The organism is Citrobacter sp. Cpo061 (assembly GCF_030332845.1).
GTDB lineage: Bacteria > Pseudomonadota > Gammaproteobacteria > Enterobacterales > Enterobacteriaceae > Citrobacter > Citrobacter portucalensis.
In genome coordinates this window covers 461,372-519,042 of the sequence record NZ_JAOWHB010000050.1, presented here as the reverse complement: position 1 = coordinate 519,042, position 57,671 = coordinate 461,372, and the positions used below count along the sequence as shown (strand labels likewise).

Annotated in this window: 50 protein-coding genes, 7 tRNA genes and 1 pseudogene (2 of these 58 running past the window's edge); 42 read left to right on the top strand and 16 right to left on the bottom strand. The window is 52.9% G+C overall.

Going from position 1 to position 57,671, the window contains the following annotated elements; all coding sequences use genetic code 11:
• The 3 genes in view from pxpC to ybgI are tightly spaced (at most 15 nt apart) and all read right to left on the bottom strand, a layout consistent with a single transcriptional unit that may run on beyond the window.
• Window positions 1–854: the 5' portion of a 5-oxoprolinase subunit PxpC gene (gene pxpC, locus OGX97_RS17325; protein WP_048214672.1), read on the bottom strand. It extends 79 nt beyond the left edge of the window; the window shows 854 of its 933 coding nt (coding positions 1–854); it begins with the start codon at window positions 852–854; the stop codon falls past the left edge of the window.
• Window positions 848–1,504: a 5-oxoprolinase subunit PxpB gene (gene pxpB, locus OGX97_RS17320; protein WP_003831391.1), complete on the bottom strand. Its 657-nt coding sequence runs from the start codon at window positions 1,502–1,504 to the stop codon at window positions 848–850. The genes pxpC and pxpB overlap by 7 nt, the downstream gene beginning before the upstream one ends.
• Window positions 1,505–1,519: 15 nt before the next feature.
• A complete protein-coding gene (gene ybgI / locus OGX97_RS17315) occupies window positions 1,520–2,263 on the bottom strand; it encodes a radiation resistance protein YbgI (protein ID WP_003831390.1) in 744 nt (247 codons plus the stop codon).
• 289 nt (window positions 2,264–2,552) lie between these two features.
• Here ybgI and dtpD point away from each other — a divergent pair, with 289 nt between their 5' ends.
• Window positions 2,553–4,034, top strand: coding sequence for a dipeptide permease DtpD (gene dtpD, locus OGX97_RS17310; RefSeq protein ID WP_008784127.1), 1,482 nt, complete (start codon window positions 2,553–2,555; stop codon window positions 4,032–4,034).
• 47 nt (window positions 4,035–4,081) lie between these two features.
• Here the strand turns inward: dtpD and OGX97_RS17305 are convergent, their stop codons facing one another.
• The 4 genes from OGX97_RS17305 to OGX97_RS17290 form a co-directional block, all read right to left on the bottom strand.
• Window positions 4,082–4,996, bottom strand: a complete 915-nt coding sequence (locus tag OGX97_RS17305) for an Rpn family recombination-promoting nuclease/putative transposase (protein ID WP_167819705.1) — start codon at window positions 4,994–4,996, stop codon at window positions 4,082–4,084.
• A 161-nt stretch (window positions 4,997–5,157) separates the two neighbouring features.
• The gene (phrB, locus tag OGX97_RS17300; RefSeq protein WP_279850448.1) at window positions 5,158–6,576 is read right to left on the bottom strand and encodes a deoxyribodipyrimidine photo-lyase; all 1,419 of its coding nucleotides are present in this window, start codon (window positions 6,574–6,576) and stop codon (window positions 5,158–5,160) included.
• A gap of 18 nt (window positions 6,577–6,594) precedes the next feature.
• Window positions 6,595–7,149, bottom strand: coding sequence for a DUF1722 domain-containing protein (locus OGX97_RS17295; protein ID WP_003831377.1), 555 nt, complete (start codon window positions 7,147–7,149; stop codon window positions 6,595–6,597).
• 97 nt (window positions 7,150–7,246) lie between these two features.
• Window positions 7,247–7,453: a YbfA family protein gene (locus OGX97_RS17290; RefSeq protein ID WP_003022870.1), complete on the bottom strand. Its 207-nt coding sequence runs from the start codon at window positions 7,451–7,453 to the stop codon at window positions 7,247–7,249.
• 308 nt (window positions 7,454–7,761) lie between these two features.
• Between OGX97_RS17290 and kdpF the strand changes: the two genes are divergently transcribed.
• Genes kdpF through kdpE form a run of 6 tightly spaced genes read left to right on the top strand, consistent with a single transcriptional unit; the run spans window position 7,762 to window position 15,543 of the window.
• Window positions 7,762–7,851, top strand: a complete 90-nt coding sequence (gene kdpF / locus OGX97_RS17285) for a K(+)-transporting ATPase subunit F (protein WP_001670793.1) — start codon at window positions 7,762–7,764, stop codon at window positions 7,849–7,851.
• On the top strand, window positions 7,851–9,530 hold the full coding sequence (gene kdpA / locus OGX97_RS17280) for a potassium-transporting ATPase subunit KdpA (protein ID WP_279850447.1): 1,680 nt from the start codon (window positions 7,851–7,853) through the stop codon (window positions 9,528–9,530). Before kdpF ends, kdpA begins: the two co-directional genes overlap by 1 nt.
• A gap of 20 nt (window positions 9,531–9,550) precedes the next feature.
• The gene (gene kdpB, locus OGX97_RS17275) at window positions 9,551–11,599 is read left to right on the top strand and encodes a potassium-transporting ATPase subunit KdpB (RefSeq protein ID WP_279850446.1); all 2,049 of its coding nucleotides are present in this window, start codon (window positions 9,551–9,553) and stop codon (window positions 11,597–11,599) included.
• 8 nt (window positions 11,600–11,607) lie between these two features.
• The gene (kdpC, locus tag OGX97_RS17270) at window positions 11,608–12,174 is read left to right on the top strand and encodes a potassium-transporting ATPase subunit KdpC (protein ID WP_279850445.1); all 567 of its coding nucleotides are present in this window, start codon (window positions 11,608–11,610) and stop codon (window positions 12,172–12,174) included.
• A 10-nt stretch (window positions 12,175–12,184) separates the two neighbouring features.
• Window positions 12,185–14,869, top strand: coding sequence for a two-component system sensor histidine kinase KdpD (kdpD, locus tag OGX97_RS17265; protein ID WP_008784119.1), 2,685 nt, complete (start codon window positions 12,185–12,187; stop codon window positions 14,867–14,869).
• Window positions 14,866–15,543 (top strand): two-component system response regulator KdpE, encoded by a 678-nt coding sequence (gene kdpE, locus OGX97_RS17260; protein ID WP_048226088.1) that lies wholly within the window; start codon window positions 14,866–14,868, stop codon window positions 15,541–15,543. The genes kdpD and kdpE overlap by 4 nt, the downstream gene beginning before the upstream one ends.
• Before the next feature lie 96 nt (window positions 15,544–15,639).
• On the opposite strand, the gene pgm is transcribed toward kdpE, so the two are convergent.
• Window positions 15,640–17,280 (bottom strand): phosphoglucomutase (alpha-D-glucose-1,6-bisphosphate-dependent), encoded by a 1,641-nt coding sequence (gene pgm / locus OGX97_RS17255; protein WP_008784117.1) that lies wholly within the window; start codon window positions 17,278–17,280, stop codon window positions 15,640–15,642.
• A 24-nt stretch (window positions 17,281–17,304) separates the two neighbouring features.
• Window positions 17,305–17,847, bottom strand: a complete 543-nt coding sequence (gene seqA, locus OGX97_RS17250) for a replication initiation negative regulator SeqA (RefSeq protein ID WP_048214679.1) — start codon at window positions 17,845–17,847, stop codon at window positions 17,305–17,307.
• Window positions 17,848–18,041: 194 nt separating this feature from the next.
• On the opposite strand from seqA, the gene ybfF reads away from it, so the two are divergent.
• The 9 genes and pseudogenes from ybfF (at window position 18,042) to OGX97_RS17205 (ending at window position 25,684) form a co-directional block, all read left to right on the top strand.
• The gene (gene ybfF / locus OGX97_RS17245) at window positions 18,042–18,815 is read left to right on the top strand and encodes an esterase (protein ID WP_048236466.1); all 774 of its coding nucleotides are present in this window, start codon (window positions 18,042–18,044) and stop codon (window positions 18,813–18,815) included.
• Window positions 18,816–18,943: 128 nt separating this feature from the next.
• The gene (ybfE, locus tag OGX97_RS17240) at window positions 18,944–19,231 is read left to right on the top strand and encodes a LexA regulated protein (protein ID WP_003831362.1); all 288 of its coding nucleotides are present in this window, start codon (window positions 18,944–18,946) and stop codon (window positions 19,229–19,231) included.
• Window positions 19,232–19,386: 155 nt separating this feature from the next.
• Window positions 19,387–19,917 (top strand): flavodoxin FldA, encoded by a 531-nt coding sequence (gene fldA / locus OGX97_RS17235; protein ID WP_003022839.1) that lies wholly within the window; start codon window positions 19,387–19,389, stop codon window positions 19,915–19,917.
• A 210-nt stretch (window positions 19,918–20,127) separates the two neighbouring features.
• Window positions 20,128–20,214, top strand: a complete 87-nt coding sequence (locus OGX97_RS17230; protein WP_100247215.1) for a ryhB-regulated fur leader peptide — start codon at window positions 20,128–20,130, stop codon at window positions 20,212–20,214.
• Entirely contained in the window at window positions 20,207–20,653 is a 447-nt protein-coding gene (fur, locus tag OGX97_RS17225) for a ferric iron uptake transcriptional regulator (RefSeq protein ID WP_003022836.1), read from the top strand. The genes OGX97_RS17230 and fur overlap by 8 nt, the downstream gene beginning before the upstream one ends.
• A 128-nt stretch (window positions 20,654–20,781) precedes the next feature.
• The gene (gene tcuR, locus OGX97_RS17220) at window positions 20,782–21,708 is read left to right on the top strand and encodes a tricarballylate utilization LysR family transcriptional regulator TcuR (protein WP_267445091.1); all 927 of its coding nucleotides are present in this window, start codon (window positions 20,782–20,784) and stop codon (window positions 21,706–21,708) included.
• A gap of 97 nt (window positions 21,709–21,805) precedes the next feature.
• Window positions 21,806–23,209, top strand: a pseudogene (gene tcuA, locus OGX97_RS17215) (FAD-dependent tricarballylate dehydrogenase TcuA).
• Entirely contained in the window at window positions 23,196–24,335 is a 1,140-nt protein-coding gene (gene tcuB, locus OGX97_RS17210; RefSeq protein WP_279850443.1) for a tricarballylate utilization 4Fe-4S protein TcuB, read from the top strand. Before tcuA ends, tcuB begins: the two are co-directional and overlap by 14 nt.
• A 53-nt stretch (window positions 24,336–24,388) precedes the next feature.
• Complete coding sequence (locus OGX97_RS17205; RefSeq protein ID WP_234102622.1) at window positions 24,389–25,684, top strand: MFS transporter; 1,296 nt, start codon at window positions 24,389–24,391, stop codon at window positions 25,682–25,684.
• Window positions 25,685–25,734: 50 nt separating this feature from the next.
• On the opposite strand, the gene chiQ is transcribed toward OGX97_RS17205, so the two are convergent.
• The 4 genes from chiQ to nagE all read right to left on the bottom strand — a co-directional run bounded on the left by chiQ (window position 25,735) and on the right by nagE (window position 31,764).
• The gene (gene chiQ / locus OGX97_RS17200) at window positions 25,735–26,067 is read right to left on the bottom strand and encodes a ChiQ/YbfN family lipoprotein (RefSeq protein ID WP_008784106.1); all 333 of its coding nucleotides are present in this window, start codon (window positions 26,065–26,067) and stop codon (window positions 25,735–25,737) included.
• Window positions 26,068–26,116: 49 nt separating this feature from the next.
• The gene (chiP, locus tag OGX97_RS17195) at window positions 26,117–27,523 is read right to left on the bottom strand and encodes a chitoporin ChiP (RefSeq protein WP_008784105.1); all 1,407 of its coding nucleotides are present in this window, start codon (window positions 27,521–27,523) and stop codon (window positions 26,117–26,119) included.
• A gap of 436 nt (window positions 27,524–27,959) precedes the next feature.
• Entirely contained in the window at window positions 27,960–29,627 is a 1,668-nt protein-coding gene (glnS, locus tag OGX97_RS17190; RefSeq protein WP_048226099.1) for a glutamine--tRNA ligase, read from the bottom strand.
• 187 nt (window positions 29,628–29,814) lie between these two features.
• Entirely contained in the window at window positions 29,815–31,764 is a 1,950-nt protein-coding gene (gene nagE / locus OGX97_RS17185) for a PTS N-acetyl glucosamine transporter subunit IIABC (RefSeq protein WP_003831342.1), read from the bottom strand.
• Window positions 31,765–32,106: 342 nt separating this feature from the next.
• Here nagE and nagB point away from each other — a divergent pair, with 342 nt between their 5' ends.
• The 12 genes from nagB to OGX97_RS17125 all read left to right on the top strand — a co-directional run bounded on the left by nagB (window position 32,107) and on the right by OGX97_RS17125 (window position 39,111).
• A complete protein-coding gene (gene nagB / locus OGX97_RS17180; protein ID WP_003022803.1) occupies window positions 32,107–32,907 on the top strand; it encodes a glucosamine-6-phosphate deaminase in 801 nt (266 codons plus the stop codon).
• Between the two features lie 61 nt (window positions 32,908–32,968).
• Entirely contained in the window at window positions 32,969–34,117 is a 1,149-nt protein-coding gene (gene nagA, locus OGX97_RS17175; RefSeq protein ID WP_003831339.1) for an N-acetylglucosamine-6-phosphate deacetylase, read from the top strand.
• Between the two features lie 8 nt (window positions 34,118–34,125).
• Window positions 34,126–35,346, top strand: coding sequence for a DNA-binding transcriptional regulator NagC (nagC, locus tag OGX97_RS17170; RefSeq protein WP_057067711.1), 1,221 nt, complete (start codon window positions 34,126–34,128; stop codon window positions 35,344–35,346).
• Window positions 35,347–35,512: 166 nt separating this feature from the next.
• A complete protein-coding gene (gene nagD / locus OGX97_RS17165; RefSeq protein ID WP_003022792.1) occupies window positions 35,513–36,265 on the top strand; it encodes a ribonucleotide monophosphatase NagD in 753 nt (250 codons plus the stop codon).
• Between the two features lie 251 nt (window positions 36,266–36,516).
• On the top strand, window positions 36,517–38,181 hold the full coding sequence (asnB, locus tag OGX97_RS17160; protein ID WP_008784099.1) for an asparagine synthase B: 1,665 nt from the start codon (window positions 36,517–36,519) through the stop codon (window positions 38,179–38,181).
• A 223-nt stretch (window positions 38,182–38,404) separates the two neighbouring features.
• A tRNA-Met gene (locus OGX97_RS17155) sits at window positions 38,405–38,481 on the top strand.
• A gap of 8 nt (window positions 38,482–38,489) precedes the next feature.
• A tRNA-Leu gene (locus OGX97_RS17150) sits at window positions 38,490–38,574 on the top strand.
• 23 nt (window positions 38,575–38,597) lie between these two features.
• Window positions 38,598–38,672: transfer RNA gene (locus OGX97_RS17145), tRNA-Gln, on the top strand.
• A 37-nt stretch (window positions 38,673–38,709) separates the two neighbouring features.
• Window positions 38,710–38,784: transfer RNA gene (locus OGX97_RS17140), tRNA-Gln, on the top strand.
• Between the two features lie 21 nt (window positions 38,785–38,805).
• A tRNA-Met gene (locus OGX97_RS17135) sits at window positions 38,806–38,882 on the top strand.
• Between the two features lie 43 nt (window positions 38,883–38,925).
• Window positions 38,926–39,000, top strand: a tRNA-Gln gene (locus OGX97_RS17130).
• Window positions 39,001–39,036: 36 nt separating this feature from the next.
• A tRNA-Gln gene (locus OGX97_RS17125) sits at window positions 39,037–39,111 on the top strand.
• A 104-nt stretch (window positions 39,112–39,215) separates the two neighbouring features.
• Here OGX97_RS17125 and ubiF read toward each other — a convergent pair.
• Window positions 39,216–40,391, bottom strand: coding sequence for a 3-demethoxyubiquinol 3-hydroxylase (gene ubiF / locus OGX97_RS17120; protein WP_279850441.1), 1,176 nt, complete (start codon window positions 40,389–40,391; stop codon window positions 39,216–39,218).
• 145 nt (window positions 40,392–40,536) lie between these two features.
• On the opposite strand from ubiF, the gene miaB reads away from it, so the two are divergent.
• From miaB to rihA, 10 genes are all read left to right on the top strand, one after another.
• Entirely contained in the window at window positions 40,537–41,967 is a 1,431-nt protein-coding gene (miaB, locus tag OGX97_RS17115) for a tRNA (N6-isopentenyl adenosine(37)-C2)-methylthiotransferase MiaB (protein ID WP_003831327.1), read from the top strand.
• 206 nt (window positions 41,968–42,173) lie between these two features.
• Window positions 42,174–43,220 (top strand): PhoH family protein, encoded by a 1,047-nt coding sequence (locus tag OGX97_RS17110; RefSeq protein ID WP_003022776.1) that lies wholly within the window; start codon window positions 42,174–42,176, stop codon window positions 43,218–43,220.
• Window positions 43,217–43,684, top strand: a complete 468-nt coding sequence (ybeY, locus tag OGX97_RS17105; protein WP_003831323.1) for an rRNA maturation RNase YbeY — start codon at window positions 43,217–43,219, stop codon at window positions 43,682–43,684. Before OGX97_RS17110 ends, ybeY begins: the two co-directional genes overlap by 4 nt.
• Before the next feature lie 129 nt (window positions 43,685–43,813).
• Window positions 43,814–44,692, top strand: coding sequence for a CNNM family magnesium/cobalt transport protein CorC (corC, locus tag OGX97_RS17100; protein WP_003022770.1), 879 nt, complete (start codon window positions 43,814–43,816; stop codon window positions 44,690–44,692).
• A gap of 24 nt (window positions 44,693–44,716) precedes the next feature.
• The gene (lnt, locus tag OGX97_RS17095) at window positions 44,717–46,255 is read left to right on the top strand and encodes an apolipoprotein N-acyltransferase (RefSeq protein WP_071445754.1); all 1,539 of its coding nucleotides are present in this window, start codon (window positions 44,717–44,719) and stop codon (window positions 46,253–46,255) included.
• A 412-nt stretch (window positions 46,256–46,667) separates the two neighbouring features.
• The gene (gltI, locus tag OGX97_RS17090; RefSeq protein ID WP_003831318.1) at window positions 46,668–47,576 is read left to right on the top strand and encodes a glutamate/aspartate ABC transporter substrate-binding protein GltI; all 909 of its coding nucleotides are present in this window, start codon (window positions 46,668–46,670) and stop codon (window positions 47,574–47,576) included.
• 159 nt (window positions 47,577–47,735) lie between these two features.
• Window positions 47,736–48,476: a glutamate/aspartate ABC transporter permease GltJ gene (gene gltJ / locus OGX97_RS17085; protein ID WP_279850440.1), complete on the top strand. Its 741-nt coding sequence runs from the start codon at window positions 47,736–47,738 to the stop codon at window positions 48,474–48,476.
• A complete protein-coding gene (gltK, locus tag OGX97_RS17080) occupies window positions 48,476–49,150 on the top strand; it encodes a glutamate/aspartate ABC transporter permease GltK (protein WP_038638772.1) in 675 nt (224 codons plus the stop codon). Before gltJ ends, gltK begins: the two co-directional genes overlap by 1 nt.
• Window positions 49,150–49,875: a glutamate/aspartate ABC transporter ATP-binding protein GltL gene (gltL, locus tag OGX97_RS17075; RefSeq protein ID WP_003022754.1), complete on the top strand. Its 726-nt coding sequence runs from the start codon at window positions 49,150–49,152 to the stop codon at window positions 49,873–49,875. Before gltK ends, gltL begins: the two co-directional genes overlap by 1 nt.
• Window positions 49,876–49,991: 116 nt before the next feature.
• Window positions 49,992–50,927, top strand: a complete 936-nt coding sequence (gene rihA, locus OGX97_RS17070; protein WP_048214692.1) for a pyrimidine-specific ribonucleoside hydrolase RihA — start codon at window positions 49,992–49,994, stop codon at window positions 50,925–50,927.
• 106 nt (window positions 50,928–51,033) lie between these two features.
• On the opposite strand, the gene OGX97_RS17065 is transcribed toward rihA, so the two are convergent.
• The gene (locus tag OGX97_RS17065; protein WP_006685521.1) at window positions 51,034–51,516 is read right to left on the bottom strand and encodes a zinc ribbon-containing protein; all 483 of its coding nucleotides are present in this window, start codon (window positions 51,514–51,516) and stop codon (window positions 51,034–51,036) included.
• 235 nt (window positions 51,517–51,751) lie between these two features.
• On the opposite strand from OGX97_RS17065, the gene leuS reads away from it, so the two are divergent.
• The 4 genes from leuS to nadD are packed head-to-tail and all read left to right on the top strand — an operon-like array spanning window position 51,752 to window position 56,622.
• Entirely contained in the window at window positions 51,752–54,334 is a 2,583-nt protein-coding gene (gene leuS / locus OGX97_RS17060; RefSeq protein ID WP_125362501.1) for a leucine--tRNA ligase, read from the top strand.
• Between the two features lie 14 nt (window positions 54,335–54,348).
• A complete protein-coding gene (gene lptE / locus OGX97_RS17055) occupies window positions 54,349–54,948 on the top strand; it encodes an LPS assembly lipoprotein LptE (RefSeq protein ID WP_057067706.1) in 600 nt (199 codons plus the stop codon).
• Window positions 54,948–55,979 (top strand): DNA polymerase III subunit delta, encoded by a 1,032-nt coding sequence (holA, locus tag OGX97_RS17050; protein WP_032942687.1) that lies wholly within the window; start codon window positions 54,948–54,950, stop codon window positions 55,977–55,979. Before lptE ends, holA begins: the two co-directional genes overlap by 1 nt.
• A gap of 1 nt (window position 55,980) precedes the next feature.
• Window positions 55,981–56,622 carry a nicotinate-nucleotide adenylyltransferase gene (gene nadD, locus OGX97_RS17045; RefSeq protein WP_100247219.1) on the top strand — a complete coding sequence of 214 codons (642 nt, stop codon included), beginning with the start codon at window positions 55,981–55,983 and terminating at the stop codon, window positions 56,620–56,622.
• Here nadD and cobD read toward each other — a convergent pair.
• Window positions 56,597–57,671, bottom strand: the 3' portion of a protein-coding gene (gene cobD, locus OGX97_RS17040; RefSeq protein WP_008784087.1) for a threonine-phosphate decarboxylase CobD. It continues 20 nt past the right edge of the window; 1,075 of the gene's 1,095 nt are visible here — the last part of the coding sequence; its start codon lies off the right edge, out of view; the stop codon is at window positions 56,597–56,599. The two genes, nadD and cobD, sit on opposite strands and share 26 nt — an antisense overlap.

The window sequence follows — 57,671 nt, the reverse complement described above, 5'->3', positions numbered from 1 at the left end:
AGCGAACACTGCACAAAATGAATCGGCTGACCGAGCGGGATCTGCGCCAGATGATACATATCTGCCTCGATAATACAGGCGATGCGCGGATAGCCACCCGTCGTCTGAGCATCGTTCATCAGCACGATTGGCTGACCATTATGCGGAACCTGCACCACGCCGGGGAGCAAACCATGCGACAGCAGCTCGCGATCGGTCGTGCGCGTCAGCGGCTGCCCCTGAAGACGATACCCCATACGGTTACTTTGTGGGCTAAGCTGCCACGGCGAGCGCCAGAAAGAGGCCTGAGATACCTCATCAAACTCCTGATATTCAGGGCCGGGCAGTGCACGAATGAGATTACCCCACATCAGTTGTTTTACACCTTGTGGCCCGCTGAATTGCCGGGTCGATACGCCAATCGCCAGTCGATCGCCATCACGCAGCAGACGCCCTTCAAACCCACCAATGCCCACTTTCAGATCGGTACTACGCGAACCCATCACTTCGGGAACATCAATACCGCCCGCTACAGCCAGATAACTGCGCATACCATGAAGAGGTCGTTTTAGCGTCAGGCGCTGCCCGGCTTTTACTGGTAACCGCCATCCGCTCCATACGGGAGTTCGATCCAGATGCGCTTCGCATCCGGCACCGGTCAGGGCAAACCAGCCATCGGCTTCAAACTCCACCACCAGTTGCCCCAGCGTGATTTCCAGCGCTGCGGCATTCGCATCATTACCCACCAGCAGGTTAGCCACGTTCAGCGCCGGTTTATCCAGCGCGCCACAGTGACTAATTCCGGATTGACGAAAACTATGGCGTCCCCCGTCCTGTACTGAGGTGTACATGCCAGCGCGGATGATGTTTAACATATCCCCTCCTTCTGCGGGACAAAACGCACGGTATCGCCAGCCCGTAACAGAATCGGCTCCTCCCGTTTTGGATCAAATAACGAAACGGAGGTACGCCCAATCAATTGCCATCCACCGGGTGTGGCAAGCGGGTAGATCCCCGTTTGAGATCCACCGATACCGACAGAACCTGCCGGAACAAGCAAACGCGGTTCCGCACGTCTGGGGGTATGCAGCTGTTCAGGTAAGCTCCCGAGATAGGGAAATCCCGGCTGAAAACCGATAAACCACACCACATAGTCAACTGACGCATGAAGTTCGACGACCTGCTTGTCGCTTAATCCACTGTGTCGGGCGACCTCTGCCAGATCAGGGCCAAACTCACCACCATAGGTCACAGGTATTTCAATAAAACGTGAATCCGGCTCCAGTGCTTCGCTCTCTTCCCACCAGCGCTGCAGGCGTTCAATCGCATCCAGCGCCAGCGTTTGCGGGTCGCGTAGAGTAACCGTGATATTGTTCATTCCCGGAATAGCTTCAAGCACATTCGGGGCGTCAACTAAACGCTGAGCCAGACGCCAGATGCGTTTCTGAGTCGCCAGCGTGATGGGGGGCTCCAGTTCAAGAACCACCGCCGTTTCACCTAACAGATAACAACGCGCTCGCTGCACTTTCATCCCTCTTTATTACGCTGGATTAGGTATATCGATAAAGGTTACGTCCAGATCGGTATTTTCATTCAGCCATTCGCTTAATGCGCGAATGCCGCCGCGTTCGGTCGCATGGTGACCGGCAGCATAAAAATGCAGCCCCTGCTCGCGGGCTGAGTGAATGGTTTGCTCAGAGACTTCACCGGTAATAAAGGCGTCGACACCAAATCGGGCTGCGCTATCAATAAAACTTTGACCGCCACCGGTACACCAGGCAACGCGCTGAACTTTCTCCGGCCCGGTATCACCGCACCATAACGGTTTACGGCCTAAACGCGCTTCAATCCACGATGCCAGCTCCAGCCCCGGAACCGGCATGGAGAGTTCTCCCCATGGCACCAGCGGTTCAATTTCCCCCATCACGGTGATTCCCAACAGCGCGGCCAACTGCGCGTTATTCCCCAATTCCGGGTGTGCATCCAGCGGCAAGTGCCAGCCATACAGGTTGATATCATTTTCTAACAGCGTTTTCAGACGATTGCGCTTCATGCCGCGAATAACCGGAGATTCGCCTTTCCAGAAATAGCCGTGGTGAACAATAACCGCATCCGCTTGCTGGCGTACCGCCTCGTCCAGCAATGCCTGGCTTGCAGTCACACCGGTCACGATTTTATGCACCGTCTCTTTGCCCTCAACCTGCAAACCATTCGGCGCATAATCGCTAATGGCGGCGCTGTTTAGTTTGTCGTTGATCAGTTGTTCCAGTTCGGTGTTTTTCATCATCGTCCTCGTAGTCATCATTTCTGCCTGCTCAATCAGCAACACAGCTTAGGTTAAAATAGCGTCCCCGCCTGCGTTCGTCGATAGCCATTTCACTGACACATAAAGAAACAATCACACCCGCTTTGAACGTGATTTGCTTACCACTACGCGATCTAATTCATGTATATTTATGCAATCAGACAGCATATTGCAAAAATAATCAGATCTGTATCAAAGTTACAACTTTAAGGAAACACACTCGCGCAGCACGTTCAGCCAGTCGCGAGGCATTTACTTCGAGAAAATAATGAATAAACAAGCATCTCAACCACGGGCGATATACTACGTTGTCGCGCTACAAATCTGGGAATACTTCAGTTTTTACGGTATGCGTGCGCTGCTGATCCTGTATCTCACTAACCAGCTTAAGTACGACGATAATCACGCATATGAACTGTTCAGCGCCTACTGCTCGCTGGTCTATGTCACCCCTATTCTCGGGGGATACCTGGCCGATAAAGTGCTCGGCAATCGAATGGCGGTGATGATCGGCGCATTTTTAATGGCGGTGGGACATCTGGTATTAGGTGCCAGTGAAATGGCTCCGGCGTTCCTCTATTTGTCGCTGGCGATAATTGTCTGCGGTTACGGTCTGTTTAAATCAAATATCAGTTGCCTGCTGGGCGAGTTATATCAACCTGAAGACCCGCGTCGCGACGGTGGATTCTCTCTGCTCTACGCCGCCGGTAACATCGGTTCGATCATCGCACCAATTGCCTGCGGATACGTGCAGGAAGAGTACAGTTGGGCGATGGGCTTTGCGCTGGCTGCCATCGGCATGCTGGCAGGGCTGGTGATTTTCTTATGTGGTAATCGCCATTTCGCCCACACCACCGGCGTCAACAAGGCCGTTCTATGTGCTAAAACCTTTATTCTGCCAAACTGGGCCTGGCTGTTAGTTCTGCTAGTTACCACACCGCTGCTGATTACCGTGCTGTTCTGGAAAGAGTGGTCCGTTTATGCACTGATTGTTGCCACTGTTATTGGTCTGGCAGTTCTGGCGAAGATTTATCGCCAGGCACAGACGCAGAAACAACGCAAAGAGCTGGGGCTTATCGTCACGCTGACCTTCTTCAGCCTGTTGTTTTGGGCCTTTGCTCAACAGGGCGGCAGTTCGATCAGCCTGTATATCGACCGCTTCGTTAACCGCGATATTCTGGGGTATTCCGTCCCTACCGCGATGTTCCAGTCGGTTAACGCTTTTGCCGTTATGCTGTGCGGTATCGTACTGGCGTGGGTAGTCAAAGAAAGCGTGAGTGGCAATCGTACCGTACGTATCTGGGGTAAATTTGCCCTTGGCCTCGGCTTAATGAGCGCTGGGTTCTGTATTCTAACCTTGAGCGCTCGCTGGTCCGCTGCTTACGGCCACTCTTCCATGCCGCTGATGGTACTTGGGTTGGCGGTCATGGGCTTTGCCGAACTGTTTATCGATCCGGTGGCAATGTCACAAATTACGCGTATTGAGATCCCTGGTGTTACCGGCGTATTAACCGGCATTTATATGCTGCTTTCCGGTGCCATCGCCAATTACCTGGCAGGTGTTATCGCCGATCAGACCTCACAAGGCTCGTTTGATGCTGCGGGCGCTATCAACTACTCCATCAATGCCTATATTGATGTCTTTAGTGAAATTACCTGGGGCGCGCTGGCCTGTGTGGTGCTGGTGCTGCTGATTTGGCTGTACCAGTCACTTAAGTTCAGAAACCGTTCACTGGCGGTAGAATCCTGAGTGTAGGGGCCCGATGATGTAATCTGATTCGGGCTTTTTTTCAGGAATTACGCATAGCTGGCAGTCAACTCCTCTTCAGAAAGACCTGTAACCAGAAGCACCATATTGCGATCTATTCCCTGCTCCAACATAGTTTGCGCTATACGTAATGCGGCTTCTCGTTTGCCTTGCTGCAACCCTCGCTGCAACCCTTCCTGTAATCCATCTAAGCGTAACCGCTCGGCAATCGTCATCAGCTTCTCCTTATGTTGGGGGATCCGTTGCGCCATCTCTTGTATAAATTCATTAAAGCGAGATTCATCGCCGGATTGCAGGATGTAATTAAACATCGCCTGTAGTTGCGTGTCATTAGCGCACCCTGTAAGTAACAGCGTGGCCAGTTGATCTACCAGCCCCATCAAATCCCGCTGACGGATATGTTTTTGCATTAGTTCCAGCAGTGCCATTCGCCTGTGAGCCATGATTTCGTCATCGGGCACCACTGTGATATCCACCAATGGAAATGCGCTGGCATAAAGTTGCCGTGCCGTTACAGGATCGGTAAACGCATCAAGCCAGCACAGTGAGTACGGATACGGACTTCGACAGCCATGATAAAACAGCATGGGTATCACAATCGGCAGTTCTTTGTGCCCGGCATCCAAATGACGCTGCATCGCCGCTATTGCGTAACGCAGCAGACGAAAAGCCATATGCGGATCGGCTGAACTCTGGTGTTCTATAACCACGTATACATAACCTTCACCATCGCGCGTATGCACAGACCAGAGCACGTCGGAGTAGCGGGTACGTAAATCCGCTTCAATAAAGCTTTCTGACTCCAGCTTCAGCGTATTTAAATCGCAAAGCGTTTGCAGATCTGCGGGTAGATGAATTTCGAGGAAGTCCCGAGCTGTTTCTGGATGATGTAAAAACGTTTTAAATACCGCATCGTGCGGTGTAGATGTCGTTGGTGTTGTCATCAAATTCCGTCACCTGAATGAAGATGACGGCACTTTACTGCTGGCGGAAAACATCTTCATCAAGGCATTAGCAGCCTTGCGTACACGCTTCAGCGCTAAATGCCCCCCACTGCAACATATTCATTCTGCTGGAAGGTATTACGCAGAAATCCGCTGCGCGCTTATCCCTTACGCGCCGCCTCATATGCCGCCAGCGTCGCCAGCCTCGCCTGTTTATGATCCACAATCGGGCGAGGATAACTCAGTGTTACCTGCGCTTTTTCAGCCCACGACCACGGTTCATGAATGGCTTTACCCGGCACGTCGCGCAGTTCCGGCACCCACTGGCGGATAAACTCACCGTCACGGTCGAATTTTTCGCCCTGCGTCGTGGGGTTAAAGATACGGAAATACGGTGCGGCGTCGGTTCCGGTTGAGGCTGCCCACTGCCAGCCGCCGTTATTGGCCGCCAGGTCGCCATCGATCAGTTGCGACATGAAATATTGTTCGCCTTTACGCCAGTCGATCAGCAGGTCTTTCACTAAAAAACTGGCGGTAATCATTCGTAAACGATTATGCATCCAGCCCGTGGCGTTGAGCTGACGCATGGCCGCATCCACAATGGGGTAGCCCGTATTCCCTGTTTTCCAGGCCTGCAAATGCGTCGGATTATTCTGCCATTGCACGCGATCGGTCCAGCGAATAAAAGGTTGATACCGACACAGCGCCGGATGGTAAGTCATCAGATGACGATAAAATTCGCGCCAGATAAGCTCATTCAACCAAACGCTGCCTGCCCCATCCTCAAGCGCCTGCGGCTGCTCCACGAGCAGTCGATTCAGGCACTGGCGCGGCGATAGCCCTCCTGTCGCCAGGCTCGCGGATAATCGACTGGTTCCATCAATCGCCGGAAAGTCACGCAGTTGTTCATATTCTCCGGCGGCCTGCTGGCAAAAATGGCGTAACTGCGCGATGGCCAATTTTTCTTCTGCCGGAAATTGCTGCGAATCAAAATCCTGCTGCGGGTAGATCAGCGTGATGGATGTTAATGGAGAGTCAAGAGCACCGCTTTCTCTTACCTTCGGCGCACTGACACATTCTGGGATCCCGTCTTTTATCCGCTTCAGCCAGGCATTTTTAAACGGCGTAAAGACTTTATACATCTCGTGATTACCGGTCATGACCGCCCCCGGAGGCAGGATCACGCTGTCGTCAAACCCTTCGCACACCACCTGAGGTAATGACTTTTCGACGGCAGCATCACGCTGGCGTTCGTTTATTTCATACTGATAGTTATAAAATATTCGACTGACGCCATGCTGTACGCAGACGTTTTTGACGGTTTCCACACTGGTCGCAAAATCACCGACTTCATGAAACAGAAGCGGGATGCCCTTTTCTGCCAGCGCCGTTTGCAACGCGTTCAACTGCGCGTTAACCAATGCCGCCTGACGTGGGGCCATATCATGCGCCTTCCACTGTTCAGGCGTGGAGATATAGAGCGCGAGTACATGTGCAGAACGATCCCGACAAGCCGCCGCCAGCGCGAGATTGTCATGCAGACGTAAATCACGCCGAAACCAGACCAGATGCGTGGTCATAACACTCCCTGATAAAAATTAATCATTGCCCTGTAAACGCCAAATCGCAGGCCAGAGTTCAAAATAACGTTGCCCGGACAACCAGGTGTTCGGGTGCTCAGCCATATAGTGTTTGAGGAGCATTAAGGGTGCAAGTAGCGGCTGCGCCTCGCGTCGATAGTTATCGATTATCGAGGTCAATTCCTGACGTTGACGCAGATCGAGCTGATTACGGAAATAGCCCTGTACGTGCATCAATACATTGGTATGGTTACGCCGGGTAGCAGGATTTAATAACAGATGGGTCAATCGTAGGCGATACTCAGTAAAAAAAGCATCGAGATCTTGCCATTCATGGATTGCGGCAACGAAGGGGCCAAGCTCCCGATACTCTGGCTGGGAATGCGCCAGTAGTACCAGTTTATAGCGGGTATGATAGTCAATTAATGCGCCCCGCGTTAATTTTCGCTGACGCAGGCGGTGCAATTCATGCAAAGCGTAAACACGTATTAATGTATTTTCGTCGAACTGAGGTGCCTCACTCGCTTCTGTGGTCAGACAGGTGCGGATACCAACAGGAATTCTCGTGCTCATCGCCACTCCTTATCCGTTACTCAGATAAGTGTAGACGTCGGCGTATAAAAAAACCGCCACATTGCTGTTGGCGGTTTTCTTGAACAATAACGACAACTTAATAGAAGTCGCAGGTGGCTTTTTCAGCCTGCTCCATCCACACCGGTTTATCACTGGTTTTGGACCAGACGCGGTGCAGATAGCTGTAAAAACGGGCGCGGTCTTTCCAGAACAACATGACCGGCAGCGCCAGCACGCCCGCCACAACGGCAAAGGTACGGCGCAAGAAAACAATGTGTGCTGGATATTCTTTATAAAAGTCCATAATCCTCTCCCATATATCTGTTCGGTGAATCGCACCGGAAAAATAAACTTGGTTAACTGATGAAAATAATACCGCCTTGTGTGTAATTTTGCTACTCATCCGACCACTTATTTTTATCTATTGATGCTCCGTTTAGCTAAAAACCGTAACTAAGTTACATAAAAGTTAAATTAATACTAATCATTAGTTAAATAATGGTCTTTGCCATTTTTATACTTTTTTTACACCCCTCCCACTGATTTTTGCGAAATCTTTGCAAGCAAAAATCTACGCTCTGGTTATCACATTTATGCCACTGGAGGTGCACCGTGAGTGCAGGCGTGATAACCGGCATTGTGCTGGTCTTTTTATTATTAGGTTATCTGGTGTATGCCCTGATTAATGCGGAGGCGTTCTGATGGCGGCCCAAGGATTTTTACTCATTGCCAGTTTCTTGCTGGTACTGTTTATCATCGCCAGACCGCTGGGTTTTGGCTTGGCTCGGCTGATCAATAATACGTCCCTGCCGGGCCTGGCTGGCGTGGAACATCTGCTCTGGCGCGGTCTGGGCATCTCGCAGCAGGAGATGAACTGGCGGCAGTATCTGTTGGCGATCCTCGCGCTCAATGTGCTGGGGTTGCTGGTCCTGTTTTCAATGCTGATGGCGCAAAACCTGCTGCCGCTAAATCCGCAACAGTTACCTGGGCTTTCGTGGGATTTGGCGCTCAACACGGCGGTAAGTTTTGTCACTAATACCAACTGGCAATCCTATGCTGGCGAAACCACCTTAAGCTACTTCAGCCAGATGGTCGGGCTGACCGTGCAGAACTTCCTGTCAGCGGCAACCGGGATTGCGGTGATTTTTGCCCTGGCCCGTGCCTTTACTCGCCAGAGTATGAACACGCTGGGCAACGCCTGGGTCGATCTGGTTCGCATTACGCTGTGGATCCTGCTCCCCATTGCATTGCTCATTGCGTTGTTCTTCATTCAGCAAGGTGTGCTGCAAAACGTGTTGCCCTATCAGCCCATTACTACCCTTGAAGGGGTGAAACAGCTGCTGCCAATGGGGCCCGTCGCCTCACAGGAAGCGATTAAGATGCTTGGCACTAACGGGGGTGGGTTCTTTAACGCTAACTCATCACATCCGTTTGAAAACCCTACCGCGTTGACCAATCTGGTACAGATGCTGGCCATTTTCTTAATTCCTACCGCGCTGTGTTTTGCCTTTGGTGATGTGGTTGGCGATCGTCGCCAGGGGCGGACCCTGCTGTGGGCCATGTCGCTGATATTTGTAGTCTGCGTAGCCGTGGTGATGTGGGCCGAAGTTCAAGGCAACCCGCACCTGATGGCATTCGGTGCAGACAGTAATATCAACATGGAAGGCAAAGAAAGCCGCTTTGGCGTGCTGGCTACGAGTCTTTTTTCCGTCGTGACGACAGCGGCATCTTGCGGCGCTGTCGATGCGATGCATGACTCCTTCACCGCGCTGGGCGGGATGGTGCCGATGTGGCTAATGCAGATTGGCGAAGTGGTCTTCGGTGGTGTCGGTTCGGGCCTGTACGGCATGCTGCTGTTCGTGTTGTTGGCGGTGTTTATCGCGGGCCTGATGATTGGTCGCACGCCGGAATATCTGGGTAAGAAAATAGACGTGCGTGAAATGAAAATGACCGCACTGGCGATTCTGGTCACCTCTGCGCTGGTCCTGCTCGGTACGGCGATAGCGATGATGAGCGACGCCGGACGCAGCGCCATGCTCAATCCTGGTCCACATGGCTTTAGTGAGGTGTTGTACGCCGTATCGTCTGCCGCGAACAATAACGGCAGCGCCTTCGCCGGATTAAGCGCCAACAGCCCGTTCTGGAACTGTCTGCTGGCCCTGTGCATGTTCTTCGGCCGTTTCGGCGTGATCATCCCCGTGATGGCAATTGCCGGATCGCTGGTCAGTAAAAAGATCCAGCCAGCAAGTCCAGGCACGCTGCCTACCCACGGTGCACTGTTTGTCGGGTTGTTAATCGGTACGGTGTTACTGGTTGGCGCCCTCACCTTTGTTCCTGCCCTGGCGCTTGGCCCGGTCGCAGAATACCTGTCATTACACTGAGTGATGCGGAGCACATGACTATGAGTCGCAAGCAACTGGCGCTGTTCGAACCCTCTCTGGTCGCACAGGCGCTGATGGATGCCGTGAAAAAATTAAGCCCACATACCCAGTGGCGCAATCCGGTGATGTTTATCGTCTGGCTGGGCAGTCTGCTGACAACCCTGTTAACGTTGGCAATGGCCACAGGCCATATACAAGGCAATCCGTGGTTTACCGGCGCGATAAGTCTGTGGCTGTGGGTCACCGTTCTGTTCGCCAACTTTGCCGAAGCGCTGGCGGAAGGACGCAGTAAGGCTCAGGCTAACAGTCTGAAAGGAGTTAAAAAAACCGCTTTTGCTCGCAAACTCCGCGAGCCGAAATACGGTGCCGCCATGGATCACGTTCCGGCGGAGGATTTGCGCAAAGGAGATATCGTGTTAGTAGAAGCGGGCGATATTATCCCGTGTGACGGCGAGGTCATCGAAGGTGGCGCATCGGTGGATGAAAGCGCCATTACCGGTGAATCCGCGCCGGTCATTCGTGAATCCGGTGGTGATTTCGCCTCCGTCACCGGCGGGACCCGCATCCTCTCCGACTGGCTGGTGATTGAATGTAGCGTAAACCCTGGTGAAACGTTCCTCGACCGGATGATCGCCATGGTTGAAGGCGCGCAGCGGCGTAAAACGCCGAATGAAATCGCCCTGACGATCCTGTTGATAGCCCTGACCATCGTTTTTCTGCTGGTGACCGCCACGCTGTGGCCATTTTCCGCCTGGGGTGGTAGCGCGGTTAGCGTCACGGTACTGGTTGCCCTGCTGGTGTGTCTGATCCCCACCACCATCGGCGGGCTACTCTCCGCAATTGGCGTCGCCGGGATGAGCCGCATGCTGGGCGCGAACGTCATCGCCACCAGCGGACGTGCAGTAGAAGCTGCGGGTGACGTGGACGTACTGCTGCTGGACAAAACCGGCACCATTACGCTGGGTAACCGCCAGGCTTCAGATTTCCTGCCCGCCCAGGGCGTGGACGAAAAAACGCTGGCCGACGCCGCGCAGCTTTCATCACTTGCCGATGAAACCCCAGAAGGCCGCAGCATCGTGATTCTGGCTAAACAGCGCTTTAATCTGCGTATTCGCGACGTGCAATCGCTACACGCCACCTTTGTACCGTTTACCGCCCAAAGTCGGATGAGCGGGATCAACATCGACAACCGCATGATCCGCAAAGGGTCGGTCGATGCTATTCGTCGTCACGTCGAGGCCAACGGCGGCCAGTTCCCTGCCGACGTGGAGCAGAAGGTCGAAAACGTCGCACGCCTAGGCGCTACACCGCTGGTGGTTGCCGAAGGCTCCCACGTACTGGGCGTGATTGCCCTGAAAGATATCGTAAAAGGCGGAATCAAAGAACGTTTTGCCCAACTACGCAAAATGGGCATCAAAACGGTGATGATCACCGGCGATAACCGTTTAACCGCCGCCGCGATTGCGGCAGAAGCCGGGGTAGATGACTTCTTAGCTGAAGCCACGCCGGAAGCCAAGCTGGCGCTGATTCGTCAGTATCAGGCGGAAGGTCGTCTGGTAGCGATGACCGGCGACGGAACCAATGACGCCCCGGCGCTGGCGCAAGCCGACGTGGCGGTCGCCATGAACTCCGGGACCCAGGCGGCGAAGGAAGCAGGCAACATGGTGGATCTCGACTCTAACCCCACCAAGCTGATTGAGGTGGTGCACATTGGTAAACAGATGCTGATGACGCGTGGTTCGCTGACCACCTTCAGTATTGCCAACGACGTGGCGAAGTATTTCGCCATTATCCCGGCCGCGTTCGCCGCCACCTACCCGCAGCTCAATGCACTTAACGTGATGGGTCTGCATTCGCCGGATTCGGCGATCCTCAGCGCGGTTATCTTTAATGCGCTGGTTATCGTCTTTCTGATCCCGCTGGCGCTTAAAGGCGTGAGCTACAAACCGTTATCCGCATCCGCAATGCTGCGCCGTAATTTGTGGATCTATGGTCTGGGTGGTCTGGTTGTGCCGTTTATCGGTATCAAAGCAATTGATTTACTGCTGACCCTGCTGGGTCTGGTGTGAGGTTTCAGATGAGTGGATTACGTCCTACATTATCAACATTGATTTTCCTGATGCTTATCACTGGCGGGGCTTACCCGTTGTTGACCACCGCGTTGGGGCAGTGGTGGTTTCCCCACCAGGCTAACGGCTCGCTTCTACGCGAAGGTCAGGTCGTTCGCGGCTCTGCGCTCATTGGGCAACATTTTACCGTGGCCGGTTATTTTCAGGGACGTCCGTCTGCTACAGCAGAAATGCCCTATAATCCAATGGCTTCAGGCGGCAGCAATCTGGCAGCCAGCAACCCGGAACTGGATAAACAGCTGCAAAGCCGGATAGCCGCGCTGCGTGCCGCCAACCCGCAGGCAAATCCTGCCGTTCCGGTAGAGCTGGTAACGGCTTCTGCCAGCGGACTGGACAACAACCTGACACCCGCCGCGGTGGCCTGGCAAATCCCCCGCGTGGCGCAGGCTCGCAACCTCAGCGTTGAAGAAGTCACGCGCCTGGTTGCACAATACACGCAAAAGCCGTTGGTCAGTTTTATCGGCCAGCCGGTGGTGAACCTGGTAGAACTTAATTTAGCGCTGGATAAGCACTGAGAAAAAGGACATGCATAACGAACCCTTACGCCCCGACCCCGATCGCCTGCTGGAGCAGACCGCTGCCCCGCACCGCGGAAAACTGAAAATTTTCTTCGGCGCGTGTGCAGGCGTCGGTAAAACCTGGGCCATGCTGGCAGAGGCCCAGCGGCTGCGGGCGCAGGGGTTAGATGTGCTGATTGGCGTGGTGGAAACCCACGGACGCAAAGAGACCGCCGCGCTGCTGGACGGTCTCAGCATCCTGCCGCTAAAGAGACAGGCGCGCCATGGTCGTCATATCAGCGAGTTCGATCTCGACGCGGCGCTGGCCCGCCGTCCGGCGCTCATTTTGATGGATGAACTGGCGCACAGTAATGCGCCTGGCTCACGCCACCCTAAGCGTTGGCAAGACATTGAAGAACTGATCGAAGCCGGTATTGACGTTTTTACTACCGTCAACGTGCAGCATCTGGAAAGCCTCAATGATGTGGTCAGCGGCGTCACCGGCATTCAGGTTCGCGAAACCGTCCCCGATCCTTTTTTCGATGCCGCCGACGATGTGGTGCTGGTCGATCTTCCCCCCGACGATTTGCGCCAACGCCTGAACGAAGGCAAGGTCTATATCGCCGGTCAGGCGGAAAGAGCAATCGAGCATTTCTTTCGCAAAGGGAACTTGATCGCGCTACGTGAGCTGGCCCTGCGCCGCACGGCCGATCGGGTTGACGATCAGATGCGTGCCTGGCGAGGGCGTCCGGGGGAAGAAAAAGTCTGGCATACCCGTGACGCCATTTTACTGTGCATTGGACACAATACCGGCAGCGAAAAGCTGGTGCGTGCTGCCGCGCGTCTGGCAGCGCGCCTCGGCAGCGTCTGGCATGCAGTGTATGTCGAAACGCCAGCGCTGCACCGACTGCCCGAAAAACAGCGCCGGGCAATCCTAAGCGCTCTGCGGTTAGCCCAGGAGCTGGGTGCAGAAACCGCCACCCTTTCCGATCCCGCTGAAGACAAGGCGGTAATCCGCTATGCCCGTGAGCATAATCTGGGAAAAATTGTCCTCGGACGTCCGACTACACGACGCTGGTGGCGCAGTGATTCCTTTGCTGACAAACTGGCCCATCGCGCACCGGATCTCGACCTGATGATTGTTGCGCTCGATGAGCCACCTTCGCGCCCTGTGCTACAAACTGCAGATAACCGCACCTTTAAGGATAAATGGCGGGTACAAATTCAGGGTTGTGTGGTTGCCGTCGCGCTGTGCGCCATCATTACGTTGATTGCCATGCAGTGGTTGATGGCCTTTGACGCCGCCAACCTGGTGATGATCTATTTATTGGGCGTGGTGGTTATCGCCCTCTTTTACGGACGCTGGCCGTCGGTGCTGGCAACTTTTATTAACGTCGCCAGCTTCGATCTCTTCTTTATTGCTCCGCGCGGCACGCTGGCCGTTTCCGATGTCCAGTACCTGCTTACCTTCGCCGTGATGCTAACGGTAGGGCTGGTAATCGGTAATCTGACCGCCGGAGTGCGTTATCAGGCGCGGGTGGCCCGTTATCGTGAACAACGTACGCGCCATTTGTATGAGATGTCGAAAGCGCTGGCCGTCGGACGGAGTCAGCAAGATATCGCAGCCACCAGCGAACAGTTTATTGCCTCAACGTTCCAGGCCCGCAGCCAGGTTTTACTGCCCGGTGAGAACGGTAAGCTGGCCCCTCTCACCCATCAACAGGGCATGACGCCGTGGGATGATGCCATTGCCCAATGGAGCTTTGATAAAGGGCAACCGGCAGGCGCAGGTACTGACACGTTGCCAGGTGTGCCGTATCAAATATTACCGTTAAAAAGTGCCGACAAAACGCATGGGCTGCTGGTTGTGGAACCGGGAAATTTACGCCAGCTGATGATCCCCGAACAGCAACGCCTGCTGGAAACTTTCACTTTACTGGTCGCCAGTGCGCTGGAGCGTCTGACGCTGACTGCCAGCGAAGAGCAAGCCCGGTTTGCCAGCGAGCGTGAAAGCATTCGCAACGCGCTGCTCGCCGCCCTTTCCCACGATTTACGTACGCCGCTAACGGTGCTGTTTGGTCAGGCAGAGATCTTAACGTTGGATCTGGCAAGCGAAGGATCGCCGCATGCGCGCCAGGCCAGTGAGATTCGCCAGCACGTCCTGAATACCACCCGGCTGGTTAATAACCTGCTGGATATGGCGCGAATTCAGTCTGGCGGCTTTAATCTTAAGAAGGAGTGGTTAACACTGGAAGAGGTGGTCGGCAGCGCCCTGCAGATGCTGGAGCCAGGACTCTCTGCTCCTATTAATTTGTCGCTACCAGCACCGTTAACGCTGATCCACGTCGATGGCCCACTCTTTGAACGGGTGCTGATTAATCTGCTGGAAAACGCCGTTAAATACGCAGGTCCAGCGGCGCAAATCGGTATTGATGCCAGCGTCGATGGCGAGCACCTGCAACTGGACGTCTGGGATAATGGTCCCGGCATTCCATCGGGTATGGAGCAGCGAGTTTTTGACAAGTTTTCCCGGGGAAACAAAGAGTCATCGGTACCGGGCGTTGGGCTGGGGCTGGCAATCTGTCAGGCCATTGTGGACGTGCACGGCGGTACGATTTCCGTCCACAATCGCGCACAGGGAGGAGCATGTTTCCGTGTTACACTGCCCCAGGAAATCCCCCCTGAACTTGAAGATTTTCATGAGGATATGTGACGAACGTACTGATTGTTGAAGATGAACAGGCTATCCGTCGCTTTCTGCGCACCGCGCTGGAAGCCGATGGTCTGCGTGTATATGAAGCGGAAACGCTGCAACGTGGTCTGCTGGAAGCCGCCACGCGAAAACCCGATCTCATCATTCTCGATCTCGGTCTGCCGGACGGTGACGGCATTGATTTTATTCGTGACCTGCGACAATGGAGCGCGATACCGGTAATTGTGCTCTCAGCCCGCAGCGAAGAAAGCGATAAAATCGCTGCCCTGGATGCCGGTGCCGATGACTATCTCAGTAAACCCTTTGGTATTGGCGAGCTACAGGCGCGATTACGCGTGGCATTGCGCCGCCACGCCAGCGGCGCGTCTCCCGAGCCGGTGGTGCATTTTTCCAACGTAAAAGTAGATATCGCCGCCCGGCTCGTACATCGTGGTGATGAAGAGATTCATCTGACGCCGATTGAGTTTCGCCTGTTAGCGGTACTGCTGAATAATGCCGGAAAGGTACTAACGCAACGCCAGCTGTTAAATCAGGTTTGGGGACCGAATGCCGTCGAACACAGTCACTATCTGCGAATTTACATGGGACACCTGCGCCAGAAGCTGGAACAGGACCCGGCGCGTCCGCGTCATTTTCTGACCGAAACCGGGATTGGTTATCGGTTTATGCCGTGAATCTAAGCCGAATAAAAAAAGCCGGATCAGCGCAAAGCTATCCGGCTTTTTAATTCATGCCGGATAGCGACGCTAGCGTCTTATCCGGCCTACGGTTTACGCGTTCTTCAGCACTTCGCTGACGATCTCAACCGCTTCTTTTTCGATCTGCTTGCGGTGTTCTTCACCGAGGAAGCTCTCGCAGTAGATTTTATAAGCGTCTTCGGTGCCGGACGGACGAGCGGCAAACCAGCCGTTGTCAGTCATCACTTTCAGACCGCCGATAGAAGCACCGTTGCCCGGTGCCGCCGTCAGACGTGCGGTGATCGGGTCGCCCGCCAGCGTGCTGGCACTCACCATTTCCGGAGACAGCTTAGACAGCGCCGCTTTCTGTGCAGAGGTCGCACTTGCCTGCAGGCGGTTGTAGCTCGGCGCACCAAAGCGGGCAGCCAGTTCGTTGTAGTGCTCCTGCGGATTCTTACCGGTCACTGCGGTAATTTCTGCCGCCAACAGGCACATGATGATGCCGTCTTTGTCGGTCGACCACGGTGTACCGTCGAAACGCAGGAAAGATGCCCCCGCGCTCTCTTCACCACCAAAGCCAAAGCTGCCGTCGAACAGACCGTCAACAAACCATTTAAAGCCAACCGGCACTTCGACCAGTTTACGCCCTAAATCATTCACCACGCGGTCAATCATCGCCGAGGACACCAGCGTCTTACCAACGGCAACGTCTTTGCCCCACTGCGGACGATGCTGGAACAGGTAGTTGATCGCCACCGCCAGATAGTGGTTCGGATTCATCAGCCCTGCCGGGGTGACGATACCGTGACGGTCGTAGTCTGGGTCGTTGGCAAAGGCCAGATCGAACTTGTCGCGCAGCGCCAGCAGGCCCGCCATCGCGCACTCGGAGGAGCAGTCCATGCGGATTGCGCCATCTTTGTCGAGATGCATGAAACGGAAAGTCTGATCAACGTGATCGTTAACGATAGTCAGGTTCAGGTTGTAGTGCTTAGCAATACGCTTCCAGTATTCGATACCGGAACCGCCCAGCGGATCGACACCCAGTGTCAGACCCGCTTTTTGGATCGCTGCCATATCGACGATGTCAGCCAGTCCTTCAACAAACGGCTGAACCAGATCCTGCTCTGTTACATGACCAGATGCCAGCGCAGCATCCAGCGACATGCGCTTCACGCCTTGCAGACCGTCAGCCAGCAGCGCGTTGGCTCTGTCTTCCACCACTTTGGTGACGTTGGTATCTGCCGGACCACCGTTTGGCGGGTTATATTTAATGCCGCCATCTTCCGGCGGGTTGTGGGACGGCGTGATCACAATGCCGTCAGCCAGCGGGCCGCCTTTTTTGTTATGGACCAGGATAGCATTCGACACAGCAGGGGTCGGCGTAAAACCGTTATTTTCCTGCACGATGACGTCAACGCCGTTCGCCGCCAGCACTTCCAGTACAGAGATAAAAGCCGGTTCAGACAGCGCGTGGGTATCCTTGCCCACATAGCACGGGCCAGTAATCCCGTTTTTCGCACGTTCTTCAGCAATCGCCTGAGCGATAGCCAGAATATGCGGCTCGTTAAAACTATGACGACCTGCACTGCCACGATGTCCGGACGTACCGAACTTAACGGCGTGCTCAGCGTTCCCTGCTGTTGGTTTCAGTACATAGTACTGTGCCGTCAGTTGGGCGACGTTAATCAAATCACTCTGTTGCGCAGGTTGACCTGCACGGTTGTGGATTGCCATTGCCTGGTCCTTCTAATGCAAGGATTAAATTGTTCCGCAAACCTTTTCAATCAATTCCGCAGGGAATTGCATTGACTGCATGATGTGTTCAACCATGCTGCATTTACGGCCGGTATTGGTGTTGGTGATCACCCAGTACGGCGTGCCTGGCACGTGTTTCGGTTTGGTTTGATTACCATTTTTCAGCAGCGTCTGTTCATCCGCTGCAAAATAAACGCGCGTACGGCCATGCAACGATTCCGTTGCTTCGGCGAACGCGTTTTGATCCAGTGAATAGAGTGTAGACAGCACCAGCATAAAGCGATTTACTGCTTTCTTCTGTTCCGCGTATTCGTCGGACAGCAGCAGTTCACGCATCGCGCGCACTTTATCTTTTACGGGGTTAACCGGCTTAGCTTCCACGACAGGTTGCACAGCGCGGACTTCTTTGACTACCGGAGTGACAGGCTGTGATGCGGCGGAAAATTTCAACATACGCCGTAAAATGTCGGATGCGCTCTCGCCAATATGCTTGGTGTGGCTGGCAATATAGCTATAGAGTTCATCATCAACTTCAATCGTTTTCATCTTAATCCAGTGCAGTGTTTAGCTGAATACAAGTTGTCGGGGTAAACACACGTAGTGTAAAGGCAAATCCCAACAGCGGATAGCGTCAAGCCTGGTGGCCAGCAAAACTCAGAGTAACCGTAGTTGTTGCAGCCATGTGGCAGAATGGTCAACATGATACCCTAACCCGTGAGTGTGAAAAAAAGAACTTTGCCATGAAATTGAATATCCGAGCGCAATCTGCGCAAAACCTGCACAATAATTCTCCCATCGTCCTGGTTCACGGCCTGTTTGGCAGTCTGGATAACCTGGGGATCCTGGCGCGCGATCTGGTGGTCGATCACGATATCATCCAGGTTGATATGCGAAATCATGGCCTCTCCCCTCGCTCCCCTGAGATGAATTATCCGGCCATGGCGCAAGATTTGCTGGATACGCTGGACGCTCAGCAAATAGAAAAGGCGACCTTTATTGGTCACTCGATGGGGGGGAAAGCCGTCATGGCGTTAACCGCACTGGCTCCTGATCGTATCGATCGACTGGTGGCCATTGATATTGCTCCGGTCGACTATCATGTTCGCCGTCACGATGCGATCTTTACCGCTATTAATGCCGTAACCGATGCCCAGGCCACTTCGCGTCAGCAGGCGGCCAGCGTCATGCGTCAACATCTGCATGAGGAAGGCGTAATCCAGTTTCTGCTGAAATCTTTCGTCGACGGCGAATGGCGTTTTAACGTTCCCGTGCTGTGGGATCAGTATCCTCATATCGTCGGTTGGGAAACCATTCCTGCGTGGGAGCACCCGGCGCTGTTTATCCCTGGCGGCAACTCACCGTATGTTACCGAAGCGTATCGCGAACAACTGCTGGCGCAATTCCCACAGGCTCGGGCGCATGTTATTGCAGGAGCCGGTCATTGGGTGCATGCGGAAAAACCGGAGGCGGTGCTGCGCGCCATCCGTCGTTATCTGAACGAACAGGCTAACTGATTAAAAACTCAGCGTCTGCGCGCGATTACGCGCGTGGGCGTTGGCGTGTCACCCCTGCTGATGTATTATGGCGCGCTATCCATCCGGGCAGACGCCTGGCTGATTGTTTCCCCGAAGTCACCAAGATCATGGCCAAAGAACAAACGGACCGTACGACATTAGATCTGTTCGCGCAGGAGCGTCGCCCGGGACGACCCAAAACTAATCCGCTCTCGCGTGATGAACAGTTACGTATTAATAAACGTAATCAGCTTAAGCGTGACAAAGTTCGCGGGCTTAAGCGTGTCGAACTGAAACTGAACGCTGATGCCGTTGACGCTCTGAACGAGCTGGCCGAGGCGCGCAACATGAGTCGCAGTGAACTCATCGAAGAGATGCTGATGACCCAACTCAGCACATTGCGCGGTCAGGCATAGTCTGAATTTCTGCTCTAAATCATAAATCGTGTAGCACAGAGTGCAGTCCTGCGTGTTTGCTGTTTCCGCATGCCTGACTGTTCTGCTATGATTGCCCTTATCCGTGGGCAATGCGCCACCACCATTTCAATAAGTTTCAAGAGGTTATTTAACTCATGGCAATCACTGGCATCTTTTTCGGCAGCGACACCGGTAATACCGAAAACATCGCAAAAATGATTCAAAAACAGCTTGGTAAAGACGTTGCCGATGTTCATGACATTGCAAAAAGCAGCAAAGAAGACCTCGAAGGTTATGACATTCTGCTGCTCGGCATCCCAACCTGGTACTACGGTGAAGCGCAGTGTGACTGGGACGACTTCTTCCCTACCCTCGAAGACATTGATTTTAATGGCAAACTGGTTGCATTGTTCGGCTGCGGCGACCAGGAAGATTACGCAGAATATTTCTGCGATGCGTTAGGGACCATTCGCGACATCATCGAACCGCGCGGCGCAACTATCGTTGGTCACTGGCCGACTGCGGGTTATCACTTTGAAGCGTCTAAAGGCCTGGCTGACGACGACCACTTTGTCGGTCTGGCTATCGATGAAGATCGCCAGCCAGAACTGACAGCAGAACGCGTAGAAAAATGGGTTAAGCAGATCTCTGAAGAGCTGCACCTCGACGAAATCATTAATGCCTGATTTCGTGCGGCGTAGATTTCCATCTGCGCCGCATCAATAGATAAAACCAATCAAAATAATTGCTACAAATTTGTAACTTTTTCGTCTGACCCTGTACAATGGCTGGATGCCAATCGGGTGTTGCACAGTGTGTTTGTCGGCGATACCACGTTTTGATTAACAATATATGCCAGAGACTTGCAGTTTTCATTTAGCCATGGCAGTTCTATAATGATACGCATTATCTCAAGTGCAATTTCTGTCACTTCTGTTAATGAAGTGAATCGTTTAGCTACAGGACAGATTCCGCATGACTGACAACAATACCGCATTAAAGAAGGCTGGCCTGAAAGTAACGCTTCCTCGTTTAAAAATTCTGGAAGTTCTTCAGGAACCGGATAACCATCACGTCAGTGCGGAAGATTTATACAAACGCCTGATCGATATGGGTGAAGAGATTGGTCTGGCGACCGTGTATCGTGTGCTGAACCAGTTTGATGATGCCGGTATCGTGACCCGCCATAATTTTGAAGGTGGTAAATCCGTCTTCGAACTGACTCAACAGCATCACCACGATCACCTCATTTGCCTCGACTGCGGCAAAGTGGTCGAGTTCAGCGATGATTCCATCGAAGCGCGCCAGCGTGAGATTGCGGCTAAACATGGTATTCGTTTAACCAACCATAGTCTCTATCTCTACGGCCACTGCGCTGAAGGCGATTGCCGCGAAGATGAGCATGCCCACGACGGCAAATAGTGTAATGCTTTTTGAAAAGCCAACCTTCCGGTTGGCTTTTTTTATGGGCATTACCTGCCCTTTTCCCCTTCCCTCCGCTCCTGTGTTGCTTTAATGTAAAAATCAATTGCCCCTTCCGGAGAGTCGAAATGGAACTTCGCCAGCTACGCTATTTTGTGCGCATTGTAGAAACCGGCAGCTTGGGTAGCGCGGCGCTCGATCTCAATATCGGGGTTTCGGCACTCAGCCAGCAAATGTCGCGTCTGGAAAACGAACTCGCTATTCGCCTGTTGCAGCGCACCTCGCGAGGCGTGACGCCCACCAGCGCCGGGCTGGCTTTTTACTCCCAGGCGCAGCTGGCGCTTCGTCACGCAGACGACGCGATCCTCGCCGCACGCGAGTCCCGGCTTTCCGGGCACGTCAGCGTCGGCATGGCTCCCAGTACCGCTTCCGTTCTCGGAATGCCGTTTATCAACGCCATGCGGGAAAGCTACAGTGATGTCCGTCTGCATGTGGTGGAAAGCCTCTCTGGCAATCTGGAGCGGATGATTAATACCCGCCAGATTGATCTGGCTGTCGTGTTTCAGAAAGAAAAGATCCTGCGCTGGAGCGCCATACCGATTCTCGAAGAGCGGCTGTTTTTGATTGGGACTCATGCCTTACTGGCTGATATTGCCGATGACAATATTGCTCCAGCCCAGCTGGCAAGTATCCCATTGATAATGCCAAGCCTGGGCCACGGTCTGCGCGGCCGGCTGGAAGCGATTTGTCAGGAACACGCGCTGAACATTGAGATCGCCACGGAAATTGATGGTCTGGCGCTACTCATGCACGCCGTGCGCAGTGGCATTGGTGCCACTCTCCAGCCCGGCGCGGCAATTTCCCATCTCGATAAAGAGACGCTAAGAGTGATCGGCGTCCACAATCCAACACTTAGCCGCCCCAACTTTCTGGTGAGTCTCTCAGACGATGAACTCACCCCGGCAGGCCTCGCAGCCCGCGTGGTGCTGACGAAAGTGATGCATCAACTGGTGGAAGCAGGAAGCTGGCCTGGCGCCATCCTTTACAATAACTAAAGTACCGTTTAGCACCACGTCATAGCGCCCGCACAAGCTGTGCGTATACATTTCAATTACAAATTTAACAAATAGTTAAATGGTAATGGAGTATACGATGGTTGATGTTCTGGTGATTGGCGGTGGCAATGCCGCGTTATGCGCTGCCTTGACCGCCCGCGAGCAAGGAGCTTCGGTACTCCTGCTCGAAGCGGCTCCCCGTGAATGGCGCGGGGGAAATTCCCAACACACGCGTAATCTGCGCTGTATGCATGACGCGCCGCAGGATGTGCTGGTGGAAAGCTATCCTGAAGAAGAATTCTGGCAGGATCTGTGGCGCGTCACGGAAGGGAATACCAACGAAGCGCTGGCGCGTCTGGTGATCCGTACCTCTTCCCAATGCCGCGACTGGATGCGCCAGCACGGCGTTAACTTTCAACCTCCTCTCTCCGGCGCTTTGCACGTGGCGCGAACCAACGCCTTTTTTATGGGCGGTGGAAAGGCCCTGGTGAATGCCTATTATCGCAGCGCAGAAAAGCTGGGCGTTCAAATTCGCTATAACACCCCCGTTCAGGCGCTTGAACTGCGTAATGGCGAGTTCGTGGCAGCGTTGGCAGGCGAAGAGCGCATCACCGCTAAGTCCTGCGTGCTTGCCGCGGGCGGGTTTGAGTCTAACCGCGAATGGCTACGAGAAGCGTGGGGAGAGAACGAGCGCGGCGAGTGGTCTGCGGATAACTTCCTGATTCGCGGCACGCGTTTTAATCAGGGCGTACTGCTCAAATTTATGATGGATGCTGGCGCAGACATTATCGGCGATCCCTCCCAGTCACACTGTGTGGCAATTGATGCCAGAGCGCCATTATATGACGGCGGGATTTGCACCCGCGTGGACTGCGTTTCGCTCGGTATTGTGGTGAACCGGGACGCTGAGCGTTTTTATGATGAAGGTGAAGATTTCTGGCCCAAACGCTACGCCATCTGAGGACGTCTGGTTGCTCAACAGCCAGGACAGATTGGCTACTCCATCATCGACAGTAAAGCTATCGGACACTTCATGCCTCCGGTCTTTCCCGGCACGCAGGCCAATACGCTGGCTGAACTGGCCTTTCAGTTAGGACTGGATGCCGAACGCTTTACCCACACCGTGACAGAGTACAACAACGCCTGCCAGCCAGGTCAGTTCGACCATACCGTTCTGGATAACTGCGCCACTAAAGATTTGCTACCCGCGAAAACGCATTGGGCGCGACCGCTGGATCAACCGCCTTACTACGGCTACGCCCTGCGGCCAGGAATCACCTTCACTTATCTTGGGTTAAAAGTGAACGAACGCGCCGCTGTGCATTTTGCAGGGCTTCCAAGCCGTAACCTGTTCGTCGCCGGAGAGATGATGGCGGGTAACGTGCTGGGCAAGGGTTACACCGCAGGCGTGGGGATGTCGATCGGCACGACCTTTGGCCGCATTGCCGGAAAAGAAGCCGCGCTGGCTGCACGTAAGGAGACACGTCATGAAGCAGCTTGAGAAACTGATCATCGAAGCGCAAATTATCACCGAACCGGAAGCTGAAGTTGAACGCGTGATGCAGGTGTGTAACGCCTGCCGCTATTGCGAAGGCTTTTGCGCCGTGTTCCCGGCCATGACTCAGCGTCTGGAATTCGGTAAAGCGGATATCAATTATCTGGCAAACTTGTGCCATAACTGCGGCGCTTGCCTGCACGCGTGTCAGTATGCCCCGCCTCATGAATTTGCCATAAACGTGCCGAAGGCGATGGCGGAAGTCCGGCTCGAAACCTATCAGCATTACGCGCAGCCCTCCGCTTTTGGAGCGCTATATCGTCGCGCAGGCGTAACCGTGACGCTGGCGCTGGTATTCGGTCTGATCCTGTTTTTACTCCTCGCTATAGGTTTGAAAGGTTCACTATTCCATCCTCCGCTGGCCGGGAATTTCTATCAAATTTTCCCGCATAACCTGCTGGCCTGGATGTTTGGTTCGGTCTTTGTTCTGGCGATCGGTTTGCTGATGGCAGGAGTGATCCGCTTCTGGCGCGAGATTTCTCCGGGCATGCCGCGTTCCGCCGAGATTGCTGAAGCCTCGCACAATGCGCTGACGCTGAAGTATCTCGATGGAGGCCATGGCAAAGGTTGTAACGAAGCGGATGATGCTTTCACCCTGATGCGTCGCCGTTTCCACCACTTTACCTTCTATGGTTTTATGCTCTGCTTTGCCGCCACCGTTGTGGCAACGGGCTATCACTACTTTGCAGGCATAGAAGCACCCTACCCGTTCTTCAGCGTTCCGGTCATGCTGGGCACGTTGGGTGGCATTGGCCTGGTTGTCGGCCCGGCTGGCTTGCTATGGCTTAATCTTAAGCGCTCACCGCTACATGGCGACGCACGGCAAAAACCGATGGATCGCGGTTTTATTTTGCTGCTGCTGCTGACCAGTCTGACCGGTCTGGCGCTGCTGGCGGGAAGGGACACTTCATGGATGGCTATTTTACTGGCCATTCATCTCGGGGTGGTCATGGCGCTTTTTCTGACCATTCCTTACGGAAAATTTGCCCACGGATTTTACCGCTGCGCAGCCTTACTCAAGTGGGCGATTGAGAAACGGCGCGGCAAACAGGCGGGGGTCACAGGCGACTAACCCGCAAACTCTTACCTCTATAAATATTATGATAAGACAGTGGAGCAAACCCAATGACACAACAACCATCGCGCGCCGGAACTTTCGGCGCAATACTGCGGGTAACCAGCGGTAATTTTCTCGAACAGTTCGACTTTTTTCTGTTCGGGTTTTACGCCACCTATATTGCAAAGACGTTCTTCCCCGCGGAGAGTGAGTTTGCCGGGCTCATGTTGACCTTTGCGGTTTTCGGTTCGGGTTTTTTAATGCGGCCCGTTGGCGCAATCGTGCTGGGTGCTTATATCGACAGAATTGGTCGCAGGAAAGGGCTGATGGTGACGCTGGCCATTATGGGATGCGGTACCCTGCTGATTGCCCTGGTACCCGGTTATCAAAGTATTGGCCTGCTGGCTCCTGTGCTGGTATTAGTCGGTCGATTATTGCAGGGCTTCTCTGCGGGCGTAGAGTTGGGCGGCGTTTCGGTTTATCTTTCTGAAATCGCCACGCCTGGCAATAAAGGTTTCTACACCAGCTGGCAGTCCGCCAGCCAACAGGTTGCCATTGTGGTGGCAGCGCTGATTGGCTACGGCCTGAATGCCACGCTGGGGCACGATGAAATCTCTGAATGGGGCTGGCGCATTCCGTTCTTTATTGGTTGTATGATTATTCCGTTGATCTTCGTCCTGCGCCGCTCGCTTCAGGAAACGGACGCATTTTTACAACGTACACACCGTCCCGACACCAGGGAAATTTTCACCACTATCATCAAAAACTGGCGTCTGATCTCAGCGGGTACACTGCTGGTGGCGATGACCACAACGACGTTTTACTTTATTACCGTCTATACCCCGACCTATGGCAGGGCTGTACTCCATCTGAGCGCTCGCGACAGCCTGATCGTCACCATGCTGGTCGGTATTTCTAACTTTATCTGGCTGCCGATTGGCGGAGCGATTTCTGACCGAATTGGTCGCCGCCCGGTGTTGATGGGGATTACCGTACTCGCACTGCTCACCACCTGGCCGGTCATGCACTGGCTCACCGCCGCGCCAGATTTTATGCGCATGACGCTGGTCCTGCTTTGGTTCTCGTTCTTTTTTGGTATGTACAATGGGGCAATGGTCGCGGCACTCACCGAGGTGATGCCTGTCTATGTCCGTACGGTGGGTTTTTCACTGGCCTTCAGTCTGGCTACGGCGATTTTTGGCGGTCTGACACCCGTCATATCCACGGCGCTGGTCCAGCTAACCGGAGATAAAAGCTCGCCGGGATGGTGGCTGATGTGCGCGGCACTTTGCGGACTCGCCGCCACGGCAATGTTGTTTGTCCGCCTGAGTCGTCATTATCAACCGGCCGAACAGAAACTCTGACATGCAAACGGGCGGAGAATTCTCCGCCCGTTGTATTTTCATTTTTCGATTTACTGCGCAGTATTCTTACTGCGTATTTCCTGCCAGACCTTGTCACAATCAGCATTGACGGACTGACCGTTACCCGTGCGCGTGGCCTGGATACACTGCTGATAATCCAGCACGCGTACGCTTTCTTCATTGGCAAACTGTTGGTGCTGTTTTTCTTTCTTCAGCACATTCAACACGCTTTGGCAGGCTTCAATTTTCTCCGGCGATCCCTGCGCGGTATTAATACACGCGCTGTAGGCTTCTTTCAGACGGCTGTCCTCTTTCGGCGCAGGAGATTGCGCACACGCCACCAGCCCTGATGCCATAACGGCGATGAGTATCAGTTTTTTCATAGCACTTTCCTCAACGATGCGGCAGGCACCCGGCCTGCCGCTGTTGGCATTAGAAGATGGTGAACGGAGCAATAACGATGAACTTCACGTCGCGCTCATCCTGGAACATGTTGCCGTAACCACCGCCCCAGCTCGGAATGTCTGAATGGTTGTCGTACTGAGTGAAGTGCAGCTTAAACATGGTGCCCTTCGCACGACCTTCCTGCAGGGTGTAGACCGCATCCAGGCTGTAAGAAGATTCTTCGATAGTCCGGTTTTTGTCGTAGTATGCATCCGGGTTAAGCTGCCAGGTTGATGGCTTAGCATCCCATGCGTAAACGTAGGACGCGCCTACCGCCCAGCCCGGCAGATTCCAGTTCTTCAGGTCATACATTGCGCCGAAGAAGACTGCCTTTTCACCGTTGGCGTTGAAGTCAGAACGGTTATCCCACCAGACATCCAGACGACCGTTTGAAGAGGCGTAGGTTGGGGTCATACGCTGCAGGAAGTAACCCTGCTGGCCGTCCGCTTTAACCCAGGTCCCTTCCAGACGAAGGTCAACGACTTCTGCCACTTTGTAGCCAAAGGTCAACGCCTGCAACCAGGCAGTGCCATCATAAATATCGTTCACGGTACGATCATCAACCTTGTCGCGTGCACCGTAGAACTGGTAGCTGGTGGTAAATGGGTTACCGCCTAAATCGAATTTGTAGCTAGCTTTTGCGAAGTACTGATCGACGTAACCTTCAGACTGACCAAATGCCGCTTCCAGCAACAGGTTATTTTTGAAGTCATATTTCGCGCCAATTGAGTGCAGGTAATCAACGCTGGTCTTTTTATCAGCCTGATAGAATTTATCGACTTCGGTGTGCCACGGTGCTTTATATTCGTTAGCCCACATATAGGAGAAGCTCAGTGCGCCAGCATCACCGTAATCGAAGTTGGCACCGGCTTCAGCACCCTGATAGGTACCTGGCATAAAACTCCAGTGCGGTGCCAGCAGAGTCTGCCCGGTTGGTTGAATGTAACCGGCGCGCGCCCAGGTTGGGCCGTATTTAAATTTAGCTGCTGCTTTATAAAGGCTAATCCCGCTCTTATCGCCGGAGTAATCCTCGTCATAGCCTTTATTTTTGGAAGAGAATGCGATTTCGTTTGGATGGCCGCTTTCGCTACTTTCGTTCATTTCAATAGCGGTAAATGCCGCGATATCAATACCAAACATATCGGCCGCATAACCGGACTGGAAGTCGAGGTTAGCGTTCCAGGTTGAGTGAGAAAGGTTGGTTTTGTATTTGTCATGATCGGTCACATCTTTACGGTCACGCTCACGCTGCCAGTAATAGATGCCACCTGTTAAGGTTGAGTCATCAATAAATCCTTCGGCGTGTACCTGTGGAGCGACAACAAAACCCGACATTGCTGTGATACCGGCGATAGCCAGCGCCAGCGTACTACGTTTGCCACTAAACGTACGCATATGTTAATCCTCTTTGACATATAAAATGCTGCCGACAAAAGCGGACAGCGAAAAAACAAAAAATAAAAAAGTAGCGCTAAGAAAACCTCAGTGACTACAATGAATAGACTATTTTTCGCGACGCGAATTATCAATCTCTTTCTGTAACGAGTATGTAATAGTATGAGCAACCGCACATATTTGATTGCTTTCTGTTACATTTTCATCGGAAGATAAAAAAGCGTTGAAAAAATTAAAAAATCGCTTGTTTTCCATGGAGATGAAATCGGTTTCAGCCCATTTCATATTGAGGTAAGTTATTTAAACGTAAAAACATTCGCCCAGCCCATTATTACGGACATGTAATTAATTCGCTCCGCAAACGGAGCCTGGAACACGTTTTTTTTGCGAAAAAAAACGCCGCATGAAGCGGCGTTTAGAGAGGATGTGTTGCGGCTTATTCGCCCGCTTTAGCCCACGTGTCACGTAGACCAACGGTACGGTTAAACACCAGCTTGTCAGCCGTTGCATAACGACTGTCCAGGCAGAAGTAACCTTCACGCTCAAACTGGAACGCTTTACCTGCAACCGCTGCCTTCAGCGACGGCTCACCGTAACCCTGCTTAATGACCAGCGATTCCGGGTTAATAACGGACAGGAAGTCTTCCGCCGCGCCTGGATTTGGCACGCTAAACAGACGATCATACAAGCGGATTTCAATCGGCAGCGCATGGGACGCGCTCACCCAGTGAATAACGCCTTTGACTTTACGGCCATCGGCCGGATCTTTGCTCAGGGTGTCGGCATCGTAGGTGCAGAAAATGGTGGTGATATTTCCTTCCGCATCTTTCTCAACACGTTCGGCTTTGATCACATAAGCATTACGCAGGCGTACTTCTTTGCCCATCACCAGACGCTTGTACTGCTTGTTCGCTTCTTCACGGAAGTCTGCGCGATCGATCCAAATTTCACCGCTAAATGGCACTTCGCGGCTGCCCATTTCCGGTTTGTTCGGATGGTTAGGCATGGTGACCAATTCGCTTTCGCCCTGCGGATAGTTTTCGATAACCAGTTTAACCGGATCGATAACCGCCATCGCGCGCGGGGCGTTTTCGTTCAGATCTTCGCGGATACAGGATTCCAGAGAAGCGATCTCAATGGTGTTGTCTTGCTTGGTCACGCCAATGCGTTTGCAGAACTCACGGATCGCGGCAGCGGTGTAACCGCGACGACGCAGGCCAGAAATCGTCGGCATACGCGGATCGTCCCAGCCTTCAACGTGCTTGTCGGTCACCAGCAGGTTCAGCTTGCGCTTGGACATCACGGTATATTCCAGATTCAGGCGCGAGAATTCGTACTGACGCGGATGAACCGGAATGGTGATGTTGTCCAGAACCCAGTCGTACAGACGACGGTTATCCTGGAACTCCAGCGTACACAGGGAATGCGTAATGCCTTCCAGCGCATCGCTGATGCAGTGGGTAAAGTCGTACATCGGGTAGATGCACCACTTGTTGCCGGTCTGGTGGTGTTCGGCGAACTTAATACGGTACAGCACCGGATCGCGCATCACGATAAACGGCGACGCCATGTCGATTTTCGCACGCAGGCAGGCTTTACCTTCTTCAAAACCACCGGCACGCATTTTTTCGAACAGCGCCAGGTTCTCTTCGACGCTACGATCGCGGTACGGGCTATTTTTGCCAGGCTGAGTCAGCGTGCCGCGGTATTCACGGATTTCATCCGCTGACAGTTCGTCAACGTACGCCAGGCCTTTATTAATAAGCTCTACCGCATAGGCGTGAAGCTGATCGAAGTAATCCGAAGAGTAGCGAATGTCGCCAGTCCAGTGGAAACCTAACCATTCAACGTCGTTTTTAATCGACTCAACGTACTCGATATCTTCTTTAACCGGGTTCGTATCATCAAAACGCAGGTTGCACTGGCCCTGGTAATCTTGCGCAATGCCAAAGTTCAGACAAATGGATTTCGCGTGGCCAATGTGCAGATAGCCATTTGGCTCCGGCGGAAAACGGGTATGGATAGTGGTGTGCTTACCACTGGCCAGATCTTCATCGATGATCTGACGAATAAAGTTACTCGGGCGGGCTTCAGCCTCACTCATCGTGGATTCCTCAAAGCGTAAACAACGTATAACGGAGTATGATCTTATAAGCGACGTCAGGAGACAACTATTAGTTGCACAAAAAAGGTGTTTCAACAGGATATATGAGGGCATTTGCTGCAAAAAAAAGCGGCGGAGGAATATCCCCCGCCGCTTAAGGCACTTAACTCACTTTACTCAGGAGCAGTTATTTACCTTTAATCTCATACAGTGGTGTTTGACCGGCAACCACATGACCTTCGGCTTTAATAACCAGAGCGCCGAAATCATCGCTGTTGCTGCACACAACCGGGCTTATCATGGAACGTGCGTTAGCGTTCAGGAACTCCAGATCCATTTCCAGAATCGGTTGGCCTGCCGTAACTTCCGCACCTTCTTCAACCAGACGCTTAAAGCCTTTGCCTTCCAGCGCGACGGTGTCGATGCCCATATGGACCACGATTTCCGCGCCTTTAACAGTTTCCAGGCAGAACGCATGGTTAGTGTTGAAGATTTTCACGATAGTGCCCGCAGCCGGAGCAACCACGATTTTATCCGTTGGTTTCACTGCCACGCCGTCGCCTACTGCTTTGCTGGCGAAGGCTTCATCAGGAACCTGTTCCAGCGCAACTACGTCACCAGTAATCGGAGAAACCAGCGCTTCAACGGTGACTGCATTCGCTACAGCCTGCGGTTTTGCTACTGGGGCCGCTGCTGCTGGTGCACTTTCACCAGATGCTGCTGCCACCGGGCCACGCGCGACAACTTTCTTCATTTCGTCGCCGATGGATTCGGCTTTCGCACCCACGATGACCTGGATAGTTTGCTTGTTCAGCTTAACTACCCCAGATGCGCCTAAACGCTTACACATCGCATCGTTTACGCGACCGGAGTCGGCAACGGTCAGACGCAGACGAGTGATACAGGCATCAATCGCTTTCAGGTTATCAGTACCACCAACCGCTGCAATGTAGTTGGTTGCAAGTTGAGCCAAACCTTCTTCAGTGTTGCTGTTGGCTTCTTCAGTAACGATATCGTCTTCTTTATCTTCGCGGCCCGGCGTTTTCAGGTTAAACATACGAATAACCGCGCTGAACAGCACAAAGTAGATAACGAAGAACACCAGCCCCATCACCACCAGCATCCAGACGTTCTGGCTTGCTGCCGGCAAGTTGTACATCAACACGTAGTCGATAGCACCTGCGGAGAAGGAGAAGCCTGCGTGGATCCCCAGCAGTGTTGCAACGAACAGGCTGATACCCGTTAACAGTGCGTGCAGGAGATACAGCAGTGGAGCCAGGAACATGAACAGGAATTCCAGCGGCTCGGTAACACCGGTCAGGAACGCGGTGATCGCAACGGACAGCAGCATACCGCCAACCATTGGACGACGTGCTTTCGGAGCCGCGAAGTACATTGCCAGCGCCGCACCCGGCAGACCAAACATCATGATTGGGAAGAAGCCAGACATGAACATACCCGCAGTGCCGTCACCCGCGTAGAAGCGGTTGATGTCACCGTGGAATACGGTACCTGCAGCGTTAGTAAATTCGCCAATCTGGAACCAGGCGATGGTGTTCAGCACCTGATGCAGACCGGTTGGGATCAGCAGACGGTTGATGAAACCAAAGATACCGGAACCCAGCGCACCAGCGCCCACGATCCACTCACCACCCGCATGGATGGCGTTCTGTACCGGCGGCCATACGTAACCGAAGATAGCAGCCAGCACCAGACAGAAGAAGCCAGTGGCGATCGGCACAAAGCGTTTGCCGCCAAAGAAGCTCAGGAAGTCAGGCAGTTTGATACCAGACCAGCGGTTATACACGGCACCGCCGACCAGACCGGTGATGATACCCGCCAGCACGCCCATATTGATTGCAGGGTTAATGGTAACCATTGCTTTGGTCAATATGAAATAACCGACCGCACCTGCCAGCGCTGCTGCACCTGCGCTGTCTTTTGACCAGCTGGAAGCAACACCGATCGCAAAAATTAACGCGAGGTTATCAAAGATGGCCCCACCCGCTTGCGCGATGAAGGGTACGTTAAGTAAATCTGGTTGGCCGAATCGCAGCAGCAGTGCCGCGACTGGCAGCACAGCGATGGGGAGCTGTAACGCCCTACCCAGCCGCTGGAAAAAACCTAAAATATTCATTTTATTCCCCCTACGAGACCCCGATTAGGCTTCTTTGAAGCCATATTTTTATTGTGCGACCATTCCTGACAGCAAGATTCTGGAACAACGATATTAACCATTCATCTACATTCAGAGTGTGTGAAAAATTAATTCGTATCGCAAATTAAAAGCGTGTTTTTTGTGATTCCAGTCACCAAATATCGTTATTAACCCTCCCTTTCACTGGCTAACTACGAAAACTTATTTTATCATTCAAAAAATCGAAACGGATTGATCCTTACCGATGCAAAACCAGGTTACGCTTAATACTGCACAGAGACTCAATCCGCCAACTGCTTACTTTTACTTTTGAGGTGAAGAATGAGACTGATCCCCCTGAATACCGCTGAACAAGTCGGCAAATGGGCTGCTCGCCATATCGTTAACCGTATTAACGCGTTCAAACCAACGGCAGATCGTCCGTTCGTTCTGGGCCTGCCGACTGGCGGTACTCCACTGACAGCTTATAAAGCATTGGTTGAAATGCACAAAGCGGGCCAGGTGAGCTTCAAGCATGTTGTTACGTTCAACATGGACGAATATGTTGGCCTGCCGAAAGAGCATCCGGAAAGCTACCACAGCTTTATGCACCGCAATTTCTTTGATCACGTTGATATTCCAGCAGAAAACATCAACCTCCTCAATGGTAACGCGCCGGATATTGATGCAGAATGCCGTCAGTATGAAGAAAAAATCCGTTCTTACGGTAAAATCCACCTGTTTATGGGCGGTGTAGGCAACGATGGTCACATCGCGTTCAACGAACCCGCTTCCTCTTTGGCTTCCCGTACCCGCATCAAAACGCTGACTCACGACACACGTGTTGCTAACTCACGCTTCTTTGACGGCGACGTAAGCCAGGTGCCTAAATATGCGCTGACCGTTGGCGTGGGCACCCTGCTGGATGCTGAAGAAGTGATGATCCTGGTTCTGGGCCACCAGAAAGCACAGGCGCTGCAAGCTGCCGTTGAAGGCAACGTTAACCACATGTGGACCATCAGCTGCCTGCAGTTGCATCCAAAAGCCGTTGTGGTCTGCGATGAGCCTTCCACCATGGAACTGAAAGTGAAGACGCTGAAATACTTCAACGAGTTAGAAGCGGAAAATATTAAAGGTCTGTAATTGATGTCTCCGCCCTGTCGATAAGTTGCAGGGCGGCATTTTTTTGAAATCGGGGGTCGGAATGTATGCTTTAACCCAGGGCCGGATCTTTACCGGTCACGAAATTCTTGATGACCATGCGATTGTTGTCGCCAATGGCCTGATCGACAGCGTTTGCCCACTGGCTGAATTACCGTCAGGGATTGAACAGCGCTCACTGAATGGGGCCATTGTTTCCCCCGGTTTTATTGATGTACAGCTGAACGGCTGCGGTGGCGTGCAGTTTAACGATACGGCAGAAGCCGTAACCGTTGAAACGCTGGAAATCATGCAAAAAGCCAATGAAAAATCTGGCTGCACCAACTATTTGCCAACGCTTATCACCACCAGCGATGACCTGATGAAACAAGGTGTTCGCGTGATGCGTGAATACCTGGCGAAACACCCGAATCAGGCATTAGGACTTCATCTTGAAGGCCCGTGGCTGAATCTTGTTAAAAAAGGCACCCATAATCCGGGATTTGTCCGTCAGCCGGACGCTGCACTGGTTGATTTCCTGTGCGATAATGCGGATGTGATCACCAAAGTCACACTGGCACCAGAAATGGTCCCGGTAGAGGTCATCACCAAACTGGTGAATGCGGGTATCGTGGTTTCTGCGGGTCACTCCAATGCAACGGTAAAAGAAGCAAAAATCGGATTCCGTGCAGGTATTACCTTTGCAACGCACCTGTTCAACGCGATGCCGTACATTACCGGCCGCGAACCCGGTCTGGCGGGCGCTATTTTGGATGAAGCCGATATCTACTGCGGTATCATCGCCGATGGCCTGCACGTTGACTACGTTAACATTCGTAATGCTAAGCGCCTGAAAGGCGACAAGCTGTGCCTGGTTACTGACGCGACCGCGCCAGCAGGTGCAAACATTGAACAGTTCATTTTCGCTGGTAAAACAATATACTACCGCAATGGACTGTGTGTTGATGAGAACGGCACGTTGAGCGGTTCATCATTAACCATGATTGAAGGCGTACGCAATCTGGTCGAGCATGCAAATATCGCCCTCGACGAAGTCTTACGCATGGCAACGCTCTACCCTGCTCGCGCCATCGGCGTCGACAAACAACTCGGCAGCATCGCGCCAGGCAAAGTAGCCAACCTGACTGCGTTCACGCACGACTTTAAAATTATCAAGACCATCGTTAATGGCAACGAGGTCGTTACTGAGTAAGAGAAAGAATGACACCAGGCGGACAAGCTCAAATAGGTAATGTTGATCTCGTAAAACAGCTTAACAGCGCGGCGGTTTATCGCCTGATTGACCAGCATGGGCCAATCTCGCGAATTCAAATTGCCGAGCAAAGCCAGCTTGCCCCCGCCAGCGTAACCAAAATTACGCGTCAGTTGATCGAACGCGGGCTGATCAAAGAAGTCGATCAGCAGGCCTCCACCGGGGGCCGCCGCGCTATCTCTATCGTCACAGAAACCCGCAATTTCCACGCCATTGGCGTACGACTGGGTCGCCACGACACAACGCTCACGCTCTATGATATGAGCAGTAAAGTTGTCGCCGAAGAGCATTACCCCCTCCCGGAGCGCACCCAGGAAACGCTGGAATATGCGCTGCTCAACACCATTGCCATCTTTATTGAGAGCTGCCAGCGGAAAATCCGTGAGCTGATCGCAATTTCTGTCATCCTGCCAGGCCTTGTCGATCCTGAAAGCGGCGTCATCCGCTATATGCCACACATTCAGGTCGAAAACTGGGGACTGGTCGAAGCGCTCGAAAAACGCTTCAAAGTCACCTGCTTTGTTGGTCATGATATTCGCAGCCTTGCGCTGGCTGAGCACTATTTCGGGGCAAGCCAGGATTGCGAAGACTCCATTTTGGTGCGAGTGCACCGCGGAACCGGCGCGGGTATCATCTCCAACGGCCGAATTTTCATCGGTCGCAATGGCAACGTCGGCGAGATTGGTCATATTCAGGTAGAGCCGCTGGGTGAGCGCTGTCACTGCGGTAATTTCGGCTGCCTGGAAACCATTGCCGCCAATGCTTCTATTGAACATCGCGTGCAGAACTTACTGAAGCAGGGTTATCCAAGTCGACTCACGCTGGATGATTGCAGCATCAAAGCCATCTGTAAGGCAGCAAATAAAGGCGATAATCTGGCATCAGAAGTCATTGAGCACGTTGGTCGCCATCTGGGTAAAACTATCGCCATTGCCATTAACCTGTTTAACCCGCAAAAAATCGTCATTGCGGGCGAAATTACCGAGGCGGATAAGGTGCTGCTGCCTGCAATAGAAAGCTGTATCAACACGCAGGCGTTAAAGGCGTTTCGCCATAATTTACCGGTGGTTCGGTCCACGCTGGATCACCGCTCCGCCATTGGCGCCTTTGCGCTGGTGAAGCGCGCAATGCTCAACGGTACACTGCTGCAACGTTTGCTGGAAAGCTAATACACGTCATCCTTCGAGCTGCCTCTGCGTTAGCTGCATCTGCTCACCCCGGTCACTTACTTCAGTAAGCTCCAGGGGTTCGCAGACTTGCCGCCTTGATGCAACTCGAATGATGTAGTGTATTTTGTGTATAGTAATGCCTTCTTTTTTTAATGTCGGATTGTCCATGGCCATTAAGAATGTAATTTGTGATATCGACGGCGTGCTGATGCACGACAATGTTGCTGTACCGGGTGCGGCAGAATTTCTGACTGGGATCCTGGAAAAAGGCCTGCCGTTAGTCCTGCTGACTAACTACCCTTCGCAGACCGGGCAAGATCTGGCAAACCGCTTCGCCACCGCGGGTGTGAATGTCCCTGATAGCGTCTTTTATACTTCCGCGATGGCTACCGCTGATTTTCTTCGTCGCCAGGAAGGAAAAAAGGCCTACGTGGTGGGTGAAGGCGCGTTAATACACGAACTGTATAAAGCTGGATTTACCATTACCGACGTGAACCCCGATTTTGTGATTGTTGGCGAGACACGTTCCTATAACTGGGACATGATGCATAAAGCGGCGTATTTTGTCGCCAACGGCGCTCGTTTTATCGCCACTAACCCGGATACCCACGGTCGCGGCTTTTATCCCGCCTGTGGAGCACTCTGTGCCGGTATTGAGAAGATCTCAGGCCGTAAACCGTTTTATGTCGGCAAACCCAGCCCGTGGATTATTCGCGCGGCGCTCAACAAAATGCAGGCGCACTCGGAAGAAACCGTTATCGTTGGTGACAACCTGCGTACCGATATTCTGGCAGGTTTTCAGGCGGGTCTGGAAACTATCCTGGTACTGTCTGGCGTTTCCAAGCTTGATGATATTGACAACATGCCGTTCAGACCAAGCTGGATTTACCCGTCCGTTGCTGAAATTGACGTCATTTAATCTCTTTAGCCGGATAACAACATCTGCAAGTTATCCGGCCTGAAAAATACATCCATTCAATAAAATCACCATTTCACTGCTGATTCATCAATAATAGCGCTCATTACATATTCTTTTTTCATCAATCCACAATGACCATTGCGTTTTTTATTTTCTGACCCGTAATTCGCTTGCGCCCTCTCCAGCTTTGCGGCATTTTCTTTATCAAGCAAACATAAAAAGCATCACGCAACAGGTTAACGGAGAAGGTTATGTGTTCTATTTTTGGCGTATTCGATATTAAAACTGACGCAGTTGAACTGCGTAAAAAGGCCCTGGAACTGTCTCGTCTGATGCGCCACCGCGGCCCGGACTGGTCAGGTATTTACGCCTGTGATAACGCCATTCTGGCGCACGAACGTCTGTCCATCGTCGACGTCAATGCCGGTGCTCAGCCGCTGTACAACGTGAAGAAGACACATATCCTGGCGGTTAACGGTGAAATTTATAACCACCAGACACTACGTGCTGAATACGGCGATCGCTACCAGTTCCAGACCGGTTCCGACTGCGAAGTTATCCTCGCGCTGTATCAGGAAAAAGGACCCGCGTTCCTCGATGACCTGCAAGGCATGTTCGCTTTTGCCCTGTACGACAGCGAGCAGGACGCCTACCTGATCGGTCGTGATCATATCGGGATCATCCCGCTGTATATGGGTTACGACGAGCACGGTAACTTCTACGTTGCGTCTGAAATGAAAGCGCTGGTTCCCGTCTGCCGCACAATCAAAGAATTCCCGGCCGGTAGCTATTTGTGGAGTAAAGACGGTGAAATTCGTCAGTACTACCAGCGCGACTGGTTTGAATACGATGCAGTCAAAGACAACGTTACCGATAAAAACGAGCTGCGCCAGGCGCTGGAAGATGCGGTGAAAAGTCACCTGATGTCAGATGTTCCTTATGGCGTACTGCTGTCCGGCGGTCTGGATTCATCCGTCATTTCCGCGATAACTAAAAAATACGCGGCACGCCGTGTTGAAGATCAGGAACGTAGCGAAGCCTGGTGGCCACAGCTGCACTCCTTCGCCGTCGGCCTGGAAGGCGCTCCGGATCTGAAAGCTGCGCAAGAGGTGGCGAACCATCTGGGGACCGTGCACCATGAGATCCACTTCACCGTGCAGGAAGGTCTGGATGCGATCCGCGACGTGATTTACCACATCGAAACTTACGATGTCACGACGATTCGCGCCTCGACGCCAATGTACTTAATGTCGCGTAAAATTAAAGCGATGGGTATTAAAATGGTGTTGTCGGGTGAAGGTTCGGACGAAGTGTTTGGCGGCTATCTCTATTTCCACAAAGCGCCAGATGCAAAAGAACTGCACGAAGAAACCGTGCGCAAGCTGCAAGCGCTGCATATGTTCGACTGCGCCCGTGCCAACAAAGCCATGTCGGCCTGGGGTGTAGAAGCTCGCGTGCCCTTCCTGGATAAGAAATTCCTTGATGTGGCGATGCGCATCAACCCACAGGACAAAATGTGCGGCAACGGCAAAATGGAAAAACACGTTCTGCGCGAATGTTTTGAGTCCTACCTGCCGGCAAGCGTCGCATGGCGTCAGAAAGAGCAGTTCTCTGACGGTGTCGGTTACAGCTGGATTGACACGCTGAAAGAGGTGGCTGCAGAACAAGTTTCAGACCAACAACTGGAAACCGCCAGCTTCCGTTTCCCGTACAACACGCCATCGTCAAAAGAAGCGTATTTGTACCGTGAGATTTTCGAAGAGTTGTTCCCGGTAGCAAGCGCTGCCGAATGCGTGCCTGGCGGGCCGTCGGTTGCCTGTTCTTCTGCCAAGGCGATCGAATGGGATGAGGCGTTTAAAACCATGAACGATCCATCTGGCCGTGCCGTTGGCGTACACCAGTCCGCTTATAAATAAGTTAATCCTTAGATAAGAGCCCTGCGGGGCTCTTTTTTTATGTTTGTTTTCTGTGCAAAAAAACAATTAATAACTAATAATTGCCGAATATTGCGTCATGCTGTTCGCAACCTAACCAAACAGTCACATTCCAGCTATTTTCAATGAAAAAGGGGTTGACGCTTCAAGGCTCAATACGCATAATGCGCCCCGCAACGCCGATAAGGTTACGCGAAAAAAAGATGGCTACGTAGCTCAGCTGGTTAGAGCACATCACTCATAATGATGGGGTCACAGGTTCGAATCCCGTCGTAGCCACCATCTTTTTTGCGGGAGTGGCGAAATTGGTAGACGCACCAGATTTAGGTTCTGGCGCCGCAAGGTGTGCGAGTTCAAGTCTCGCCTCCCGCACCATTCACCCGTAAGCGTTGCACGGATGGGGTATCGCCAAGCGGTAAGGCACCGGTTTTTGATACCGGCATTCCCTGGTTCGAATCCAGGTACCCCAGCCATTTTTTCTTCGATATAGCGGTTCACCGCAACGGTCATTGGGGTATCGCCAAGCGGTAAGGCACCGGTTTTTGATACCGGCATTCCCTGGTTCGAATCCAGGTACCCCAGCCATCGAAGAAAATGTTAGTATTTGGCTACGTAGCTCAGCTGGTTAGAGCACATCACTCATAATGATGGGGTCACAGGTTCGAATCCCGTCGTAGCCACCATATTAAGGACGTATCGACTCGTTCGGTAAATCCAAAAAATTGTTGGGGTATCGCCAAGCGGTAAGGCTCTGGTTTCTGATACCAGCATTCCGAGGTTCGAATCCTCGTACCCCAGCCAATTTCAAAAAGTCGTCCACTCTGTGGGTGCACCCGTTGGGGTATCGCCAAGCGGTAAGGCTCTGGTTTCTGATACCAGCATTCCGAGGTTCGAATCCTCGTACCCCAGCCATATTAAAAAAGCTCGCTTCGGCGAGCTTTTTGCTTTTCTGCAATTATCGCCTGATGGCGCTCCGCTTATCAGGCCTACGTATTTTCCCCGTAGGCCTGCCTGAATTACAACCCTAACGCATACTTCAGTGCCTGACGTTTCAGTACGCCAGCGCGCTCTGCGGCCATGAGCCCGAGATTACGCATGATGCGCAGCGGCTGCAGGTTATTGCTGAATCCGGCATAGAACAGATCCATACCGCTTTGCATGATGAAATTGTCAGTCATACGGCGATTCTGATAGCGCTTGAGCACCGGCTGACTGGCCCAGGATTCACCGTAGCTGCGCGCGTTCACCAGCACATCAATTAACGCATCGACATCACGAAAGCCCAGATTAACGCCCTGCCCCGCCAGCGGATGAATGGTATGCGCGGCATCACCTACCAGCGCCAGCCCCGGTTGCACATATTGCAGCGCATGACGACGCGTAAGCGGGAACGCCCCCGCAGCCACTGGCATCACCTTACCGAGTCGCGATGGAAAATGTTTAGCAATCTCCGTCTGCAATTGCGGCATATTCAGCGCTTGCAATTGGCGGATGCGAGCCGGTGAGTCGTACCACACCAACGAGGCCCAGTTATCAAACAGCGGTAAAAACGCGCGCGGGCCGTCAGGCGTAAATTGCTGCCAGGTGCTGTCTCCCGGTGAATTTTCGCATTGCACGGTTATCAACATACAGGACTGCGCGTACTGCCAGGCATGGATACCAATCCCGGCCATTTTTCGCACCTGAGAGTTGGCACCATCGGCGCCGATGACCAGCTTCGCGCTGATGGTTTCGCCGCCTGCCAGCTCAAGCTCATGTCGATCGTTATGTTGATGCAAAGAAATCAGGGACGTCGGTACGCGCAGCGTGACTTTGGGGTGAGCTTCCAGCGCCTGCCAGAGCGCCTGTTGCAGGACCGTGTTTTCCACCATATAGCCCAACAGAGGCAGCTTTAGCTCGGCGGCATCAAACATCACATGGGCATTTTCCCACTCCCACGTTTCCAGTCGACGATAAGGATGGTTGCGCATCCCCTGCACCGAATCCCAGACGCCCAGCCCTTTTAGCAACGACACCGATGCGGAACTAATGGCAGAAATTCTGACATCAGGCTGTCCGTCAGCCACAAACGGCGCGGGAACGGCATGCTCAATGACCGTTACCGTAAATCCATGCTGCGCCAGTCCAAGCGCCAGCGCGCCGCCGACCATCCCCCCGCCGACAATGGCAATTTCCGTTGGTTGATTTGTCATGGTCAATTATCCAGTTACATGTATTGTGTAAGTTTACAGGATTTTTTACCCCTTGAGGCTGACATCCGTCATACTGGTCACAACCGCGCCAAAGCAGTACACTATGCGCCCTGCATTTCAGCCACAATTTCGCAAGAGCAAGTCGATGACCAAAAAACTCCATATTAAAACCTGGGGCTGTCAGATGAACGAATACGATTCATCGAAGATGGCCGATCTGCTGGATGCCACTCATGGGTATCAACTGACTGACGTGGCGGAAGAAGCGGATGTGCTGCTGCTGAATACCTGCTCAATCCGTGAGAAGGCTCAGGAAAAAGTGTTCCATCAACTGGGCCGCTGGAAACTGTTAAAAGAGAAAAATCCCAAGCTCATCATTGGGGTCGGTGGCTGTGTTGCGTCTCAGGAAGGCGATCATATTCGCCAGCGCGCGCATTACGTCGATATTATTTTTGGGCCGCAAACTCTGCACCGCCTGCCGGAAATGATCAACAAAGTGCGTGGAAGCACGACCCGTAGCCCGGTGGTTGATATCAGTTTCCCGGAGATCGAAAAGTTCGACCGCCTGCCGGAACCGCGTGCTGAAGGTCCAAGCGCGTTTGTGTCTATCATGGAAGGTTGTAATAAATATTGTACTTACTGCGTGGTGCCCTACACCCGCGGTGAGGAAGTCAGCCGTCCGGCGGATGATATTCTGTTTGAAATCGCCCAGCTTGCAGCCCAAGGCGTGCGCGAAGTGAACCTGCTGGGGCAAAACGTGAACGCCTGGCGTGGTGAGAACTACGACGGCACGATCGGATCTTTTGCCGATCTGTTACGTCTGGTCGCAGCGATCGACGGTATTGATCGTATCCGCTTCACCACCAGCCATCCGATCGAATTCACCGATGATATCGTTGAAGTTTATCGCGATACGCCAGAGTTGGTGAGCTTCCTGCATCTGCCGGTACAGAGCGGTTCAGACCGCGTACTGAACCTGATGGGGCGTACCCATACCGCGCTGGAATACAAAGCGATCATCCGCAAACTGCGCGCTGCACGTCCAGATATCCAGATTAGCTCCGACTTCATCGTTGGCTTCCCGGGTGAAACCACGCAGGATTTCGAGCAGACCATGAAGCTGATTGCTGACGTCAATTTTGACATGAGCTACAGCTTTATTTTCTCTGCGCGTCCTGGCACCCCTGCCGCCGATATGGTTGACGACGTACCGGAAGAAGAGAAGAAACAGCGTCTGTACATTCTACAGGAGCGTATCAACCAGCAAGCTATGGCCTGGAGCCGCCGTATGGTCGGCACGACCCAGCGCATTCTGGTTGAAGGCACATCGCGTAAGAGCATCATGGAACTGTCAGGCCGTACCGAAAATAACCGTGTGGTGAACTTTGAAGGCAACCCGGATATGGTCGGTAAGTTCGTAGACGTAGAAATTACCGATGTCTGGACTAACTCCCTGCGCGGTAAAGTGGTGCGTACCGAGGACGAAATGGGTCTGCGTATCGCAGAATCCCCTGAATCGGTCATTGCGCGTACCCGCAAAGAAAACGATCTGGGCGTCGGTATTTATCAGCCTTAATCCTGCTGAAAAACGTAAAAAAGGCCCGATACCGCTACACTTATCGGGCCTACAATCCTGGGCTCGCTGTCCCGGCGGGTCTTGTAATCTGCCCTATCATCCCCATATTTGCTGCAATGCTTGCGCCTTTCCCCCATGGCGTGAATAATTTCCTTAGATGCCGGTAAATGTTCAGCGTCCGGCGAGACATGCATAAGAGGAACAGTTTGAACATAGACACTCGCGAAATCACCCTTGAACCCGCAGACAACGCCCGCCTGTTGAGCCTTTGCGGCCCATTTGATGACAACATCAAACAGCTGGAACGTCGCCTCGGCATCGAAATTAACCGCCGTGATAACCACTTTAAACTGACCGGTCGTCCAATTTGCGTCACCGCTGCGGCAGATATTTTACGTAGCCTGTACGTCGATACCGCCCCAATGCGCGGTCAGACGCAGGACATCGAGCCTGAACAAATTCATCTGGCGATCAAAGAAGCGCGTGTGCTTGAGCAAAGCGCAGACAGCGTGCCTGAATTTGGCAAAGCGGTGAACATCAAAACCAAGCGTGGAGTAATTAAGCCGCGCACGCCGAACCAGGCACAGTACATTGCGAATATCCTCGACCACGACATCACATTTGGCGTTGGCCCTGCGGGTACGGGTAAAACGTATCTCGCGGTTGCCGCTGCGGTTGATGCGCTTGAGCGTCAGGAGATCCGTCGCATTCTGCTGACCCGTCCGGCAGTGGAAGCGGGCGAAAAACTGGGATTCCTGCCAGGAGATCTCAGCCAGAAAGTCGATCCGTATTTACGACCGCTGTATGACGCGCTGTTCGAAATGCTCGGCTTTGAAAAGGTTGAAAAGCTGATTGAGCGTAACGTCATTGAAGTTGCGCCACTGGCCTATATGCGCGGTCGTACGTTGAACGATGCGTTCATCATTCTTGATGAAAGCCAGAACACCACCATCGAACAGATGAAAATGTTCCTGACCCGTATCGGCTTTAACTCCAAAGCGGTCATCACTGGCGATATCACCCAGATTGACCTGCCGCGAAGCACCAAATCCGGTCTGCGTCATGCCATTGAAGTGCTGGCTGAAGTCGACGAAATTAGTTTTAATTTCTTCCATAGCGAAGACGTGGTGCGCCACCCGGTGGTCGCCCGTATCGTCACGGCGTATGAAGCCTGGGAAGAAGCAGAACAGAAACGCAAAGCCGAGCAGGCTGCAGAACGCAAGCGCGAAGCTCAGGAGCAGGAACAAAAATGAGTCAGGTTATCCTCGATTTACAGCTGGCATGTGAAGACGAATCCGGTTTGCCAACAGAAAGTCAGTTTCAGGGCTGGCTGGATGCGGTGATCCCCCAATTTCAGGAAGAGTCTGAAGTGACGATTCGTCTGGTCGATGACGCGGAAAGCCACGACCTGAACCTGACCTATCGCGGGAAGGATAAATCCACCAACGTGCTCTCTTTCCCTTTTGAAGCCCCGCCGGGCATTGAGATGCCGCTGCTGGGCGATTTGATCATCTGCCGTCAGGTGGTTGAGAAAGAAGCGCAGGAGCAAGGCAAACCGCTTGAAGCCCACTGGGCGCACATGGTGGTGCACGGTAGCCTGCATTTACTCGGCTACGACCATATTGAAGACGATGAAGCGGAAGAGATGGAATCCCTCGAAACAGAGATTATGCTTGCTCTGGGCTATGAGGATCCGTACATTGCCGAGAAAGAGTAAGCATTTCGACATCTTGTAGGCCTGATAAGGCCTACAAGGTTTGAAGTACAATGAAGAGATATGCCGTCAACAGCTGAGTAAACGCATGACGCGCTTTGTATTAACTAACATGAGAACCCATACGACGCCATGAGCGACGACAATTCACACAGTAGTGACACCTTAAACAGCAAAAAGGGATTTTTTTCCCTGTTACTGAGCCAACTTTTCCACGGTGAACCGAAAAACCGCGACGAACTGTTGGAGCTGATCCGTGATTCCGGGCAAAACGACCTTATCGATGAAGATACGCGCGATATGCTCGAAGGGGTAATGGATATTGCGGACCAGCGTGTTCGCGACATCATGATCCCTCGCTCCCAGATGATTACCCTGAAACGCAACCAAACTCTGGACGAATGCCTCGATGTCATTATCGAGTCTGCCCACTCGCGTTTCCCGGTAATTAGCGAAGACAAGGATCACATTGAAGGGATTCTGATGGCCAAAGATCTGCTGCCGTTTATGCGTAGCGATGCCGAAGCCTTCAGCATGGAGAAAGTGTTACGCCAGGCGGTTGTCGTCCCTGAAAGCAAGCGGGTTGACCGCATGCTGAAAGAGTTCCGCTCCCAGCGTTATCATATGGCTATCGTCATCGACGAGTTTGGCGGTGTCTCAGGTCTGGTGACCATTGAGGACATCCTTGAACTGATTGTCGGTGAAATTGAAGATGAGTACGACGAAGAAGACGATATTGATTTCCGTCAGCTCAGTCGCCACACCTGGACTATTCGTGCACTGGCGCCGATTGAAGACTTCAATGAAGCTTTCGGCACGCATTTCAGCGATGAAGAAGTGGATACCATTGGCGGGTTGGTCATGCAGGCCTTCGGTCATCTGCCCGCGCGCGGAGAGACCATCGACATTGATGGTTACCAGTTCAAAGTGGCAATGGCCGACAGCCGTCGTATTATTCAGGTTCATGTCAGAATTCCGGACGACTCACCCCAGCCCAAACTGGACGAATAAACCCGAAACTGGATCTAAGACTACATGGCATTTGCCCCTTTAATTGAACGCCAGCGCATTCGCCTGCTGCTGGCGTTATTATTCGGTGCCTGCGGGACACTGGCTTTCTCACCGTATGACATCTGGCCCGCTGCGATTGTTTCGCTGATGGGCCTGCAGGCTCTCACCTTCAACCGCCGTCCGCTCCAGTCTGCCGCTATCGGCTATTTCTGGGGACTGGGACTGTTTGGCTCAGGCATCAACTGGGTTTACGTCAGTATCGCGCAGTTTGGCGGTATGCCGGGCCCTGTTAACGTCTTCCTCGTGGTTCTGCTTGCTGCTTACCTTTCCCTCTACACTGGCCTGTTTGCCGGCGTTTTGGCGCGTCTGTGGCCGAAAACCACCTGGATACGCGTAGCGATTGCCGCGCCGGTAGTCTGGCAAATCACTGAATTTCTACGCGGCTGGGTACTGACCGGTTTTCCGTGGTTGCAATTCGGCTACAGCCAGATCGATGGCCCGTTAAAAGGGCTGGCGCCGGTAATGGGCGTTGAAGCGATTAACTTCCTGCTGATGATGGTTAGCGGCCTGCTGGCACTTGCGCTGGTAACGCGTAACTGGAAGCCGCTGGCTGCCGCCGTGGTGCTTTTCGCTCTGCCCTTCCCGCTACGTTATATTCAGTGGTACACGCTGGAGCCGGAAAAAACCACCCAGGTCTCGATGGTGCAGGGTGACATCCCGCAGTCGCTCAAATGGGATGAAGGCCAGTTACTCAACACCCTGAAGATTTATCTCGACGCCACCCAGCCTGAGATGGGCAAATCACAGCTCATCATCTGGCCAGAATCCGCTATTCCGGACCTGGAAATTAACCAGCAGCGTTTTCTGAGTATGATGGATGACCTGCTGAAATCGAAAAACAGCACGCTGATTACCGGTATTGTAGACGCACGTCTGAACAAGCAGAATCGTTACGACACTTACAACACCATCATCACACTGGGTAAAGACAGCCCATACAGCTACGACTCCAGCAACCGCTACAACAAAAACCATCTGGTACCGTTTGGCGAGTTTGTCCCGCTGGAATCTATCCTGCGCCCGCTAGCGCCATTCTTTGACCTGCCAATGTCTTCGTTCAGCCGCGGTCCTTATGTACAGCCACAGTTGCATGCACACGGCTTTAAGCTGACCGCTGCCATCTGCTACGAAATCATTCTTGGCGAACAGGTACGGGATAACTTCCGCCCGGATACGGACTACCTGCTGACTATCTCTAACGATGCATGGTTTGGTAAATCTATTGGCCCGTGGCAGCACTTCCAGATGGCGCGTATGCGTTCCCTGGAGCTGGCGCGACCTCTGCTGCGTAGCACCAACAACGGTATTACGGCGGTGATTGGTCCGCAGGGTGAAGTTCAGGCGATGATCCCGCAGTTTACCCGTCAGGTGCTGACCACCAGCGTGACGCCAACGACGGGCTTAACCCCTTATGCCCGTACCGGAAACTGGCCGCTCTGGCTGCTAACCGCGCTGTTTGGCTTTGGCGCAGTGGTAATGAGTCTGCGCCAACGTCGTAAGTAAAACAGTGCCCCATCAAATGCAGGCCGGATAAGGCGGTACGCCGCCATCCGGCAGTTGTGCAGCATCGTGCCTGATGGCGCTACGCTTATCAGGCCTACTCCCCCCATCCAAAAGACCATTCTGGCACGTCTATTGCTTTGTTCTACAAGGCAAACGCTGTTTTGGCTGAATGTGCAACCTGGTCGCACCAAAGTTGAGCGCCGGTAGCACCTGAAAAGTGCAACAAGATATTTTTGCCCCCAAATGGTGCGGCGCACTTCGCAAAAATAAACAATAACACAGCAAATTCTTTACATTCATCCAAACTAAATGTTAACAAACACATACAAGACTGCACGTTTTAGTAGCAAACAATAACAACATCACAATGGGTATCAATGCGTCCCTGGCGCAGACGATAAAGGAGTTGGATATGCAATTACGTAAGCTCGCCACTGCCATGCTGGTCATGGGAATGTCCGCCGGTCTGGCGCACGCAGAAGACGCAGCACCAGCGGCAGGCAGCACGCTGGATAAGATCGCCAAAAATGGCGTGATCGTTGTCGGCCACCGTGAATCATCAGTACCGTTTTCTTACTACGATAATCAGCAAAAAGTGGTCGGTTATTCACAGGATTACTCCAACGCGATCGTTGACGCCGTGAAGAAAAAGCTGAACAAGCCTGATCTGCAGGTGAAACTGATCCCGATTACTTCACAAAACCGTATCCCGCTGCTGCAAAACGGCACCTTCGATTTTGAATGTGGATCCACCACCAACAACGTCGAGCGCCAAAAACAAGCCGCTTTCTCTGACACCATTTTCGTTGTCGGCACCCGTCTGCTGGCGAAAAAAGGCGGCGACGTCAAAGATTTCGCCGATCTGAAAGGTAAAGCCGTAGTCGTGACTTCGGGTACCACCTCCGAAGTTCTGCTGCACAAGCTGAATGAAGAACAAAAAATGGATATGCGCATCATCAGCGCGAAAGACCACGGTGACTCTTTCCGTACTCTGGAAAGCGGTCGTGCCGTTGCCTTTATGATGGATGACGCCCTGCTGGCTGGCGAGCGCGCGAAAGCGAAGAAACCAGACAACTGGGAGATCGTCGGCAAGCCACAGTCTCAGGAAGCCTACGGCTGTATGTTGCGCAAAGATGATCCTGAGTTCAAAAAGCTGATGGACGACACTATCGCCAAGGCGCAAACCTCAGGCGAAGCTGAGAAATGGTTTGATAAGTGGTTTAAAAATCCAATTCCGCCGAAGAACCTGAACATGAATTTCGAACTGTCAGACGAGATGAAAGCTCTGTTCAAAGAACCAAATGATAAAGCGCTTAACTAACTAAAATAAATGGGAGGCTTCCCCTCCCTCTCGATTGTTACTCGGCACGGACAGACTATAAGCCTGATGGTCGTTCCCCATCAGGCCTGAAAACCGCAAAACGCCGAATAACAATCTTCGAGGGTAGCGCTGCTACCCTTTTTTTTCTGGAGTAGATTTATGTCTATAGACTGGAACTGGGGTATTTTTTTACAACAAGCCCCGTTCGGCAACACCACCTATCTCGGCTGGCTCTGGAGTGGTTTCCAGGTCACTGTCGCGTTATCCATCGCCGCATGGATTATCGCTTTCCTCATAGGCTCTTTATTCGGCATCTTACGTACCGTTCCAAATCGTTTCCTTTCTGGGATCGGCACGCTGTACGTTGAGCTGTTTCGTAACGTTCCGCTCATCGTCCAGTTTTTTACCTGGTATCTGGTTATTCCTGAACTGCTGCCGGAAAACATTGGGATGTGGTTCAAGGCTGAGTTGGATCCCAACATCCAGTTCTTCCTTTCATCGATGCTTTGTCTGGGGCTGTTTACCGCCGCGCGCGTCTGCGAACAGGTTCGCGCCGCTATTCAGTCTCTGCCTCGTGGGCAGAAAAACGCCGCACTGGCGATGGGGCTGACGTTGCCTCAGGCTTATCGTTATGTTCTGCTGCCAAACGCATACCGCGTGATTGTTCCGCCAATGACCTCAGAGATGATGAACCTGGTGAAGAACTCCGCGATCGCCTCCACCATCGGCCTGGTCGATATGGCGGCACAGGCGGGCAAACTGCTGGATTACTCCGCCCACGCATGGGAATCGTTTACCGCTATCACTCTGGCTTACGTCCTGATTAACGCCGTCATCATGCTGGTGATGAATCTCGTTGAACGTAAAATCCGCCTGCCTGGCAATTTGGGAGGCAAATAATGTACGAATTTGACTGGAGTTCTATTGTCCCTTCCCTGCCGTATCTGCTGGATGGGCTGATGATCACGCTGAAAATTACCGTCACGGCGGTCGTCATTGGTATCGTATGGGGAACTATCCTGGCCGTCATGCGTCTGTCCAGCTTCGCGCCGATAGCCTGGTTTGCGAAAGGCTACGTCAACGTATTTCGTTCTATTCCGCTGGTCATGGTGCTGCTGTGGTTCTACCTGATTGTGCCCGGCTTCCTGCAAAACGTACTGGGTCTGTCGCCAAAAACCGATATTCGCCTGATCTCAGCAATGGTCGCGTTTTCGATGTTTGAAGCCGCGTACTATTCCGAGATTATCCGTGCCGGTATCCAGAGTATTTCTCGTGGGCAATCCAGCGCCGCGTTGGCGCTAGGGATGACCCACTGGCAGTCGATGAAGCTCATTATTCTGCCGCAGGCATTCCGCGCGATGGTACCGCTGCTGCTAACCCAGGGCATCGTACTCTTCCAGGATACCTCGCTGGTCTATGTATTAAGTCTGGCAGACTTCTTCCGTACCGCCTCCACCATTGGCGAGCGTGACGGCACACAGGTTGAAATGATCCTGTTTGCTGGCGCCGTTTATTTTGTATTCAGTCTGAGCGCATCGTTGTTGGTCAGCTATTTGAAGAAAAGGACAGTTTAATGATTACCCTGAAAAATGTTTCTAAATGGTATGGTCACTTTCAGGTGCTGACCGACTGCTCCACGGAAGTGAAAAAAGGGGAAGTGGTGGTGGTCTGCGGCCCTTCAGGTTCCGGTAAATCAACGCTTATCAAAACGGTGAACGGGCTGGAGCCGGTACAACAAGGCGTCATCACCGTTGATGGTACAGTGGTGAATGATAAAAAAACCGATCTGGCCAAACTGCGTTCTCGCGTTGGTATGGTGTTCCAGCACTTTGAACTGTTCCCTCACCTGTCGATCATTGAGAACCTGACTCTGGCGCAGGTAAAAGTGCTCAAGCGCGATAAAAAGCCGGCCCGTGATAAAGCGCAAAAGTTACTGGAACGCGTTGGTCTGTCAGCACATGCGGAGAAGTTTCCAGCTCAGCTCTCAGGGGGCCAGCAACAGCGTGTCGCTATCGCCCGGGCGCTGTGCATGGATCCTATCGCCATGCTGTTTGACGAACCAACGTCGGCGCTTGATCCTGAAATGATCAACGAAGTACTGGATGTTATGGTTGAACTGGCCAATGAAGGGATGACTATGATGGTGGTAACCCACGAAATGGGCTTTGCGCGTAAAGTGGCGAACCGGGTGATCTTCATGGATGAAGGGAAAATTGTTGAAGACTCGCCGAAAGAAGAGTTCTTCGCTAATCCGAAATCGGACCGCGCCAAAGACTTCCTCGCGAAAATACTGCACTAATCTTGCTGGCGCGCACCTCCATGTGCGCGCCACCTCACGCTTTATCCCTTCGCCTCTCGAAACACATACAGCCCAGCGTTAACCTTGTCACAAAGTCCCACTTACAAGGAGCAACAATGGCACTTCCTATCCTGTTTGATTGCGATCCGGGTCATGACGACGCTATCGCAATTGTGCTCGCCCTCGCCTCACCAGAACTGGATGTGAAAGCGATAACCTCATCAGCCGGTAACCAGACACCAGACAAAACACTGCGTAACGTGTTGCGCATGTTAACGTTGCTCAACCGTACGGATATACCAGTAGCTGGTGGCGCAGTGAAGCCACTGATGCGCGATCTGATTATCGCCGATAACGTTCACGGCGAGAGTGGGCTGGATGGCCCGGCGCTGCCGGAACCCGCTTTTGCGCCACAAGACTGTACCGCCGTGGAACTGATGGCGAAAACCCTGCGTGAAAGCCCGGAACCGATGACGATTGTCTCCACCGGGCCGCAAACTAACGTCGCATTGCTCCTGAATAGCCATCCTGAGCTGCACGCCAAAATCGCCCGTATCGTAATTATGGGTGGTGCGATGGGCCTCGGAAACTGGACGCCCGCCGCCGAGTTCAATATTTTCGTGGATCCTGAAGCCGCTGAAATCGTATTCCAGTCTGGCATTCCAGTGGTGATGGCTGGTCTGGACGTCACGCATAAAGCGCAAATACATCGCGAAGATACCGAGCGGTTCCGCGCTATCGGCAACCCTGTTTCGACGATCGTGGCTGAACTACTCGACTTCTTCTTTGAATATCACAAAGATGAAAAATGGGGATTCATCGGCGCACCACTGCATGATCCATGCACCATTGCCTGGCTGCTGAAACCTGAACTGTTTACCACCGTTGAACGCTGGGTCGGCGTGGAAACTCAGGGTAAATATACCCAGGGAATGACCGTGGTGGATTACTACTTCCTGAGCGGCAATAAGCCAAACGCCACCGTAATGGTAGACGTGGATCGCGAAGGGTTTGTCGATTTGCTGGCAGAACGTTTAAGATATTACGCGTAAAACTGTAGGCCGGATAAGGCGCTTGCGCCACCATCCGGCATATTGCCTGATGGCGATGCTGGCGCATCTTATCAGGCCTACAAATAACTTCTGGCACGCCTAATCATCACGGCTCAAACGGTCGGCGCTGGAACTGATCGTGTCCGCATTTCGGACACAGCGGCAGCACATCCGGGGTGTAAACCGCTAAATGGAAGTGGCACTTCTCGCAGACCAGATTACCTAATCCGACCACCTCACCGCTGTGATAAACCCCGTGATGACTGAGGTCCTGGAACACCTCGCGCCATTCGAGCTGCGTTTTATCGGTAATATCGGCCAGTTCCTGCCAGATACTCTCCTTGATAACCCGCATAAAGACGCTGTCTGTCTCCTCATCAAGACTTTCTTCATAGCTCAGAGCAAACTCTTCCAGGTCACGTCTGACGGCCCGGGTGACCTCTTCCACCTCGGTTCGCGTTAACTCCCCGGTCTGCATAACTCGTTGACGCGCCTGCTCCACCAACGCATCAATATCGCGTTCACCATTACGCAGACGTTCGCTCAGTGAAGCCACCAGTTCACGGTAATATTGAGCAACCTTGTTCATCGCTTCGCCTCCTGGGTCGTTAACTGTCTATAATAATAGACGTTATTTACGCTACGCTTTGCAAGACTGTCCACAGAGTGTGTAAATTCGTGCAAGAATTATCCTTGCGGGAATTCAACGCTGAATGCGCGAAAGGCTGTTTTGGCGCGGGCGTTTGGGCTATGCTATGCGGATCTGAAACACCACATCTAGAGCTACGTTTGTAGCTGTATTGAAAACAGGACCACTGGCTGCCATGCAAGAGCAATACCGCCCGGAAGAGATAGAATCCAAAGTACAGCTTCACTGGGATGAGAAGCGCACATTTGAAGTTACCGAAGACGAGAGCAAAGAGAAGTATTACTGCCTGTCTATGCTTCCCTATCCTTCTGGTCGACTACACATGGGCCACGTACGTAACTACACCATCGGTGACGTGATCGCCCGCTACCAGCGCATGCTGGGCAAAAACGTACTGCAGCCAATTGGCTGGGATGCGTTCGGTCTGCCTGCAGAAGGCGCTGCGGTTAAAAACAATACCGCGCCAGCACCGTGGACGTACGACAACATCGCATACATGAAAAACCAGCTCAAAATGCTGGGTTTCGGTTACGACTGGAGCCGTGAGCTGGCGACCTGCACCCCGGAATACTACCGTTGGGAACAGAAATTCTTCACCGAGCTGTACAAAAAAGGCCTGGTGTACAAGAAAACGTCTGCGGTCAACTGGTGCCCGAACGACCAGACCGTACTGGCGAACGAACAGGTTATCGACGGCTGCTGCTGGCGTTGCGATACCAAAGTCGAGCGTAAAGAGATCCCACAGTGGTTCATCAAAATTACCGCTTACGCTGACGAACTGCTGCGTGACCTGGATAACCTGGATCACTGGCCTGACACCGTGAAAACGATGCAGCGCAACTGGATTGGCCGTTCTGAAGGCGTGGAAATCACCTTCGATGTGAACGGTTACGACAACACGCTGACCGTTTACACCACCCGCCCGGACACCTTTATGGGTGCGACCTATCTGGCCGTTGCCGCAGGTCACCCGCTGGCGCAGAAAGCTGCTGCAAATAACCCAGAACTGGCCGCCTTCATTGACGAATGCCGCAACACCAAGGTTGCTGAAGCCGAAATGGCAACCATGGAGAAGAGAGGCGTCGACACGGGCTTTAAAGCTGTTCACCCGCTGACTGGCGAAGAAATCCCCGTTTGGGCAGCAAACTTCGTCCTGATGGAATACGGTACGGGCGCAGTCATGGCCGTTCCGGGCCACGATCAGCGCGATTACGAGTTTGCGACAAAATATGGCCTGACCATCAAGCCAGTAATTCTGACCGCTGAAGGCGCAGAGCCGGATCTGTCCGAACAAGCTCTGACCGAAAAAGGCGTGCTGTTTAACTCCGGCGAGTTTGACGGCCTCGACTTCGAAGCTGCCTTCAACGCCATTGCTGACAAGCTGGTAGCCAAAGGCGTGGGTGAGCGTAAAGTGAACTACCGTCTGCGTGACTGGGGTGTTTCCCGTCAGCGTTACTGGGGTGCGCCAATTCCGATGGTGACGTTGGAAGACGGTACCGTACTGCCGACGCCAGAAGATCAGTTGCCGGTTATTCTTCCGGAAGACGTGGTTATGGACGGCATCACCAGCCCAATCAAAGCCGATCCGGAGTGGGCAAAAACCACCGTTAACGGCATGCCTGCGCTGCGCGAAACCGACACCTTCGATACCTTTATGGAATCCTCCTGGTACTACGCGCGCTACACCTGCCCGCAGTACAACGAAGGGATGCTGGATCCAGAAGCTGCAAACTACTGGCTGCCAGTTGATATCTACATTGGTGGTATTGAACACGCCATCATGCACCTGCTCTACTTCCGCTTCTTCCACAAGCTGATGCGCGATGCGGGCATGGTCAACTCTGACGAACCGGCCAAACAGCTGCTGTGCCAGGGTATGGTGCTGGCTGATGCGTTCTATTACGTTGGTGCAAACGGCGAGCGTAACTGGGTTTCTCCGGTTGATGCCATCGTTGAGCGCGACGAAAAAGGTCGTATCGTCAAAGCTCAGGACGCAGAAGGCCATGAACTGGTCTATACCGGCATGAGCAAAATGTCCAAGTCGAAAAATAACGGTATCGACCCGCAGGTGATGGTTGAACGTTACGGCGCTGACACGGTACGTCTGTTCATGATGTTCGCTTCTCCGGCTGATATGACGCTGGAATGGCAGGAATCCGGCGTTGAAGGGGCGAACCGCTTCCTGAAACGTGTATGGAAGCTGGTTTACGAACATACTTCCAAAGGCGATGTAGCTGCCCTGAACGTTGATGCGTTGAGCGAAGACCAAAAAGCGCTGCGTCGCGACGTACATAAAACCATTGCTAAAGTTACCGATGATATCGGTCGTCGTCAGACCTTTAACACCGCAATTGCGGCGATTATGGAGCTGATGAACAAGCTGGCGAAAGCACCGCAGGAAGACGAACAAGACAGAGCCCTGATGCAGGAAGCGTTACTGGCCGTCGTTCGCATGCTGAACCCGTTCACCCCACATGTTTGTTTCACGATGTGGGAAGCACTGAAAGGCGAAGGCGATATCGACAACGCACCGTGGCCGGTGGCGGACGAAGCCGCAATGGTTGAAGACTCGACGCTGGTTGTAGTTCAGGTGAACGGTAAGGTCCGTGGCAAAATTACCGTTCCGGTAAATGCGACAGAAGAACAGGTTCGTGAACGTGCTGGCCAGGAGCATCTGGTGGCAAAATATCTTGATGGCGTTACCGTACGTAAAGTGATTTATGTACCGGGTAAACTCCTCAATCTGGTCGTTGGCTAAGCGCGGGAGGAAGCGTGCGACTTCTGACAACATTGTTGTTATCTCTGGCGGTGCTTGTCACCGCCGGGTGTGGCTGGCATCTGCGTAATACTACGCAGGTCCCACCCTCAATGAAAACCATGATCCTGAACTCTGGTGATCCGAACGGCCCATTAAGCCGCGCGGTTCGTAATCAGCTGCGTCTGAACGGCGTTACGCTGCTTGAAGACGGCTCAATGCGTAAAGATGTGACGTCCTTACGTCTGGGCGCGGTCAGCATTTCGCAGGATACGGCGTCGGTATTCCAGAACGGTCAAACGGCTGAATACCAGATGGTGATGTCCGTGAGTGCATCCGTGCTGATCCCAGGTCATGATATTTATCCAATCAGCGCCAAAGTTTATCGTTCGTTCTTTGACAACCCACAGGCTGCACTGGCGAAGGATAACGAGCAGGACATGATCATCAAAGAGATGTATGACAAAGCGGCTGAACAGTTAATTCGTAAGCTGCCAAGCGTACATCTGGCCGATACTCTGTCATCCAATGCTGATGATGATGCTAAGCCAGCGGCGACAAAAGCCGCAGAGCCTGCATCATCTCCGGCGCGTGTTTCCACCACGCTGGGTAACTGATGCTCAAGTTGTACCCTGAACAACTCCGCGCACAGCTCAATGAAGGGCTGCGCGCGGCGTATTTGCTCTTAGGTAACGATCCTCTCTTATTGCAGGAAAGCCAGGACGCTATCCGTCAGGCAGCAGCAACGCAAGGATTCGAAGAACACCACGCTTTCACCCTGGACAACAGCACCGACTGGGGAGAGATTTTTTCACTCTGCCAGGCGATGAGCCTGTTTGCCAGCCGTCAAACCCTGCTCCTGCAGTTGCCAGAAAATGGCCCCAATGCCGCCATTAACGAACAGCTCGCTTCACTCGTCACACTGCTACATGACGACCTGCTGCTGATTGTTCGCGGCAACAAACTGACTAAAGCGCAGGAAAATGCCGCATGGTATACCGGACTTGCCAATAATGCGGTGCAGGTAAGCTGCCAGACGCCGGAGCAAGCACAGCTTCCTCGTTGGGTCGCCGCCAGAGCGAAGCTTAACAATCTACAACTGGATGACGCAGCCAATCAGCTGTTGTGCTATTGCTATGAAGGTAATCTGTTAGCACTGGCGCAAGCGCTGGAACGGCTAGCATTGCTTTGGCCTGATGGCAAACTAACGCTGCCTCGCGTGGAGAAAGCCGTTAACGATGCCGCGCACTTTACCCCGTTCCATTGGGTGGATGCGCTGCTGATGGGCAAAAGCAAACGCGCGCTGCACATTCTGCAACAGTTACGCCTGGAAGGCAGTGAGCCGGTTATTTTGCTGCGCACGATACAGCGTGAATTACTGCTGTTGGTCAACTTAAAACGGCAGTCGGCCCATACGCCTTTGCGCACGTTGTTTGATAAACACCGGGTGTGGCAAAATCGCCGGGGTATGATGGGAGACGCGCTAAACCGGCTGAATCCTGCGCAGTTGCGTCAGGCTGTAACGCTGTTAACGCGTACTGAAATTACGCTTAAACAAGACTATGGTCAGTCAGTGTGGGCGGAACTTGAGGGGCTTTCCCTGTTGCTCTGCCATAAATCGCTGGCCGATGTTTTTATTGATGGTTGATATGAAATCATTGCAGGCTCTGTTCGGTGGCACCTTTGATCCGGTACATTATGGTCATCTTAAACCGGTTGAAATTCTGGCGAATCTGATTGGCCTTTCCCGGGTTATTATCATGCCCAATAATGTGCCGCCGCATCGTGCGCAACCCGAAGCGTCCGGCGAACAACGTCAACGCATGGTTGAACTGGCCATTGCCGATAAGCCGCTGTTCTCCCTTGATGAACGCGAACTGAAACGCGATACCGCCTCCTACACCGCGCAAACGCTCAAAGAGTGGCGCGAGGAGCAAGGACCGGACGTGCCATTAGCGTTTATTATTGGCCAGGACTCACTGCTTACCTTTCCGTCCTGGCATGACTACGACACGATTCTGGGTAACACCCACCTCATTGTCTGCCGACGTCCGGGCTATCCGCTCGAAATGGCGCAGGAAAAGCACCAGCAGTGGCTGGAGGATCATCTGACCCATTCGCCAGATGACCTGCACAACTTGCCTTGCGGGAAAATTTATCTGGCTGAAACGCCGTGGTTTAACATCTCCGCCACGCTCATCCGTGAGCGTCTGGAAAAAGGCGAGCCGTGCGACGACCTGATGCCAGCAGCAGTGCTTGACTATATCAATCAGCAGGGGTTGTACCGCTAAGCACCTTGCGTAGAGCCGCCAACAGGCGGTTATTCTCTTCCTGGCTGCGAACGGCTACCCGATAATAGCGCGCATCCAGCCCCGGATAATTAGCACAACTGCGAATCAAGACATGTTGTTCCAGCATTGCGCGTTGCAGATCAAAATCCGCCCGATCGCAGCGCAATAAGCGATAATTTGCCCTGCCAGGATACACCGTCAGGCCGGGCAGTTCTTTCAACTGCCGATCAAACCTCGCGCCCTCTTGCTCCAGCCACTTCCATGTTGCCTGCTGATATGCGCTGTCGTGTAAAATAATCTCGCCTGCCAGTGCAGCAAATGCGTTAATTGACCACGGCATTTGTCGACGGCGCATCTGTGCAACAGCCTGTTCATTACTGTTGACCAGATACCCTAACCGCAGCCCCGGTATCGCATAGAACTTGGTTAGCGAGCGCAGCACCCAAATATGCGGGTTATCCCGAAGCAGCGGAATAAACCCCTGCTCCCCGGCAATAAAATCGATAAACGCTTCATCAAGGATCAGATTGATCCCAAGCAACTCACAACGCGCGGCTATTTCGCGCAGCAGGCGGTTATCGGGCAGCAAGCCAGTGGGATTGTTGGGCGTACAGAGAAACAGGCAGTCCAGCTCTGAGGTTAACGTATCGAGGATTGCATCGGTAAGCTGCCAGCCATCGTCTTCGCGCAGCGCAAACTCATGGATCGTACAGTCTCCCCATTGCAGCGCCCGACGATATTCAGCAAACCCGGGCGTCACGATCATCGCATGACGTGGTTTAAGTCCTTGCACCAAAGTGAAAATCGACTCAGTCTCGCCGTTTCCGGCAAGTATCCATGAGGCAGGAATCTGATGATGCTCCGCCAGCGCCGCATGCAATTTAGCGTAATCAACATCCGGGTAACGCTCCGCGCAGTCCAGGTTGTCGACGATCGCGCGTTTTAAACTTGCCGGCATACCCAGCGGATTAATATTCGCGCTAAAATCCAACAATTGTTCAGGCGAGATGCCCAACAGTTCGGCGGCTTCTCGGGTATTGCCACCATGC

Bases quoted from the DNA above. Each gene is read 5' to 3' on its own strand.
- ybgI (WP_003831390.1), bottom strand. From the start codon at position 2,263: ATGAAAAACACCGAACTGGAACAACTGATCAACGACAAACTAAACAGC.
- dtpD (WP_008784127.1), top strand. From the start codon at position 2,553: ATGAATAAACAAGCATCTCAACCACGGGCGATATACTACGTTGTCGCG.
- OGX97_RS17305 (WP_167819705.1), bottom strand. From the start codon at position 4,996: ATGACAACACCAACGACATCTACACCGCACGATGCGGTATTTAAAACG.
- phrB (WP_279850448.1), bottom strand. From the start codon at position 6,576: ATGACCACGCATCTGGTCTGGTTTCGGCGTGATTTACGTCTGCATGAC.
- OGX97_RS17295 (WP_003831377.1), bottom strand. From the start codon at position 7,149: ATGAGCACGAGAATTCCTGTTGGTATCCGCACCTGTCTGACCACAGAA.
- OGX97_RS17290 (WP_003022870.1), bottom strand. From the start codon at position 7,453: ATGGACTTTTATAAAGAATATCCAGCACACATTGTTTTCTTGCGCCGT.
- kdpA (WP_279850447.1), top strand. From the start codon at position 7,851: ATGGCGGCCCAAGGATTTTTACTCATTGCCAGTTTCTTGCTGGTACTG.
- kdpB (WP_279850446.1), top strand. From the start codon at position 9,551: ATGAGTCGCAAGCAACTGGCGCTGTTCGAACCCTCTCTGGTCGCACAG.
- kdpC (WP_279850445.1), top strand. From the start codon at position 11,608: ATGAGTGGATTACGTCCTACATTATCAACATTGATTTTCCTGATGCTT.
- kdpD (WP_008784119.1), top strand. From the start codon at position 12,185: ATGCATAACGAACCCTTACGCCCCGACCCCGATCGCCTGCTGGAGCAG.
- pgm (WP_008784117.1), bottom strand. From the start codon at position 17,280: ATGGCAATCCACAACCGTGCAGGTCAACCTGCGCAACAGAGTGATTTG.
- seqA (WP_048214679.1), bottom strand. From the start codon at position 17,847: ATGAAAACGATTGAAGTTGATGATGAACTCTATAGCTATATTGCCAGC.
- ybfF (WP_048236466.1), top strand. From the start codon at position 18,042: ATGAAATTGAATATCCGAGCGCAATCTGCGCAAAACCTGCACAATAAT.
- ybfE (WP_003831362.1), top strand. From the start codon at position 18,944: ATGGCCAAAGAACAAACGGACCGTACGACATTAGATCTGTTCGCGCAG.
- fldA (WP_003022839.1), top strand. From the start codon at position 19,387: ATGGCAATCACTGGCATCTTTTTCGGCAGCGACACCGGTAATACCGAA.
- OGX97_RS17230 (WP_100247215.1), top strand. From the start codon at position 20,128: ATGATACGCATTATCTCAAGTGCAATTTCTGTCACTTCTGTTAATGAA.
- fur (WP_003022836.1), top strand. From the start codon at position 20,207: ATGACTGACAACAATACCGCATTAAAGAAGGCTGGCCTGAAAGTAACG.
- tcuR (WP_267445091.1), top strand. From the start codon at position 20,782: ATGGAACTTCGCCAGCTACGCTATTTTGTGCGCATTGTAGAAACCGGC.
- tcuB (WP_279850443.1), top strand. From the start codon at position 23,196: ATGAAGCAGCTTGAGAAACTGATCATCGAAGCGCAAATTATCACCGAA.
- OGX97_RS17205 (WP_234102622.1), top strand. From the start codon at position 24,389: ATGACACAACAACCATCGCGCGCCGGAACTTTCGGCGCAATACTGCGG.
- chiQ (WP_008784106.1), bottom strand. From the start codon at position 26,067: ATGAAAAAACTGATACTCATCGCCGTTATGGCATCAGGGCTGGTGGCG.
- chiP (WP_008784105.1), bottom strand. From the start codon at position 27,523: ATGCGTACGTTTAGTGGCAAACGTAGTACGCTGGCGCTGGCTATCGCC.
- glnS (WP_048226099.1), bottom strand. From the start codon at position 29,627: ATGAGTGAGGCTGAAGCCCGCCCGAGTAACTTTATTCGTCAGATCATC.
- nagE (WP_003831342.1), bottom strand. From the start codon at position 31,764: ATGAATATTTTAGGTTTTTTCCAGCGGCTGGGTAGGGCGTTACAGCTC.
- nagB (WP_003022803.1), top strand. From the start codon at position 32,107: ATGAGACTGATCCCCCTGAATACCGCTGAACAAGTCGGCAAATGGGCT.
- nagA (WP_003831339.1), top strand. From the start codon at position 32,969: ATGTATGCTTTAACCCAGGGCCGGATCTTTACCGGTCACGAAATTCTT.
- nagC (WP_057067711.1), top strand. From the start codon at position 34,126: ATGACACCAGGCGGACAAGCTCAAATAGGTAATGTTGATCTCGTAAAA.
- nagD (WP_003022792.1), top strand. From the start codon at position 35,513: ATGGCCATTAAGAATGTAATTTGTGATATCGACGGCGTGCTGATGCAC.
- asnB (WP_008784099.1), top strand. From the start codon at position 36,517: ATGTGTTCTATTTTTGGCGTATTCGATATTAAAACTGACGCAGTTGAA.
- ubiF (WP_279850441.1), bottom strand. From the start codon at position 40,391: ATGACAAATCAACCAACGGAAATTGCCATTGTCGGCGGGGGGATGGTC.
- miaB (WP_003831327.1), top strand. From the start codon at position 40,537: ATGACCAAAAAACTCCATATTAAAACCTGGGGCTGTCAGATGAACGAA.
- ybeY (WP_003831323.1), top strand. From the start codon at position 43,217: ATGAGTCAGGTTATCCTCGATTTACAGCTGGCATGTGAAGACGAATCC.
- corC (WP_003022770.1), top strand. From the start codon at position 43,814: ATGAGCGACGACAATTCACACAGTAGTGACACCTTAAACAGCAAAAAG.
- lnt (WP_071445754.1), top strand. From the start codon at position 44,717: ATGGCATTTGCCCCTTTAATTGAACGCCAGCGCATTCGCCTGCTGCTG.
- gltI (WP_003831318.1), top strand. From the start codon at position 46,668: ATGCAATTACGTAAGCTCGCCACTGCCATGCTGGTCATGGGAATGTCC.
- gltJ (WP_279850440.1), top strand. From the start codon at position 47,736: ATGTCTATAGACTGGAACTGGGGTATTTTTTTACAACAAGCCCCGTTC.
- gltK (WP_038638772.1), top strand. From the start codon at position 48,476: ATGTACGAATTTGACTGGAGTTCTATTGTCCCTTCCCTGCCGTATCTG.
- gltL (WP_003022754.1), top strand. From the start codon at position 49,150: ATGATTACCCTGAAAAATGTTTCTAAATGGTATGGTCACTTTCAGGTG.
- rihA (WP_048214692.1), top strand. From the start codon at position 49,992: ATGGCACTTCCTATCCTGTTTGATTGCGATCCGGGTCATGACGACGCT.
- OGX97_RS17065 (WP_006685521.1), bottom strand. From the start codon at position 51,516: ATGAACAAGGTTGCTCAATATTACCGTGAACTGGTGGCTTCACTGAGC.
- leuS (WP_125362501.1), top strand. From the start codon at position 51,752: ATGCAAGAGCAATACCGCCCGGAAGAGATAGAATCCAAAGTACAGCTT.
- holA (WP_032942687.1), top strand. From the start codon at position 54,948: ATGCTCAAGTTGTACCCTGAACAACTCCGCGCACAGCTCAATGAAGGG.
- nadD (WP_100247219.1), top strand. From the start codon at position 55,981: ATGAAATCATTGCAGGCTCTGTTCGGTGGCACCTTTGATCCGGTACAT.